60 protein-coding genes, 1 pseudogene and 1 riboswitch (1 of these 62 running past the window's edge) are annotated in these 56,479 nt (G+C 44.4%); of the genes and pseudogenes, 41 read left to right on the top strand and 20 right to left on the bottom strand.

Going from position 1 to position 56,479, the window contains the following annotated elements; translation table 11 throughout:
- Window positions 1-12: 12 nt before the first annotated feature.
- The 7 genes from safA (at window position 13) to J7E32_RS13020 (ending at window position 4,568) form a co-directional block, all read left to right on the top strand.
- Window positions 13-582, top strand: a complete 570-nt coding sequence (gene safA / locus J7E32_RS13050; protein WP_214907950.1) for a SafA/ExsA family spore coat assembly protein — start codon at window positions 13-15, stop codon at window positions 580-582.
- Window positions 583-807: 225 nt separating this feature from the next.
- A complete protein-coding gene (locus J7E32_RS13045) occupies window positions 808-1,152 on the top strand; it encodes a lmo0954 family membrane protein (RefSeq protein ID WP_214907940.1) in 345 nt (114 codons plus the stop codon).
- Window positions 1,153-1,179: 27 nt separating this feature from the next.
- A complete protein-coding gene (locus tag J7E32_RS13040; protein WP_214907939.1) occupies window positions 1,180-1,824 on the top strand; it encodes a PspA/IM30 family protein in 645 nt (214 codons plus the stop codon).
- A gap of 138 nt (window positions 1,825-1,962) precedes the next feature.
- Window positions 1,963-2,697: a cell wall-active antibiotics response protein LiaF gene (gene liaF, locus J7E32_RS13035; protein WP_214907938.1), complete on the top strand. Its 735-nt coding sequence runs from the start codon at window positions 1,963-1,965 to the stop codon at window positions 2,695-2,697.
- On the top strand, window positions 2,694-3,743 hold the full coding sequence (locus tag J7E32_RS13030; RefSeq protein WP_214907937.1) for a sensor histidine kinase: 1,050 nt from the start codon (window positions 2,694-2,696) through the stop codon (window positions 3,741-3,743). Before liaF ends, J7E32_RS13030 begins: the two co-directional genes overlap by 4 nt.
- Window positions 3,736-4,368 (top strand): response regulator transcription factor, encoded by a 633-nt coding sequence (locus J7E32_RS13025; protein ID WP_214735718.1) that lies wholly within the window; start codon window positions 3,736-3,738, stop codon window positions 4,366-4,368. Before J7E32_RS13030 ends, J7E32_RS13025 begins: the two co-directional genes overlap by 8 nt.
- Window positions 4,369-4,385: 17 nt before the next feature.
- Window positions 4,386-4,568, top strand: coding sequence for a hypothetical protein (locus J7E32_RS13020; protein ID WP_214907935.1), 183 nt, complete (start codon window positions 4,386-4,388; stop codon window positions 4,566-4,568).
- 31 nt (window positions 4,569-4,599) lie between these two features.
- On the opposite strand, the gene J7E32_RS13015 is transcribed toward J7E32_RS13020, so the two are convergent.
- Window positions 4,600-4,794, bottom strand: a complete 195-nt coding sequence (locus tag J7E32_RS13015) for a hypothetical protein (RefSeq protein WP_192469657.1) — start codon at window positions 4,792-4,794, stop codon at window positions 4,600-4,602.
- Window positions 4,795-5,111: 317 nt separating this feature from the next.
- On the opposite strand from J7E32_RS13015, the gene J7E32_RS22930 reads away from it, so the two are divergent.
- The 4 genes from J7E32_RS22930 (at window position 5,112) to J7E32_RS13000 (ending at window position 9,474) form a co-directional block, all read left to right on the top strand.
- Window positions 5,112-5,267, top strand: a complete 156-nt coding sequence (locus tag J7E32_RS22930) for an RAxF-45 family protein (RefSeq protein ID WP_286183176.1) — start codon at window positions 5,112-5,114, stop codon at window positions 5,265-5,267.
- A gap of 162 nt (window positions 5,268-5,429) precedes the next feature.
- Window positions 5,430-7,328 (top strand): ribosomal protection-like ABC-F family protein, encoded by a 1,899-nt coding sequence (abc-f, locus tag J7E32_RS13010; RefSeq protein WP_214907933.1) that lies wholly within the window; start codon window positions 5,430-5,432, stop codon window positions 7,326-7,328.
- A gap of 312 nt (window positions 7,329-7,640) precedes the next feature.
- Entirely contained in the window at window positions 7,641-8,972 is a 1,332-nt protein-coding gene (locus J7E32_RS13005) for a polysaccharide biosynthesis protein (RefSeq protein ID WP_214907930.1), read from the top strand.
- 115 nt (window positions 8,973-9,087) lie between these two features.
- A complete protein-coding gene (locus tag J7E32_RS13000; RefSeq protein WP_286183191.1) occupies window positions 9,088-9,474 on the top strand; it encodes a DUF1284 domain-containing protein in 387 nt (128 codons plus the stop codon).
- Window positions 9,475-9,488: 14 nt separating this feature from the next.
- Here J7E32_RS13000 and J7E32_RS12995 read toward each other — a convergent pair whose 3' ends face one another.
- Both J7E32_RS12995 and J7E32_RS12990 read right to left on the bottom strand, forming a co-directional pair.
- On the bottom strand, window positions 9,489-10,148 hold the full coding sequence (locus J7E32_RS12995; RefSeq protein WP_214907925.1) for a TrkA C-terminal domain-containing protein: 660 nt from the start codon (window positions 10,146-10,148) through the stop codon (window positions 9,489-9,491).
- 90 nt (window positions 10,149-10,238) lie between these two features.
- Window positions 10,239-10,502: a hypothetical protein gene (locus tag J7E32_RS12990; protein ID WP_214907923.1), complete on the bottom strand. Its 264-nt coding sequence runs from the start codon at window positions 10,500-10,502 to the stop codon at window positions 10,239-10,241.
- Window positions 10,503-10,687: 185 nt separating this feature from the next.
- Here J7E32_RS12990 and J7E32_RS12985 point away from each other — a divergent pair, with 185 nt between their 5' ends.
- Window positions 10,688-11,623: a magnesium transporter CorA family protein gene (locus J7E32_RS12985; RefSeq protein ID WP_286183189.1), complete on the top strand. Its 936-nt coding sequence runs from the start codon at window positions 10,688-10,690 to the stop codon at window positions 11,621-11,623.
- A gap of 55 nt (window positions 11,624-11,678) precedes the next feature.
- Here the strand turns inward: J7E32_RS12985 and J7E32_RS12980 are convergent, their stop codons facing one another.
- The 5 genes from J7E32_RS12980 to J7E32_RS12960 form a co-directional block, all read right to left on the bottom strand.
- The gene (locus J7E32_RS12980) at window positions 11,679-12,011 is read right to left on the bottom strand and encodes a DUF3243 domain-containing protein (RefSeq protein WP_214907919.1); all 333 of its coding nucleotides are present in this window, start codon (window positions 12,009-12,011) and stop codon (window positions 11,679-11,681) included.
- 707 nt (window positions 12,012-12,718) lie between these two features.
- Complete coding sequence (locus J7E32_RS12975; RefSeq protein ID WP_214907917.1) at window positions 12,719-13,354, bottom strand: Bax inhibitor-1/YccA family protein; 636 nt, start codon at window positions 13,352-13,354, stop codon at window positions 12,719-12,721.
- Window positions 13,355-13,433: 79 nt separating this feature from the next.
- On the bottom strand, window positions 13,434-13,802 hold the full coding sequence (gene mscL, locus J7E32_RS12970; protein ID WP_214907914.1) for a large-conductance mechanosensitive channel protein MscL: 369 nt from the start codon (window positions 13,800-13,802) through the stop codon (window positions 13,434-13,436).
- Between the two features lie 137 nt (window positions 13,803-13,939).
- Window positions 13,940-14,212, bottom strand: a complete 273-nt coding sequence (locus J7E32_RS12965) for an acylphosphatase (RefSeq protein ID WP_041964456.1) — start codon at window positions 14,210-14,212, stop codon at window positions 13,940-13,942.
- A 674-nt stretch (window positions 14,213-14,886) separates the two neighbouring features.
- Window positions 14,887-16,119, bottom strand: a complete 1,233-nt coding sequence (locus J7E32_RS12960; RefSeq protein ID WP_214907913.1) for an aminopeptidase — start codon at window positions 16,117-16,119, stop codon at window positions 14,887-14,889.
- Window positions 16,120-16,318: 199 nt separating this feature from the next.
- Between J7E32_RS12960 and J7E32_RS12955 the strand changes: the two genes are divergently transcribed.
- Window positions 16,319-16,714: a hypothetical protein gene (locus J7E32_RS12955; protein WP_214907911.1), complete on the top strand. Its 396-nt coding sequence runs from the start codon at window positions 16,319-16,321 to the stop codon at window positions 16,712-16,714.
- A 196-nt stretch (window positions 16,715-16,910) separates the two neighbouring features.
- Here J7E32_RS12955 and J7E32_RS12950 read toward each other — a convergent pair whose 3' ends face one another.
- Entirely contained in the window at window positions 16,911-18,179 is a 1,269-nt protein-coding gene (locus tag J7E32_RS12950) for an MDR family MFS transporter (protein WP_214907908.1), read from the bottom strand.
- 132 nt (window positions 18,180-18,311) lie between these two features.
- On the bottom strand, window positions 18,312-20,408 hold the full coding sequence (locus tag J7E32_RS12945) for a DNA topoisomerase III (RefSeq protein WP_214907906.1): 2,097 nt from the start codon (window positions 20,406-20,408) through the stop codon (window positions 18,312-18,314).
- Between the two features lie 85 nt (window positions 20,409-20,493).
- Here J7E32_RS12945 and J7E32_RS22925 point away from each other — a divergent pair.
- Both J7E32_RS22925 and J7E32_RS22920 read left to right on the top strand, forming a co-directional pair.
- Window positions 20,494-20,925, top strand: a pseudogene (locus tag J7E32_RS22925) (NUDIX hydrolase); the annotation flags it as partial.
- A gap of 54 nt (window positions 20,926-20,979) precedes the next feature.
- Window positions 20,980-21,399, top strand: coding sequence for a GNAT family N-acetyltransferase (locus J7E32_RS22920; protein ID WP_286183187.1), 420 nt, complete (start codon window positions 20,980-20,982; stop codon window positions 21,397-21,399).
- A gap of 92 nt (window positions 21,400-21,491) precedes the next feature.
- On the opposite strand, the gene J7E32_RS12935 is transcribed toward J7E32_RS22920, so the two are convergent.
- Together J7E32_RS12935 and J7E32_RS12930 are read right to left on the bottom strand one after the other, a co-directional pair.
- Complete coding sequence (locus tag J7E32_RS12935; RefSeq protein ID WP_214907901.1) at window positions 21,492-21,809, bottom strand: YbjQ family protein; 318 nt, start codon at window positions 21,807-21,809, stop codon at window positions 21,492-21,494.
- Window positions 21,810-21,938: 129 nt separating this feature from the next.
- Window positions 21,939-22,103: a hypothetical protein gene (locus J7E32_RS12930; protein WP_023625746.1), complete on the bottom strand. Its 165-nt coding sequence runs from the start codon at window positions 22,101-22,103 to the stop codon at window positions 21,939-21,941.
- 114 nt (window positions 22,104-22,217) lie between these two features.
- Here J7E32_RS12930 and J7E32_RS12920 point away from each other — a divergent pair, with 114 nt between their 5' ends.
- From J7E32_RS12920 to cydB, 3 genes are all read left to right on the top strand, one after another.
- The gene (locus J7E32_RS12920) at window positions 22,218-22,829 is read left to right on the top strand and encodes a peroxiredoxin (RefSeq protein ID WP_286183169.1); all 612 of its coding nucleotides are present in this window, start codon (window positions 22,218-22,220) and stop codon (window positions 22,827-22,829) included.
- Window positions 22,830-23,060: 231 nt separating this feature from the next.
- Window positions 23,061-24,413 carry a cytochrome ubiquinol oxidase subunit I gene (locus J7E32_RS12915; RefSeq protein ID WP_214907894.1) on the top strand — a complete coding sequence of 451 codons (1,353 nt, stop codon included), beginning with the start codon at window positions 23,061-23,063 and terminating at the stop codon, window positions 24,411-24,413.
- The gene (gene cydB / locus J7E32_RS12910) at window positions 24,403-25,431 is read left to right on the top strand and encodes a cytochrome d ubiquinol oxidase subunit II (protein WP_214907892.1); all 1,029 of its coding nucleotides are present in this window, start codon (window positions 24,403-24,405) and stop codon (window positions 25,429-25,431) included. The genes J7E32_RS12915 and cydB overlap by 11 nt, the downstream gene beginning before the upstream one ends.
- Window positions 25,432-25,461: 30 nt before the next feature.
- Here cydB and J7E32_RS12905 read toward each other — a convergent pair whose 3' ends face one another.
- Window positions 25,462-25,734, bottom strand: coding sequence for a hypothetical protein (locus tag J7E32_RS12905; RefSeq protein ID WP_214907890.1), 273 nt, complete (start codon window positions 25,732-25,734; stop codon window positions 25,462-25,464).
- Window positions 25,735-26,323: 589 nt separating this feature from the next.
- On the bottom strand, window positions 26,324-28,135 hold the full coding sequence (locus J7E32_RS12900; protein WP_214907888.1) for a solute:sodium symporter family transporter: 1,812 nt from the start codon (window positions 28,133-28,135) through the stop codon (window positions 26,324-26,326).
- A gap of 172 nt (window positions 28,136-28,307) precedes the next feature.
- Between J7E32_RS12900 and J7E32_RS12895 the strand changes: the two genes are divergently transcribed.
- The gene (locus tag J7E32_RS12895; RefSeq protein ID WP_214907886.1) at window positions 28,308-28,682 is read left to right on the top strand and encodes a DnaJ family domain-containing protein; all 375 of its coding nucleotides are present in this window, start codon (window positions 28,308-28,310) and stop codon (window positions 28,680-28,682) included.
- A gap of 109 nt (window positions 28,683-28,791) precedes the next feature.
- On the opposite strand, the gene J7E32_RS23330 is transcribed toward J7E32_RS12895, so the two are convergent.
- Entirely contained in the window at window positions 28,792-29,496 is a 705-nt protein-coding gene (locus J7E32_RS23330) for a methyl-accepting chemotaxis protein (RefSeq protein WP_286183185.1), read from the bottom strand.
- Window positions 29,497-30,471: 975 nt separating this feature from the next.
- Here J7E32_RS23330 and motA point away from each other — a divergent pair.
- The 7 genes from motA to J7E32_RS12855 all read left to right on the top strand — a co-directional run bounded on the left by motA (window position 30,472) and on the right by J7E32_RS12855 (window position 37,148).
- Window positions 30,472-31,266 (top strand): flagellar motor stator protein MotA, encoded by a 795-nt coding sequence (motA, locus tag J7E32_RS12885; protein WP_214907884.1) that lies wholly within the window; start codon window positions 30,472-30,474, stop codon window positions 31,264-31,266.
- Window positions 31,259-32,032 carry a flagellar motor protein MotB gene (motB, locus tag J7E32_RS12880; RefSeq protein ID WP_214907883.1) on the top strand — a complete coding sequence of 258 codons (774 nt, stop codon included), beginning with the start codon at window positions 31,259-31,261 and terminating at the stop codon, window positions 32,030-32,032. The genes motA and motB overlap by 8 nt, the downstream gene beginning before the upstream one ends.
- Window positions 32,033-32,145: 113 nt before the next feature.
- Window positions 32,146-33,363 carry an MDR family MFS transporter gene (locus J7E32_RS12875; protein WP_214907882.1) on the top strand — a complete coding sequence of 406 codons (1,218 nt, stop codon included), beginning with the start codon at window positions 32,146-32,148 and terminating at the stop codon, window positions 33,361-33,363.
- Between the two features lie 456 nt (window positions 33,364-33,819).
- Complete coding sequence (nosD, locus tag J7E32_RS12870; protein ID WP_214907881.1) at window positions 33,820-35,169, top strand: nitrous oxide reductase family maturation protein NosD; 1,350 nt, start codon at window positions 33,820-33,822, stop codon at window positions 35,167-35,169.
- Entirely contained in the window at window positions 35,166-35,630 is a 465-nt protein-coding gene (locus tag J7E32_RS12865; protein WP_214907880.1) for a nitrous oxide reductase accessory protein NosL, read from the top strand. Before nosD ends, J7E32_RS12865 begins: the two co-directional genes overlap by 4 nt.
- On the top strand, window positions 35,627-36,445 hold the full coding sequence (locus tag J7E32_RS12860) for an ABC transporter permease (protein ID WP_214907878.1): 819 nt from the start codon (window positions 35,627-35,629) through the stop codon (window positions 36,443-36,445). The genes J7E32_RS12865 and J7E32_RS12860 overlap by 4 nt, the downstream gene beginning before the upstream one ends.
- Window positions 36,438-37,148 carry an ABC transporter ATP-binding protein gene (locus tag J7E32_RS12855; protein ID WP_214907876.1) on the top strand — a complete coding sequence of 237 codons (711 nt, stop codon included), beginning with the start codon at window positions 36,438-36,440 and terminating at the stop codon, window positions 37,146-37,148. Before J7E32_RS12860 ends, J7E32_RS12855 begins: the two co-directional genes overlap by 8 nt.
- Before the next feature lie 277 nt (window positions 37,149-37,425).
- Here the strand turns inward: J7E32_RS12855 and J7E32_RS12850 are convergent, their stop codons facing one another.
- Both J7E32_RS12850 and J7E32_RS12845 read right to left on the bottom strand, forming a co-directional pair.
- On the bottom strand, window positions 37,426-38,052 hold the full coding sequence (locus J7E32_RS12850) for a nitrous oxide reductase accessory protein NosL (RefSeq protein WP_214907874.1): 627 nt from the start codon (window positions 38,050-38,052) through the stop codon (window positions 37,426-37,428).
- A 351-nt stretch (window positions 38,053-38,403) separates the two neighbouring features.
- Complete coding sequence (locus tag J7E32_RS12845) at window positions 38,404-38,742, bottom strand: helix-turn-helix domain-containing protein (RefSeq protein ID WP_214907872.1); 339 nt, start codon at window positions 38,740-38,742, stop codon at window positions 38,404-38,406.
- A 225-nt stretch (window positions 38,743-38,967) separates the two neighbouring features.
- Here J7E32_RS12845 and J7E32_RS12840 point away from each other — a divergent pair, with 225 nt between their 5' ends.
- Entirely contained in the window at window positions 38,968-39,156 is a 189-nt protein-coding gene (locus tag J7E32_RS12840) for a hypothetical protein (protein WP_214907870.1), read from the top strand.
- Window positions 39,157-39,397: 241 nt separating this feature from the next.
- Window positions 39,398-39,483: riboswitch (cyclic di-GMP riboswitch) on the top strand.
- 29 nt (window positions 39,484-39,512) lie between these two features.
- On the top strand, window positions 39,513-39,638 hold the full coding sequence (locus J7E32_RS12835) for an anti-repressor SinI family protein (RefSeq protein WP_214907868.1): 126 nt from the start codon (window positions 39,513-39,515) through the stop codon (window positions 39,636-39,638).
- A 183-nt stretch (window positions 39,639-39,821) separates the two neighbouring features.
- Here J7E32_RS12835 and J7E32_RS12830 read toward each other — a convergent pair whose 3' ends face one another.
- On the bottom strand, window positions 39,822-40,142 hold the full coding sequence (locus tag J7E32_RS12830) for a helix-turn-helix domain-containing protein (RefSeq protein ID WP_214907949.1): 321 nt from the start codon (window positions 40,140-40,142) through the stop codon (window positions 39,822-39,824).
- A 295-nt stretch (window positions 40,143-40,437) separates the two neighbouring features.
- Here J7E32_RS12830 and treR point away from each other — a divergent pair, with 295 nt between their 5' ends.
- Window positions 40,438-41,166, top strand: a complete 729-nt coding sequence (gene treR / locus J7E32_RS12825) for a trehalose operon repressor (RefSeq protein ID WP_214907866.1) — start codon at window positions 40,438-40,440, stop codon at window positions 41,164-41,166.
- A gap of 86 nt (window positions 41,167-41,252) precedes the next feature.
- On the opposite strand, the gene J7E32_RS12820 is transcribed toward treR, so the two are convergent.
- The gene (locus tag J7E32_RS12820; protein ID WP_226677898.1) at window positions 41,253-41,528 is read right to left on the bottom strand and encodes a late competence development ComFB family protein; all 276 of its coding nucleotides are present in this window, start codon (window positions 41,526-41,528) and stop codon (window positions 41,253-41,255) included.
- A gap of 202 nt (window positions 41,529-41,730) precedes the next feature.
- On the opposite strand from J7E32_RS12820, the gene J7E32_RS12815 reads away from it, so the two are divergent.
- From J7E32_RS12815 to gnd, 4 genes are all read left to right on the top strand, one after another.
- Window positions 41,731-42,246, top strand: a complete 516-nt coding sequence (locus J7E32_RS12815) for a type 1 glutamine amidotransferase domain-containing protein (protein ID WP_214907864.1) — start codon at window positions 41,731-41,733, stop codon at window positions 42,244-42,246.
- Between the two features lie 365 nt (window positions 42,247-42,611).
- On the top strand, window positions 42,612-43,361 hold the full coding sequence (map, locus tag J7E32_RS12810; RefSeq protein WP_214907862.1) for a type I methionyl aminopeptidase: 750 nt from the start codon (window positions 42,612-42,614) through the stop codon (window positions 43,359-43,361).
- Window positions 43,362-43,483: 122 nt separating this feature from the next.
- Window positions 43,484-44,344, top strand: coding sequence for a MurR/RpiR family transcriptional regulator (locus J7E32_RS12805; protein WP_214907860.1), 861 nt, complete (start codon window positions 43,484-43,486; stop codon window positions 44,342-44,344).
- Window positions 44,345-44,482: 138 nt separating this feature from the next.
- A complete protein-coding gene (gene gnd / locus J7E32_RS12800; RefSeq protein WP_214907858.1) occupies window positions 44,483-45,385 on the top strand; it encodes a phosphogluconate dehydrogenase (NAD(+)-dependent, decarboxylating) in 903 nt (300 codons plus the stop codon).
- 15 nt (window positions 45,386-45,400) lie between these two features.
- Here the strand turns inward: gnd and J7E32_RS12795 are convergent, their stop codons facing one another.
- Window positions 45,401-45,544 carry a hypothetical protein gene (locus tag J7E32_RS12795; RefSeq protein ID WP_214907856.1) on the bottom strand — a complete coding sequence of 48 codons (144 nt, stop codon included), beginning with the start codon at window positions 45,542-45,544 and terminating at the stop codon, window positions 45,401-45,403.
- A gap of 147 nt (window positions 45,545-45,691) precedes the next feature.
- Between J7E32_RS12795 and J7E32_RS12790 the strand changes: the two genes are divergently transcribed.
- The 8 genes from J7E32_RS12790 to J7E32_RS12755 all read left to right on the top strand — a co-directional run.
- Entirely contained in the window at window positions 45,692-46,699 is a 1,008-nt protein-coding gene (locus J7E32_RS12790; RefSeq protein ID WP_214907854.1) for an ABC transporter substrate-binding protein, read from the top strand.
- On the top strand, window positions 46,696-48,888 hold the full coding sequence (locus J7E32_RS12785; RefSeq protein WP_214907852.1) for an ATP-binding protein: 2,193 nt from the start codon (window positions 46,696-46,698) through the stop codon (window positions 48,886-48,888). The genes J7E32_RS12790 and J7E32_RS12785 overlap by 4 nt, the downstream gene beginning before the upstream one ends.
- Complete coding sequence (locus J7E32_RS12780; protein ID WP_214907851.1) at window positions 48,860-50,200, top strand: sigma-54-dependent transcriptional regulator; 1,341 nt, start codon at window positions 48,860-48,862, stop codon at window positions 50,198-50,200. The genes J7E32_RS12785 and J7E32_RS12780 overlap by 29 nt, the downstream gene beginning before the upstream one ends.
- Window positions 50,201-50,448: 248 nt before the next feature.
- On the top strand, window positions 50,449-51,426 hold the full coding sequence (locus J7E32_RS12775; protein WP_214907850.1) for a nuclease-related domain-containing protein: 978 nt from the start codon (window positions 50,449-50,451) through the stop codon (window positions 51,424-51,426).
- Window positions 51,427-51,792: 366 nt separating this feature from the next.
- Window positions 51,793-52,002 (top strand): twin-arginine translocase TatA/TatE family subunit, encoded by a 210-nt coding sequence (gene tatA, locus J7E32_RS12770; protein WP_041967698.1) that lies wholly within the window; start codon window positions 51,793-51,795, stop codon window positions 52,000-52,002.
- 24 nt (window positions 52,003-52,026) lie between these two features.
- Complete coding sequence (locus J7E32_RS12765; protein ID WP_214907849.1) at window positions 52,027-52,914, top strand: 4Fe-4S dicluster domain-containing protein; 888 nt, start codon at window positions 52,027-52,029, stop codon at window positions 52,912-52,914.
- 13 nt (window positions 52,915-52,927) lie between these two features.
- Window positions 52,928-54,220: an NrfD/PsrC family molybdoenzyme membrane anchor subunit gene (nrfD, locus tag J7E32_RS12760; protein ID WP_214907848.1), complete on the top strand. Its 1,293-nt coding sequence runs from the start codon at window positions 52,928-52,930 to the stop codon at window positions 54,218-54,220.
- Window positions 54,210-56,479 carry the 5' portion of a molybdopterin-dependent oxidoreductase gene (locus J7E32_RS12755; protein ID WP_214907847.1) on the top strand. 829 nt of this gene lie beyond the right edge of the window, so 2,270 of the gene's 3,099 nt are visible here — the first part of the coding sequence; its start codon is at window positions 54,210-54,212; the stop codon falls past the right edge of the window. Before nrfD ends, J7E32_RS12755 begins: the two co-directional genes overlap by 11 nt.

Raw genomic sequence — 56,479 nt, 5'->3', positions numbered from 1 at the left:
TTATTAATCGTAATGGCAATCCCGTCAGTTTCGTTTGCCCAACAGGTCCACACGGTACAGCCTGGTGACACTCTATGGAAAATATCAGTCAGGTACCAGGTTGGCCTTTCCGAAATCATCGCAGCCAACCCGCAGTTTAAAAATCCGAATTTGATTTATCCTGGCCAGAGGGTGAATATCCCTACTATAAGTGCAACAAAGAGTATAGAAAGCCAGGTAATCCAGCTGACAAACCAGGAGCGTGCCAAGAATGGCCTGAAACCGCTCGCTGCTGACTGGCAGCTTTCCAGGGTAGCACGATATAAATCTGCAGATATGAGAGATAAGAATTATTTCTCCCATACAAGCCCAACCTATGGCAGCCCGTTCACGATGATGAAGAACTTTGGGATCAATTACAGAAGCGCCGGTGAAAATATCGCTGCTGGGCAAAGGACACCGAGTGAAGTAGTCCAATCATGGATGAACAGTCCTGGCCACCGCAAAAATATCCTTAGCCCAACGTACACCCATATCGGTGTTGGACATGCAACTGGCGGATCCTACGGACACTATTGGACGCAAATGTTTATCGCAAAATAAATAATACCTCGTTTGGAAATAACCCAGTGAATAGTCACTGGGTTATTTTTTTATGGGCTGAAATCGCAGACCTAAAGAACTTCGATGCCCTCCAATAACAGATACTGCCGCCAGACCTGCGCCTCACTAAGCCTCAGGTCCTACTCCAAAATCAAGCTCAGGCACGTTATTGAATTTTTGCCAGAAAGGTAAGATGTAATCATAAGAGATAAGGAGGAATTGAAAATGAAAAAATTTGGTTTACTTGTTGCCGGTTTCATTGCTGCCATGGTCCTGATTTCAAACCTTGGCCCGCTCATCGGACTTGGGGTCAGCTTGCTGGTGCTCTACTTCGTCGTCAAGCAATTTTTAAAGACAGACTCGACATCCGCAAAAATCGGCTGGGGAATCGCCGGCTTCATCATCCTGATGGCGACGGCTTCTAACGTACCAGCGATCCTTGGAATCGCAGCAGCATATGTTCTGTACCTTGTATATAAAAACTGGGACAAAAAAGAAGCAGCGGTCCGCGAAGACAACGATCCTTTCGTCAACTTTGAAAAGCAATGGGCACAATTGAATACCAAATAACTTTAATTCAAAAAGGAGAGATTTCTAATGGCTAATCTATTAACAAGAATCAAAAACACGGTAATGGCAGACTTACACGAGGCACTTGACCAGAAGGAAAAGAAAAATCCAATCGCACTGTTGAACCAGTATCTTCGTGAGTGTGAAAATGAAACAGAAAAGGTCAGAAAGCTTCTAGAGCGCCAGGGACAATTGAAGGAACAGTTTGCCCGCGAGCATCAGCAAGCAATTGAATTGGCTGAAAAGAGGAAGCACCAATCCGAGGTGGCAATGAGAGCCGGAGAATCTGATCTTCAGGAGTTTGCGCAGCAGGAGCAGATTCAATATGAAGTGCGAGCTTCCAGGCTGAAGGAAGCGATGGAGAATGCGGTCAAACAGCAGCTTGAGCTCGAGCGGAAGTATGAAGAGATGAATCATAAGCTAAAAGATATGCACATCCGCCGCCTTGAATTGATGGGCCGGGAAAATGTGACACGCGCCAATTACAGGATGGATCAGGTGCTTGATAACCATTCAGATTCCATCAAGGGCTATTCAAGATTTGCAGAGATGGAAACTTACCTTGACCATCTCGAGGAGAAAGTGAATAACAATTACAACCGCAATACAATTGACAGCAGGATTGCCCAGCTGGAAAAAGAGTTTAAAAATAACGAATCACATACTATTTAATAGGCAAAACATGGTATTCTATAGAGGCGCAGGCATCTGCGCCTTTTGAGTATCACCTCTGTAGGACTTCATATTACCAACCCTCTATCATCTGTATTCCATTTTTTAAAATAAATCTTGAGGAAGGGAGGAGACAGCATGTTGAACAACATGAAAAATGATTATGTCAGCTGGATTGTAATTACAGGACTCATATTGCTTTTGCTCGAAGTTTCATTTTTTAACGAAGGACTGATTTTCTCCCTTCTTGCTAGCGGAGCGATGGTTTACTTTGGCCGCTCTTTAATGCCGAAAAAATCTGGTAAGGTGCTGTTTTGGGCAGGTTTGTTCTTTTTCCTGAGCAGTGTTTTCAGCATGATGACGTTCAGGTTTTTCTTATTGGCGGTGCTGATCTATCTTGCCTATCAATTTGCACAGTCGAAAAAGAAGCCAGAAGTGATCACCCCAGTTTTACAGGAGCCTGATAAGGAAGTCAGGAAGGAGATGCTGATCGAAAAGCCTCCACTATTTAAAAATCGTTTGTTTGGCCATCAGGAAACGCCTTCTCATGTGTATGAGTGGAATGATGTCAATATTCAGACTGGGATTGGCGACAGTGTCATCGACCTGAGCCTGACGGTGCTGCCAAAGGGTGAAACCGTCATTTTTATCCGTAATATCATTGGCAATGTAAAAGTGTATGTGCCATATGATTTAGAGGTAACGCTCCGGCATTCGTCGATCATTGGGTCTGCTGAAGTATTCGATCATGAGGAAGGAAGAGTGCTGAACCAGAGTCTCTATGTACAGACACCAGGCTATGACGAAGCTGAGCAAAAGGTTAAGATTTTCACCTCAATGCTTGTTGGGAATATCGAGGTGAAACGTATATGACGACAGCCATGCGCCAAATTTTATGGGGATTGACCCTCGGGATTATTTTATTCATAGCGGTGACTTTGTCATTTGTGCTTGTTTTTCCGGTAGCAAGGCTTTCGGATTTATGGAACCGTGAGTTGATGGATATTCCTTTCATCATTTTCACCTTCAGCATTAGTGTCGTTTTAGGCGTCGCTTTTGGGATGGCGTCAGGAACATACTGGCGAAGGCAAATCGGGACGGTCGACAACTGGCTTTTTCAGCTTGAGGAAGGCCAGGAGCCCGAAATTGAACAGAATCAGGCATACTCAGAAATTACCTCGATTTCTAAAAGAGTCAGCAAGCTGCATAGGCAAATCTCTGAAAAAGCGATGCTGTCACAGAGGCTGGCGACTGAAAAAGCGGAGGAGCAAGAGTCGCGGATTCAGGAAATCATTTCGCAGGAGCGCAACAGGCTTGCCAGGGAACTTCACGATTCGGTCAGCCAGCAGCTATTTGCAGCATCGATGCTGATGTCTGCGATTAATGAAACAAAGGGACCTTCCGAAAATGAGCGTGAGACAAAGCAGCTGAAAATGGTCGAGGAAATGATCCATCAATCGCAACTCGAAATGAGAGCCCTTCTACTTCACTTGCGGCCAGTTGCTTTAAAAGGGAAGAGCCTGCAGGAAGGAATCGAGGAACTATTAATCGAATTAAGACAGAAAGTCACCATGAATATCAAGTGGAAGGTGGAGCCGTTCCCATTGGATAAGGGAGTAGAGGACCATCTATTCCGTATCCTCCAGGAGTCTGTTTCGAATACGCTTCGCCATGGTAAGGCAGAAGAGTTAGAAGTATTATTGATCAAGCGCGATGATAAAGTGATCATGCGAGTTGTCGATGATGGTATTGGTTTTAACGTAGAAGAAGCAAAAGCAGGATCATATGGCCTCCAGAATATGCACGAACGTGCCGGGGAAATCGGCGGTACATTGAAGATTGTCAGTGTTCAAAATAAAGGGACCAGGCTTGAGGTCAAGGTTCCAATATTATTGGTGGCGGGTGAGAAGAATGATTAAAGTTGTGTTTGTAGATGACCATGAAATGGTGCGGATTGGAGTTTCGTCGTATTTATCGGCCCAGCCGGATATTGAGGTAATCGGCGAGGCAGATAACGGAAAGAAAGGTGTCGAGATGGCGCTGGAGCTGCGTCCGGATATTATTCTCATGGATTTGGTCATGAAGGAAATGGACGGAATCGAAGCGACAAAGCAGATCATCGAACAGTGGCCGGAAGCTAAAATCATCATCGTAACCAGTTTCCTCGATGATGAAAAAGTATACCCCGCGCTTGAAGCCGGTGCGACGAGTTATATGCTGAAAACATCAAAAGCCAGTGAAATTGCTAATGCTGTAAGGGTTACATACTCAGGGCAGCCGGTGCTCGAGCCGGAGGTAACGGGCAAGATGATGATGAAAATGCGCCAGAAAAATAATGTTGAGCTGCACGAAGAGCTGACAGAGCGCGAGATGGAAGTCTTGAAGCTGATTGCCGAGGGAAAGACGAACCAGGAAATTGCCGATGAACTATTCATCGCCCTGAAAACCGTGAAAACGCATGTCAGCAATATCTTAAGCAAGCTGCAGGTGCAGGATCGAACACAGGCAGTCATTTATGCATTCAGGCATTCAATCGTAAAATAACACAGGGAGGTCTCTGTATGGAGCCGTTATTTGGTTTGTTCGGCCTTTTTGGGGTATTGTTGTCAATCGGATTGCCAATCGTTCTTATTGTGCTTTTTGTCATGCTGGTCACCAGCACAAAAAGGCAGGAAGCGTTATTAAATGATATCCTCGCGGAGTTAAGTGGGAAGAATTCAATTCAGGACCAAAAGGATCAATAAAACAAAAAGAGGCCAATGGCCCCTGGTCAATCTAATTTGCTTTCTTATCGATTACATCTAATTTCATAAGCATTTCGCTTAACGCAATGGATATGACTTCCCGTTCTTCAAACTCATTTGGATAACGGGAAGCACTATTTATATAGTCATGCTTTTCAGCTAACTTTTCTTTTATTTTTTTACACATCCAGAGCTGGTAATCTGAAAGTTCCAGTTGTCTTAGCATTTGTCACCCTCTCCTTCGTTAGTTAACCATTACCCGGAGTCCAAGCTTGCTTAAACGCTATATCCTCAAGATTTGCCGTTTGGGAAAAATTGATAAAATCCCTGTGTGCCTGGAATGAACGGGACTTAATCAAACGTTTGATTAACAATGTGAACGGTGTGGATTATGGTTATGACGGACACAAATCGCCGAAGAATGGGAAAACTGTCGTCATTGAACTGGTTTTTACATAATAGGAACACTTCAGGAAAAACTTGCTAAAATAATTATGTGATTGTAAAATAAAACTAACTATTATTGAACGGAGGTGAGGAGAGATGATCAAGACTGTTTTTGTACGCGGATTTTGGAATGAGTTCCTTTATTTTTGTCGTGCGAAATTTGCTGTTGCAGCTGCCAACGGGATACGTATGCCCTTTTTTAACAGCTCAATATCAAATACAAACGGTACGATCATCTCTTTTCCCGCTTAGGAATATGTTTCGGTGAATATGGAGGGCCAGCTAGCCCTTCCTTGTATTCATGAAATCCAAAAGCCAGGAGCAGAGCCATCTGCCCCTGGCTTTTTTGTGCTTATTAAACAAACCGGGCGGCATTTGCTGAAAAGGGGGATCGTTTAATAGGAGGAAAAAATAATGATAGCATGCAGTATTAACAATATAAGCAAAATGTACGGAGGCAATCTGATTTTTGAAGATTTGTCTTTTGAAATAAATGATAAAGACAGGGTTGGCCTGGTTGGACCAAACGGTTGCGGCAAGACAACTTTAATGAAGCTGATTGCGGGCATGGAAGAGGCTGACCAGGGAAAGATTCATTGGAAAAAAGGATTGAAAATCGGTTACCTGGCCCAGATTCCTGCTTATGAGGATAATATGACCGCAAGGGGAGTCCTGGAAACAGCCTTTGACGAGTTGCTGGCTGTTCAGGAGGAGATGAAGCAGCTTGAAACCGAAATGGCAGAAGCTGGTGAGGATTCGCTAAGACTTGAAAGGCTGCTGGCGAAATATGGAGTTCTCCAGGAGAAGTTTACTCTCGGAGGCGGTTATGAAATGGAAGCAAATATTGACACCATTGCCAACGGCTTAAAGATTAAGGGTATGCTTGATTCCAATTTTAACAGCCTTAGCGGCGGTGAGAAAACGAAGGTAGGTCTGGGATTAAGTTTGCTCCGAAATCCAGATTTGCTGCTTCTCGATGAGCCGACAAACCATCTTGATATTATGGCTGCCGAGTGGCTGGCTGAGTTTTTGAAGGGATACGATGGGACTGTTGTAATCATTTCGCATGACCGTTATTTCCTTGACGAAACGGCGACGAAAATCCTCGACCTGGAGGATGGCGAGATTGATCTCTATCATGCGAATTACTCTGATTTCATTAAGGAAAAAGAGGCCAAATTACTGCGCGAATTCCAGGCATTTGAAGAGCAGCAGCGGAAAATCAAGAAAATGAAAGAGGCAATCAAACGTCTGCGTGACTGGGCGAATAGGTCGAACCCTCCAAGTTCGGCTCTTCATAAAAGGGCAACGAACATGGAGAGAGCGCTGGCCAGGATGGAGAAGCTGGACCGTCCGATTTTAAACAGGAAGAAAATGAATTTCGAGCTGGATTCAGGAGCACGGAGCGGGAAGGACGTGCTCGTCTTCAGAGATGTCCAGAAATCATTTGGAGGAAGAGAACTTTTCTCAAAGGTCAATCTCCAGCTCTACTATCAGGACCGTGCAGCGATTGTCGGTGAAAATGGTTCAGGCAAGACGACTCTGCTGAAGTTCGTCCAAGGTGAACTAGCCCCTGACCATGGTGAAGTCCGAAAAGGCAGCAATGTAAAAATCGGGTATCTTTCACAGCATATGGAGCTTTCCAGCGGGAAGAACGGAACTGTGCTAGATGCATTTCGGGACGAGGTCGTAATGAATGAGGGAGAGGCCCGGAACGTGCTCGCCGGCTTCCTGTTCTATGGTCCGGATGTCTTTAAGAAAGTATCCCAGCTAAGCGGAGGCGAACGGATGAGACTGCGCCTGGCCCAGCTGATGCATCAGGATCTCAATTTCCTTATTCTTGATGAACCAACCAATCATCTGGATATCGATTCACGTGAAGTACTGGAAGAAGCGCTGGCAGGGTTCGAGGGTACGCTCCTGGCAGTCTCCCATGACCGCTATTTCTTGAATAAGCTTTTTGATAAGGTTTACTGGCTCGAGGGCGGAGAGCTGACGGAAATCGAAGGAAACTATGACCGGGCGAGAGTGAAGATGGCGGAGAAACGGAAGCAGTGGGAGTCGACTGCTCCTGCTCCTGTGGAATCTTTAAAGCCTCCTTTAAGGCAAGAAAAAGTCAAGGAAGCGGTTGTTGATATTGATGAAGAAGCTCTGTATGAGGAGATTGAGAGTCATGAAAAATCGATTAGCGAGCTTGAACAGCAAATGGCGATTATGACCGATCTTGAATTGCTCCAAAAGCTATACGCGGAAAAAGAAGCTCTAGAGTCAAAACGAAATCAGCTGTATTCCAAGCTTGAGGAAATATCATAACTTTAAGTTGAAGAACTGCTTCTAAGCAGTTCTTCCTTTATTTTACTGGGAAAAACACGCCGGATTTTCCAATTCGCTATAAAAATAAGAAAATCGCTATAAAAATGAAAAAGTCGCTATATAAATTGATAATCCCGCTATACAAAACTAAATATAGCTATAAATTTGCAACTTCCTCTTTAATATCTTATTCCACCCTCGGAAACTCCTCGAAAAAGCCTCATTCATACGCTCAAAATTTCCCTTTTCATATTGTCCGGACTTGTCTCATATGTTTATAGGAGTAAATGAGACGGGATTGGGAGAGAAGCTATGAATACTTTTTTTAAAGGGATGTCTATCCTTGTGATTGCTACTTTTCTAGGGGAAGTGGTGGAGTTCCTTGTCAATATGATTCTGGCAAGGGAACTTGGGGAAAGCGGGATGGGGCATTACATGACGATTTTGCCAACGATATTCCTGATCATGATGCTCGCAAGCTTTGAGCTGCCGGTGTCCATCTCCAAGATGATCGCAGAGAAGGATGAGTCGTACCACAGGAGCATGATTAAACATGCCATAAGGCTTGCGGTGGTATTCACTACGGTTCTGCTAATCGCGGCTGCCATTGTGCTTCCAATCATTCCTGTGTTCAACGATTATCATCCCCTGCTTAAATGGGTCGTGCTGTCACTCATTCCGGTGATGACGATCACCGCTATTGCCAGGGGATTTTTCATGGGGAAACAGGATATGGGGAAAATTGCGATTTCCCATTTTATCAGAAGAGCTGTCCAGCTCATATTGCTCTCAGCGGTTTTTCAGTTCTTTGATTTTGGAAGCGAAACGGCTCTGCTTGTTGCTTTTTGCACACTGGCAGGCAGCGAACTCGTCGTCTTCCTTTATCTATTACACTACTTCATTATGTCTTATCAAAAGATTAAAAGTGTGCCAGGCAAGCATGTAGGCGGGCGAGAGGTGAGGAAGAGCCTGGTGGAGGTTTCCGTGCCAACGACAGGCCTGAGGATTTTTCATTCCCTGACGCATGCTGTCCAGCCATTTCTGATAAAATTTGCGATTGTCAGCGCTGGATTTTCAGCGGAAATGGCAACTGAACAATTCGGGATGATGGCGGGGATTGCGATGACGATTGGATTTTTCCCGGCGTTTATCGCCCATTCGTTTCTCATCATCCTGATTCCGACGGTATCGAAGGCCTACGCGGAAAAGGAGTTCTACAAGCTGCAAAAATTGCTTCAGCAGGTGATGCTGTTAACATTGCTATATGGCCTGCCTGCGGTTACTGCCTTTTATTTTTTGGCCGAGCCATTGACGATGACCTTTTTCCATTCAAAACAAGCAGCGGTCTTTTTACAGCTGCTGGCGCCATACTTCCTGTTCCACTACTTTACCATCCCAATGCAGGCTTATTTAATTGGACTCGGCTTGGTGAAAGACGCCTTTATCCACTCTGTTTATGCAACGATTGTTACCTTTTCTCTGATTTATCTTGTCGGCTCAAGACCGGAATGGGGGATGGAAGGGGTCATCATCGGCATGAATACAGGCAGTATGGTCATCTTGCTTCTTCATTACCTGACGATTTGCAAAAAAATCGGCATTACCTGGATGGCGAAGAACATAATCAAAGATTCCAGATATTAAAAGGGAAACAAGGATATTCTGCAGAATTAATTAAACAGATTAATTTTACAGGAGTGATGGTGTGGAAAAAGTATTGCGCGGGCACCATCTCCTCTGCGTGCATGGTTTCAGGGGGATGGGATACAGTCCGGAGTTTGTGAAGAAGATGGAAAGCATCGTAAAAGATATACGGGATCCTGAGCAGGATTTTTACATAAAGGTGGTCGCTGCGTTTGATGACGCATGCATGTCCTGTCCGCATAGGGGACTTGAGATATGTGAGGCGAGTGAGGGTTCGAATGACCATGTGCTGTCGATGGATGGCAATGTCATTCGTCATCTTGGCCTTGTGCCAGGTGAACGTTATCTAAAATCAGAGCTTGTTCAATGGACTGCCGAACAGGTTGAACCTGCTGACCTTGATGTTCTTTGTAAAAACTGTTCATGGCTTCAATATGGAGTATGCAAAGAAGGAATTGCCGAGCTGCGTACAAACAATAAATGCCTGACTCGCGGTGGTTGATCTAAACCATCGGGTTAGGCATTTTTGAATTTTTCATCAATCAAAGGGTTATTTCCGTATAAAATGAGCGTATCACCAGCCTCCATTTCTGTATGGAAGGCTTTGTTGCGAATGTTTATTTCACCTCTTTTGATAAATAAGAGCATAATATCTTCTTCGACATCCACTATCTCCTCAAATGTCTTGCCGGCAAAAGGAGAATCTTCTTTTATTGCAATTTCACGGACCTCATCATCATCATCCATTAAAAGGACATCACTTATTGGTAGATCAGCAAGCTCATAGTTCTCTTTCAATTCGCTTTTCATCTTTTTTTTCATCATCCTTTGCACTGTGGGAGCCTTTAAAATAACCAACAAAGCTAAAAGGCCTCCAGCGACATAGGCAATTTCCATTGTATAAAAGCTGTCGGTTAGAAGATTGCTTATGGCAGAGATGATAACTGCAAGGGAGAAGGCACCGAATAAAATCAGGAAAGCCCCCAATTTTCTTCTTACAGGATGATCAATGATCAATTCAGATTCACCGGTCGTGAATCCGGTCCCGGTTAACATGGAAATCACCTGAAATCGGGCAATTTTACGATCAAGCCCGGTAGCAACAAATATAGCCGTATTAATCTCAATCACGGTAAAAACAATGAATAGATAAATAAATATGAATAGAATACCCAATGACCTCCATCCCCCTCGCACTATCTAGTATTGATTGTCGAGGTGTGATTTAAACAAAAAATAGACCGGGGAAGTCATTCCCCGGACATTTTATCGTTGTTCTTGCAGATTCTCGTTGTAATAGTTCACTCCGTACATTGCGCCTTCACTGACCATCTTGTTATCTTCAACGTCCATCGGGTCAGGGTTTCCAGCTTTTTGCACAGGAACTACACTTGTCTTCGTTGGCATGACTTTTTCTTTTACCTGTGTTGCCATCTCGGTTAGTTTTGCTTTATTTTCCGGTTTCATTGCCATCCATAAGGCTGCGGCTCCTACACCCATCATGACTGCATTTTTTGCTTTTGCTTGCATATTAATCCCTCCTATAAATGATTAATCTATCGCTTTTGTCTATACTCCTATTTACCCGCTCTATAAAAATAAGAAACATTTTAAAAATGGAAGGTCTGCCAATTTAGTGCGAGTCGTTTCAAGCTGACTGATAAAGGGAAGAGTAATAGTTGAAAAACAACATATGAAAGGGTCTGAGACCATTGATGCATACATTTAATGAAAAAAGGTGGAAATGGTATGATTTCCGGCAAGATGATAGTGAGAAGGTAAAGGAGCTGATCTCAAAAGGACCAAGTTGTGGAGAATGGTTAGAAAAAATAAAAGACCGAAAAGCCAACCTCCTTGATCTGGATACCGAGACTAGAGGAGAGGAATACATTTGGGGCTCACTTATTTATCAACAGGATATTGAGGAGAAAGGCGAGAAAAACATCTTCCATTTTTATATCAGTAGGGACTTCTTAATAACGGTTGGTTTTGACTTTTCCATACTGGATGTCGGGGCAACAGGTGTTCACAAACAGATGGACCAGGCTGAAAATGCAGTTGAAGGGTTTTTTATCCTTTTGGGTAAAATTCTATCAAGCTATCTACTGAAGATTGATGCCTATGAAGAACGTCTTTATGATTTGTTATGGGAAATGAAGGAACAGAATAACCTTGAACTCCTTGAGAAAATTTATGAAAACCGACATGAACTCCTCGTCTGGAAAAATCTAGTTGTTCCGATTGTCGAGCTTAAATTCATCGCAGAAGAGGCATATGGAAAAGGCGTCCAGAAACAGGCCGAATTCCACCGCGTTGAAACCCGTGTAGAGCGGATCAGGATGCTACTGAGAGAATACCAGGAGGCAATCGATACAATGATCAAATTGGAAGAAGTCGTCTCGACCCATCGCGGAAATGAAATCTTTAAGACCCTGACGGTCATGACAATCTTGTTTACGCCGGTAACTGCATGGGGAGCGGTGTGGGGAATGAACTTCAAAGTCATGCCGGAGCTTGAATGGAAATTCGGATATGTATTTGCAGGTGCTTTGATATTTGCAACCACTGCAGGCTTATATTATTATTTGAAGAAAAAAGGCTGGATTGGAGATATCCTCAGGGTGAAAAAGAAGAACAAATTCTTTGGGTAAAGTTTTTCTTGGCTCTACTCATAAAAAAAATCGCCCAAAGTTGGGCGATTTTTTTCTATTCTGCCAATTTTACAAGCATATGTGCCAGTGAATGCTGCTCTTCCTTTGTGCCGACCTTCCAAAGCTCCTGCAGCAGCTGCTCCTCTTTGTTACGCGGTGTTACGTTATCAGCAAGATAATCGGCTACCTTTTCAGCCGTTTTCGCAAGCTGCTCTTCATTAAGTCCAGCTGTTTTGCCAAGCTTAACACGTTTGCTCAGATAAGTCCTGAATTCATTAAAGTCCCCAAGAATCTCATCCGCCTGCTGCGTATCCATTCGATCAAGTGTTTCATCCACCTTGTTAGTATCGACTTCGCCATCTTTATGGATCATATGGTCTTTTTCCATGTAAAAAACCTCCTTGTGAAAGATAGTTATTAAATACCCTGATGCCGGAAACTAGTAAACCTTGAGGAGCACATTCACAGGAACTCTTTGTGTAAAAACCTGCTAAGTTAGATAGTAGACGCAAAAAAGGTGCGGGCCGCTTGGCCTGCACCTTTTTTGCGTCCGACATACGGACGATGGGAGGAGTATTCAGCTGTTACTATTCAAATTGCGCTCCTGGGGTAGATCGATATTAAATGTATCGATTTAAGACCAGCGTGCCTTGAGACAGCAGCGCGAATCTTCCTCCGCTTGCGTAGCCAATGACGTATTCCGAAGTTGTCGTAAAGTCTTTCAACTTAACCAGCCCCTTCATTACTAGTATTGGCCTTGCTCCTATCCTGCGGACGAACTTAGAGGAGTGCTCTGCTCTAGCTATTCAAAAGCATTGTGGCCAATCGATATTAAGTCCATCGATTTAAGACCAGCGTGCCTTGAGACAGCAGCGCAAATCTTCCTCCGTGTGCTAAGCCAATGACATATTCCGAAGTCGCCGTAAAGTTTTGCACCTTAACCAGTCCCTTCTAGTTTTTGTATTGGCCTTGCACTATATATATACCCGGGTGAAATCACTGAAAACTTAATAAACTAAATAAAAAGTTGGTATTTCATCTAAATATTGGAAAATAGTAAAAAGGCAGCCGCTTAGGGCTGCCTTTAGATTAATATTAGTCATTGCTCGATAGAATCCCAAAGAACCGCAGAATATACAGGAAAAGATTGATGAAATCCAGATACAGGTTCAGAGCCATCAAAGGCACTTCTTCTGGACTCACGCCATAATGCTTCATCCTGTTAAAATCAAACAATACATACCCGCTGAAAACGAGGATTCCAATAAAGGAATAAGCCATCATTCCCGTCGAGCTGAGCGGCCAGATCCAGTTAAAGATACTTACCGCAATCAGCGCCAGCAAGGCTGCCATCAGCATGCCGCCAAGGAAGCTCAGGTCACGCTTCGTTTTTGTCGCATAAAGGGCAAGACCAGCGAAAACAACAGTGGTGGCCCCGAGCGCATTAATTACAACATTAGCTCCTGACACCGCGATGTAATGGGCTATCACTGGATACATCGTCATTCCCGAGATAAACGTAAACGCATAAAGAAATGCATAAGAGATGGCTTTCTTTTTTCGTAAAAAGAATACCCCGATCAACATCGCAATCTCAATGATGACGAGCGGAAGGAACAGAGCTGGCGGAACGAAGACTCCGGCCATTGTGCCAATGAAGGCGATTGCCAGGGATAAAGCGAAGGTTCTCATTACCGATGGCATCATGGAGTTATCTGAATAAGCGTACATTAACAGGTCACCTCATAAGTTTATTTGATTATATATACGGGTGACAGGTATCGCCGGTTTCATTCAGTAACGAAAAATTTCAGATATGCTTTTTTTCCTTCAAAAGATCGCGAATTTCCACTAATAGTTCTTCTTTAGCATCAGGTTTAGGCGCTGCTGGTTTGGCTTCGTCTTTTTTACGATAGCGGTTGATGATTCTAATGAAGAAAAATATAGCTAATGCCGTAAGGAAAAAATCCATGACAGACTGTAAGAATGCACCGTATTGTATCCCGTTGTATGTAAGTTTTGAAAAATCAGCTCCCAATGTAGCGAACCCTATGATCGGCATGATGATATCATCGACAAGCGAAGAAACGATTTTTCCGAATGCAGCCCCGATGATGACCCCGACAGCGAGATCTAGCACATTGCCTTTAAAGGCGAATTTCTTGAATTCATTCCACATTCAATCGTACCCCCTAAAATTTATATCTCTTATATTCTGCGAGATTGTGAGGCAAAAAGCAATAGGGCCTGCTCCCATTAGGGAGAGCTGGCCCAAGCTTTTACACAACAAAGGCAGAGGACGATTCCTCTGCCTGTTTAATATTTTATTGCAAATGACTTATAGGTTTCGGTCTTCTCTGTTTCGTTCACTTCAATATGGTCAACAGTGGAGAAAGGATTGCCCCTGCGTACCTCATCAGTGAATTTTTCGAGGTCAGCCCTGGAACCTGAAGCTAGAATTTCAACGCCGCCCTCTTGAAGGTTCTTCACCCAGCCTGTAATCCCAAACTGAATCGCCTTCATTTGAGTATAATACCGATACCCCACACCCTGAACCTCACCAGTCACAATAATTTGTAATTGGATCAAGACGTCGCCCCCAGATAAACAAATAGGTTAACAATATATCTAATGTTTTATGTAATAATTTCTTGGTAACTTCATTATAGCACAGGGATTTAAGGCGCATAAGGGAAAAGGACGTTTTGTAAAAACTATATTAAATAAGTGATTCAGACAGGTTTGATAGGATTATGGATAAAGGTGTCAAAAGGAGTTCGAGATTTTGACAGGTTTGGTGATGAAAGAGCAAAAGCTGTCCGAAGTAGAGGCAGGTTCGGACAGGTTGGAGGATGAAAGAGCAAAAGCTGTCTGAAGTAGAGGCAGGTTCGGACAGGTTGGAGGGTGAAAGAGCAAAAGCTGTCTGAAGCAGAGTCGAGTTCGGACAGGTTGGAGGGTGAAAGAGCAAAAGTTGTCCGAAGTAGAGCCAAGTTCGGACAGGTTGGAGGGTGAAAGAGCAAAAGCTGTCTGAAGTAGAGCCGAGTTCGGACAGGTTGGAGGATGAAAGAGTAAAAGCTGTCCGAAGTAGCGCCAAGTTCGGACAGGTTGGAGGGTGAAAGAGCAAAAGCTGTCTGAAGTAGAGCCGAGTTCGGACAGATTGAAGGGGAATAGCAGAAAAGCTGTCAAAGCAGCTCCGAAATCTAAAAATACTCCCCGCAAAAAAACAGCCGAACAAAATGTCCGGCTGTTTTTGACCATATATCTTACAGCGCCCAGTCTCCATTGCGGAACACTGGCTCAGCAGATCCGTCTGCAGTGATTCCGTCGATGTCCATTTTATCGGAACCGATCATGAAGTCGACGTGGGTGATGCTTTCGTTCAATCCGTTTTCAGCCAATTCTTCTGAAGACATTGTCTTGCCGCCTTCTACGCAGAATGCATATGCACTGCCGATTGCGAAGTGGTTTGATGCGTTTTCATCAAACAAAGTGTTGAAGAACAGCACGTTTGATTGTGAAATTGGCGAGTTGAATGGAACAAGGGCAACTTCACCTAGATAATGTGATCCTTCATCAGTGGCAACAAGCTGCTTGAGGATATCTTCGCCTTCTTCTGCTTCGACGCCGATGATTTTACCATTTTCAAAAGTTAACTTGAAGTTGTCGATGATGTTTCCGCCGTAGCTAAGCGGTTTCGTGCTTGATACATAGCCGTTCACGCCAGTTTTCAACGGTACGGAGAAGACTTCTTCAGTCGGCATGTTTGCCATGAACTCGTTACCTTGCTCGTTCACGCTTCCAGCGCCAACCCAGATGTGCTTTTCAGGAAGCTCGACAGTCAGGTCTGTGCCAGGTGCTTTATAGTGAAGCTTTTTGTATCGCTTGCTGTTCAGGTAATCGACTTTTTCATGAAGGGAAGCGTCATGATCTTTCCATGCTGCGACCGGATCTTCCGTATCCACACGGACTGCCTTGAAAATCGCATCCCAAAGCTTCTGAACAGCTGTTTCAGCTGAATCTTCAGGGAACACCATTTTTGCCCAGCCTTCAGAAGGAACGGCAATGACTGTCCAGCTGACTTTATCAGATTGTATGTATTTACGATATTTTGAAAGCGCCGTTCCAGCAGCTTTCTGGAAGTTTGCAATACGCTCAGACTTCACGCCTTTCAACAAGTCAGGACTTGATGAAACGATTGACATGAATGCCGCGCCGTTTTCAGCCAGAGCCTCGACCTCGCGTGCACGCCATTCAGGGTACTCGGTAAAAGCCTCATCAGGTGCAAGGTCATATTTTGTTCTGTTAACAGTGTCATCATTCCAGTTCACCACGACGTTTTTAGCGCCGGCTTCGTATGCCTTTTTCACAACCACACGGACAAACTCAGCGGAATCAAGCATTGTATTGATGACAAGCGTCTGGTCCTTCTGGATGTTAACGCCAACCTTGACAGCAAGGTCAGCATATTTCTCTAAATTCGTTTTGAAATCACTCATTTATTTCGCCCCTTTTCTGAATCTTCTTTTATATTGTAACGATTTTATAGCAAAAAAGAAACTTAAGACATTCGACTTAACTAGACATTGGGAAAGCTGTCTTTCTGTCTAAAATTGCTAGCCTATCAAACTGGCAACTTAATAGCAGCGTAGGGTAAAATAGAGCGGTATACTAAAGGGGTATAGGGGGATTTTTTTTATGAAATTCGATGTTGTCTTGTTGCGTCTTTCCGCGATTTACGCTTTCGTTGGCGCGTTCATGGGCTCGCATATGGCAGGTGCCGGTGACTATGCAGTTCGTCCTGTCCATGCGCATATCCTGGTCGTCGGCTGGCTGAGTCTGTTTGCATTCTCAAGCTATTACCGTTCATATGAGGTGCCAAAATCTTCAAAACTAGCATTATTCCATGTATGGACTGCAATCATTGGAAGCTTCGGCCTGACCTTGGGCATGTGGCTTTATAACGTGAAGCCATTCCCGCTGCCAGAAACTTTCACAATGGTGTTTTATATCGTCGGCGGTTCGACTTTGCTGCTAAGCTTCCTGCTATTTGTGTTCATGACCTTCAAGTATAGCGATGCGAAGGTAAAATAACAGGAAAAAATCCATGCAGAATCAGGTTCTGCATGGATTTTTTGTGCACAGGGTAATAGATGGACTACTTTTGACTTTTAGCGCAACTTCTTTAACTTATTGGCGGAAATTTAAATATATCGACCACATTCTTGGATATATCGACCAACTTCAAATTTTTCCATCTATATCCGAGCTGCCAACTCCATTACGTTGCTTAAACCCCCGCTGCCTTCCTAGTCTCATACATCCTGAACATCAACCCAAACAGCACCGCGCTTAAAACGGCGAGAATGCTGAGGATGGTGAACGTCCAGCCGTATCCGATCCAGACGGTGAGCGGGATGCTGATCGGGGCGATTGTCCTGCCAATCGTATATCGCAAGGAAGCGGCCGCAAAATACTGGCCGCGCATTTGCTCAGGTGCCAGATTCGAAATGAAGGTTTGCTGTAAACCAGCAGTCATTAGTTCGGCCAATGTGAATACAGCCATCGCTGCAATCAGTCCCCAAATCCAATTTGTCGCACCGAACATCAAAATTGCGATTGCATATATGAGCGAGGACAATACAAACACATTCCGTTCACGGAAGCGGGTCACCCAACGTGTGACAACGACAGTAAAGAGGGCAACCAGCAAGCCGTTTTCAGATAGAATCAAGCCAAAAGCCTGTTCGCCATTGACGGTGAATATCCTGCTGCCGAGTTCGAGCACCGTTTGATTGTGCACCACATCCTTTGTGTAAACAGGGAATAGCAAATCAAGCTGCATAAACGTTTGCGCCGCTAAAATTCCTGCAATGATGAACATGAGGAAAATTTTATCCTGGACGATAACCTTGTAATCGGCAATTTGATCCTTAAGGAAATCATACCATTTCCCATTCTCTGCACGTGCCTGCCTGGCAGAAGCAGGGACCGTCTCGCGCGTCCATTTTGCAAGGACAAGCGCAAGCAGGATGGAGATAACCGCTACTGCGATCATCAATTCAAATCGATATTTTACATAAAAAATCGCACCGAGAATCGGGCCGACAACAACAGCGATATTGATCTGTGTATAAAAAATCGCGAATACACTGCTGCGGTCTTTTTCCGGGACCACGTCCGCGACCATCGCCTGGCTGGCTGGCCAGTAAATGGAGCCGAACATCCCTACGAGTGTAAAGCAGATGAACCCGAGCATCGGTGAGGTGAACCATGGTGAAACCGCGTAGGCAAAAACAAGGAAGGCAATTCCCTGGCCGAAAGCTGAGATCACCATCATCCGTTTGCGCCCGAACCGGTCGGCGGTGTATCCGCCCATCAAATTGGCGAATACCGAAAAGACCTGGGATAAGACGAGCAGAAATCCCGCGTTGCCCTTCCCGAAACTTTCAGCAAAATATATCGTCAAAAACGGGAAAAACATCCAAAATGTTATATTCATTAAAGCTTCGCCAAACAAGCGAATCTTTAAATTTCGATCCCAATCCCTAATCCTCATGATGTTACTCCTTTTATATCTAATTGATGACAACCAACGAATATCATACTACTGTAAAGGAATTTTTTACAAGCGAATCTCCCAACTAGAAATGAAAAAGCGGCACAATGGCCGCTTATGAGTAACATATTCCTAATCCTTATCCTCCATCGCAGCTTTCAGCAAGTCTCCGAGACTGGTGCCGAAGTTTTCCTGGGATGGTGAGTATTTTTCCTTCAACTTGCGCTCCTCACGTTTGGATACGCCTTTTTTCTTTTTATCCTCGGCCTTCTCCACGACATTGCAGCGTCGGCATTGGAAGTATGCGCCCGCTTTGCCGTTATGGATTTCCATCCGTTTGTGGCACTGAGGGCAGCGTCTTTGTGAAAGCTTTGGATCCTTATGCTTGCGGAAGCTGCACTCAGGACTGGAGCAGACGAGGATGCGTCCGTCCTTTGTTTTGCGTTCCTTCATGAACTCGCCGCATTCAGGGCATTTTGAACCTGTCAGGTTATGGGCACGGTAGGTTTTATCGCTCGTCTTGATTTCGGATACAAGGCGGGCCGTCTGTTCACGGATCCGTTTCTTGAAAGCTTTCGGATCGCCTATGCCGCGGGCGATTTCTTCCAGTTCCTTTTCCCATTTCGCTGTCAGTTCAGGGGAAGTCAGTTCATCGTTGACCAGGTCGATGAGCTGCTTGCCTTTTTTGGTCGGGTACAGGCGGCCGTTCTGCCTTTCCACGACCTCTGAAGAAATGATCCGCTCAATGATCTCCGCCCGCGTTGCCGGGGTGCCGAGACCGAACTTCTCCATTTTTGCAAGGATGTCAGACTCAGACAAACGAAGCGGGGGTTCTGTCATTTTTTTATTCATATTAACCTGGCCCACAGAGTAGCTCTTGCCTTTTTCAAGGTGGCCCAAAGATTGTGTGCCGGCCTCATCATCGTCTTTTCCGAGAACCTTTTTAAAACCGAGCTCAAGAATATTCGTTTCCCGAGCTGACAGTGATTCTCCTTCGACATCGAAGTTAGCATGAACCACTTCATACTGATAGGCCGGGTAAAATAAAGCCAGGAACCGGCGGACGATCAAATCGTACAGCTTCCGTTCATCCGGTGACAAATCGGCGAGGTGAAGCCGCTCCTCTGTCGGGATGATTGCATGGTGGTCGGTGACTTTCTCATTATTGAATACCCGGCGGGCCTGGACCTTTCCTTTTAGCGCAAGCGCAGGCTTTGCTTCATCACGGTAGCCGGACATGATTCCATTAAGGCGGTCTGCCATGGTCGCTTCCATATCGGTCGTCAGATAGCGTGAGTCAGTCCTTGGATAGGTGACAAGTTTATGCTGTTCATACAAACCCTGCAGCACATTGGATGTTTTCTTTGCTGAAAAGCCAAAACGCTTATTGGCATCTCGCTGAAGTTCTGTCAGGTCATAGGGCATCGGCTGCGGCTCCGATTTCTGTTTGCGGTCCAGCGATTTCAAAGAAGCTTTCTTATTTGAAAGCTTCTTTTGGATTTGCTCTGCTTTTTCCTGTGAAAAAATCCGTTTTTCGCCTTTATGCTCCCATTCTGCATTCAACGAGCCGACCTTCGCCTGGATGGTCCAGTACTCCTTCGGCACGAACTTGTTGATTTCGTCCTCGCGTTCCAGAACCATCGCGAGTGTTGGTGTCTGGACACGGCCTGCAGATAATGGGTCTTTGAATTTCGTTGTCAAAGCTCTCGAAACATTCAAGCCGATCAGCCAGTCAGCCTCGGCACGGCAGACAGCGGACTCGTACAGGTCTTCAAACTGCTTGCCAGGTTTAAGGTTTTTAAACCCATCCTTGATGGCGCGGTCCGTCTGCGAGGAAATCCACAGTCGCTTGATTGGTTTTTTCCAGTTGATGCGTTGGAGAATCCATCTGGCAACAAGCTCGCCCTCACGCCCGGCATCAGTTGCGATGATGAATTCGCCGACATCCTTGCGTTCAGCCAGATGCTCGATTGCCTTGAACTGATGGCTCGTCTGCTTGATGACCTTCAGACCCATTTTATCCGGGATGATCGGCAGTTCTTCAAGCTTCCATACCTTGTATTTTGGGTCATAATTCTCGGGCATCTTCAATTCAATCAAGTGGCCGAGCGCCCAAGTGACGATATATTGATTACCTTCAAAATAGCTTTTATGAGTTTTATTGCAGCCAAGTACACGCGCAAGCTCACGGGCAACCCTTGGTTTTTCTGCAAGTACTAATGATTTCATGATTGCTCCTTTCAAAACACAACAATTTTACGTATGCTTTACTTAGTATAAAGGAAATAAGAGATTTTTTGTAATGGGGGAGCACATGAGCGACTATATTAAAGAAATCCGCGCACTTATCGGCAGCAGGCCATTCATTCTGGTGGGCTCTGCTGTGCTTGTTTTTAATAGGGAGTATGAAGTTCTGCTGCAGCTAAGGACTGATACTGGCAGGTGGGGAATTCCCGGAGGGGCGATGGAACCTGGCGAAAGCTTTGAGGATACAGCTCGCAGGGAATTGTTTGAGGAAACAGGACTTAATTTAAAAAGGTTGAAATTTATAGAAGTGGTTGCCGGTGAAGAGTACTATTTTAAATACCCAAATGGCGATGAGATTTATAACGCGATCGCTTTGTATGCCTGCGAGGATTGGGAAGGGAAGCTGAAGATGAATGATGGGGAGAGCAAGGAGCTGCGCTTTTTCCCATTAAATAATCTGCCTTCGTTAACAGAAAGGCAAGAGCTGATCATAAACAAGCTAAAAGACAGCGGATTTCTCCCTGAAATCCGGGAAATTAATTTCGAAATTAACATGGAATGTGCTGAGGTGCTGGACCTGCAGAGAAGTTCTTATAAAATCGAAGCATGTCTGATTGGCACAGATGAAATCCCGCCTTTAAAAGAAACATTCGAGCAGCTTCAGGATTGCGGCGAAACCTTTATTGGTTGTTTTATAGAAGGGAGGCTCGCTGGGGCGGTCTCTTTTAAAAAAGAAGGGGAAGTAATCGATATCTATCGTGTGATGGTTCATCCAGACTTTTTCCGCAGAGGAATTGCTCGAAAGCTGATTACTCAATTAGAACAGATTGAACACTCTGAAATGATTGTCTCAACCGGAGCAGCGAACACTCCGGCTGTAAAGCTTTATGGAAAACTCGGCTTCGAACGGCAGGAAGACTCCGTAGTAGGGAACGGACTTGTGCTTGCCAACTTTAAAAAGCAACAGGTTTAAAGTTGTATTAAGAATTGCGGGTTCGAAAAAACGATGTCTATTCAGCTATAGCATGAAAAAAGGTCCTGGCGTTGAGCCAGGACCTTCCTGCATTATTCTTTTACATAAACCGCTGTGCCCGTGGCGATACACATCATCATGCCTTCCCTTAATGTTTCAAAATCAAGGTCGACACCGATTACGGCATTAGCGCCCATTTTGCGAGCCTTGTCTTCCATTTCACGAATCGCGATTTCCCGGCCTTCTGCCAGCTTGTTTTCGTATGCCGAACTCCTGCCTCCGATTACATCAGTAACACTTGCAAGAAAGTCGCGCACCACATTGGCACCCATAATGGCTTCCCCGGAGACTATTCCAAGATATTTCTCAACTTCCTTTCCCTGCAAAGTCGAAGTTGTAGTTACGATCATATGGATTCCTCCTCAAATTTTATATCCGGCTGTTTAAAAAGCTGTGAATAACTACATATACGATTCCCTTAGGAAAAAGTTTCAATCAAAAAAAGAACCCGGCGATTATGCGCCAGGTCCTGCAATATTTTACACTTCGTCTTCCTCTACGCGATTTTTGAACGCTTCCTGGACGACGAGGAATTCCTCATCTTCCTGTGCTTCGGTCTCAGGCCTCTTTGCTTTCAGTGCACCTGAAGGCAGGTCGCCAGGATGGCCTTTTTTCTTGTGGTTGAACTCTTTGCCTCTGCTCATTCATGAACCCTCCTTTCTTGTCCGTTGTAGTTTTTCCAGATGGAACCTGAAATATAAAAAATCACTTGCATATGATTGTAGAGAAGAAATTTTACGAATGAAAGGGATGCTGAAATGGACGATAAATTGTACGCTCAAGATTTGGTTGAGTGCCCGACTGTTTTTTGCGCGACCCGTGATGACCAGGCTCCGCTTTTTACAGCAGATGCGTTGATTAATGGGGACATAAAGAAGATTAACCTCGAGGATTATCGGGGAAAGTGGGTCATTTTATTTTTCTACCCAAGCGATTTTACTTTTGTCTGACCGACAGAATTGGCGGCGGTCGCCGCTGTTTACCCTTATATAAAGGCACTGGGTGCTGAATTGCTGGCAATCAGCACAGACAGCGTATATTCTCATAAGGTTTTTAAGGAGACCTCTCCATCTTTGAAGAATGTTACGTATCCAATGGTAAGCGACAGGACACAGGTGATCAGCCGGGCTTACCGTGTTCTTGATGAAACAACTGGAGCTTCCTTCAGGACATCGGTTTTCATTGATCCAGAGGGCATTATCAAGGCAAAGCTAACCTATCCCGGCAATGTCGGCCGCAACCTTCCTGAGCACGTAAGAATCCTCCAGGCTTTCGAGTATGCCAAGCAAACAGGAAAAGGAGTGCCGGCTAACTGGGTGCCCGGCCAGCAAGGAGTCAGTACAGATCCTTCAAATATCGGGAATATTTGATTGTTCAGGTCCTGTTAAACAGGGCCTTTTTTTTGTCCAGCTGCAGCGCTTGTCGGGGCTGATCAAGGCGCTGACACTGTTTTTGTTTGTCTGTGACCTGCATCACACTCAAAGGATAAAATTGTCACAAATTCTCTACAAAAATCTGCGATATCACTCACAAAGTTTTTTTAAAATAGAATCATGATTATGTTAAAAAATTCACAAACTCAAAATTAGGAGGAACCGAAGATGGAAGAGGTCCTGTTATTAAGTCGGATTCAGTTTGCTGTAACAGTGTTTTATCACTTTTTATTTGTTCCATTAACGATTGGTTTAGTCATTCTCGTCGCCATCATGGAGACAAAGTATGCGCGCACCCTGGACCAGACGTATAAAAGGATGGCGGATTATTGGGGAAAACTGTTCGCCATCAACTTTGTGCTTGGTGTGATTACCGGCATTACGATGGAATTTCAATTTGGCACGAACTGGTCTGAGTACTCAAAGTATATGGGAGATATTTTCGGATCGCCGCTTGCGATAGAAGCACTGGTCGCTTTTTTCCTAGAATCGACCTTTATGGGCATCTGGTTGTTCGGTAAAGATAAGTTTTCACCAAAGCTGCGGGCGATTTCGATTTGGATGGTGGCCCTCGGCACGAATATTTCGGCGCTCTGGATTATCACCGCGAATGGCTTTATGCAAAATCCAGTCGGTTATGTCCTGAATAATGGACGTGTCGAGCTGGAGAGCTTTTCAGAGCTTGTCACCAATCCGTATGCCTGGTATATGTTCGTACATACAGTTGTGAGTGCCTATATTGTCGGGGCATTCTTCATGATGGCAATCAGTGCTTATCATCTGCTTAGGAAAAATGAAACAGCATTTTATAAAAAGTCATTTAAGTATGGTCTCGCAATGGCGCTGTTTTCGGCAACTTTGACGCCATTCATCGGCCACCAGTCCGGTGTGTTCGCAGCTAAAATGCAGCCGGCAAAAGGTGCAGCGATGGAGGCGGTCTGGGAAACACAAAAGGACATGCCGTTCCACCTGATCCAGATTCCCGACCAGGAAAACGAGCGCAATGCTTTTGAGGCCATCAGCATACCGAAACTGGGCAGTTTCTTCTATACAAACTCCTTTGATGGGGAAGTCACTGGTCTGAAAGACATTCCCAAGGATGAACGCCCGAACGTGGAACTGGTCTTTTACGCGTTCAGGGTCATGGTCGCTCTCGGAGTCTTTTTCCTGATGGTCTCCTGGTACGGCTTGTACCTTTACCGGAAAAATAAACTCGAAAACTCACCTCGGTACTTGAAGCTGGTCCTGTATTCTGTACTGCTTCCGTACCTGGCAATCAATGCCGGCTGGATGGTAGCCGAAGCAGGTAGGCAGCCGTGGGTTGTGTACGGATTGATGAAAACATCGGAGGGTGTCTCTCCAATCGCGGTGTCACAAGTGGTATTCTCTTTGGCGGCTCTCGTCATTTTCTATACGGTTCTTCTGATAGCAGATGTTTACTTGATCATCAAATATGCGAAAAAAGGTCCTGAATCAGAGGTTAAATATGGCCTTGAAGGAGGCGTGAAGCATGTCTCATGATACACTTGCAATCATTTGGTTCGGTTTGTGGGGATTGATTTGGACGGTTTATTTTATCCTCGATGGTTACACTCTTGGGACCGGTATGCTGTTTCCGTTCATTGCGAAAAACCGGCAGGAGCGCAACCAGCTCCAGGAGGCAGTTGGACCATTCTGGGGCGGGAATGAGGTATGGCTGATTACGGCTGGGGGAGCGACATTCGCGGCTTTTTCAGCTGTCTATGCCGATATGTTCAGCTTTTTGTACACGCCTTTATTCCTGGTACTCATCGCCTTGTTCATCCGGGCTATAGGACTTGAATTCATGCATAAGGATGACAACCCAATTTGGCAGGCCGCGTGCAAATGGGGCTTTTTCACCGGCAGCTTCTTGATCGCCTTCTTATTCGGGGTGACCTTCGCCAATCTGTATCAGGGATTGTTGATCGGCGCCAATGGCTATGAAGGCAATTTGTTCAGCTTGTTGAACGGCTACGGAATTCTGGGAGGATTGTTGTTTATTTCATTGTTCCTTCTGTCAGGATCTCTTTGGATTCAGCTAAAGACAGCAGGGCAAACGGCGGTGAGAGCATACAGATTTTCAAGGATTTTAGCTGGAGTCACTGCAGCCGTTTTGTCACTGTTTTTTCTGGCAACTGTGAACAGGACACGATTGCTCGACAACTACTCAGAGCACCCAGCCCTGTGGATTGTGCCGATTCTCGCACTGACAGCTATGCTCGCTGCGGCCTACTTTATTTTTAAAAAGAAAATCGGTTATGCCTTTACGGCTGTTTGCGTGACGATTTTTACAAAAATGGCTTTCGGTTTCGTCGGGATGTTTCCGAACATGCTGCCATCCAGAATCGACACTGCCTATAGCATCACCCTTTTCGATGCAGCCGGTAGTAAGCTGAATCTGACCATCATGTTCGTCGTTGCGGTCATCTTCGTGCCAATCATCATAGCCTACCAGTCCTGGAGCTACACGCTTTTCAAGGATAAAATATTAAAGGAAAGCGCAAAAGGATATCAATAATAATGAAAGGCGTCTGGTTAACCAGACGCCTTATTTACCGTACATCTTAATGTTATAAAGCAATAGCTGGAAGATGAAAAACACTGCAGCAGGGATAATAGTATGGAAAGCGATAAATAATGGCTTCCCTTGAATTCTCTCCTGCTCAACTAAGGTCGAAACACTGCTGTCCATGACCACGGCAATCATAACCGCAAGAAGCAGGCTCAGGATTAGCTTCAAACCTCTTCGTGCTGCATCTTTGCCCTCAAGGTAAGTACCGAAGCCTATAACAGTTAATATCCCACATAAAATAAATGACATTGAAGAATCCCTTTCTAATATAGTTACTTAATATATCTTCGTTAAAAAAAAGGAAAAACCTTTAAAGCGTGTAATTCATTTTACGATGGACAAAAGTTAGCTCTAATAGCTGTTTCAAGCAAAGAGTTGGGTCGCTAATAAAAGAGGTTTAATGGACATTTCAAGCGAAGAGCGGGAGCGAAATGTCTAATAAAAGAGGTTTAATAGACATTTCAAGAGAATAGCAAGAGCGAAGTGTCTAATAAAAGAGGTTTAATGGACATTTCAGGCGAAGAGCAGGAGCGAAATGTCTAATAAAAGAGGTTTAATGGACATTTCAAGCGAAGAGCAAGAGCAAAATGTCTAAAAAAAGAGTTTTAATAGACATTTCAAGCAAAGAGCGGGAGCGAAATGTCTAATAAAAGAGTTTTAATAGACATTTCAAGCGAAGAGCAGAAGCGAAATGTCTAATAAAAGAGGTTTAGTGTACATTTCAAGCGAAGAGCAGAAGTGAAATGTCTAATAAGAGTTCCTTACCAGTTAAAAGAGTGAAATAAAAAGCCCTATTAGATGATTAGAACTCTAATAGGGCTTTGTTCCGTAAAGTCGATTATTGATAATCGCTCAGTGTAGGCTGCAACTCTGCAGTAGAACCTGATTTTATCCTAGTTACGCTATTCTCACTCTTTAGATACCGGGCATAGGTTTTGTTCCATTTTATAACCGCTGCAAATGATAATGCGATTGTAACTGCGAGTATTCCCAGAGTTACTGGCCAAAATGCCGGAGATACATAACCGCCGGCGTATGCCAACCCGATTGGGGAGAATACAACATAAAGGATGGCAACGAGCGCTAGCAGGACGACAGATACTGGCAATGTGTACTTCCATGGCACCATGTCGACTGCTGCTTGTGAGCGGAAGGTATATGGTGTCAATCTCGGCTTCCAGAATCCGATTGCGATCATAATGGCGACTTCAACCACGAACAGGATTGCGTAAATGTGGATGAAATGGATCGGGACAACAAAATCGAACAGATGCTGTGTACCCCAAACGAGCATATAATAGGTGATGACATGGAAGATGATCACGACTTTTGCCGCAAGCGACGGGACTCGTTTCGTGAAAATCCCTACCAGCAGAATTACAATAATTGGGATGTTGAAGAAGCCTGTGAATCTTCTGATTAAATCCCATAATCCTTCGGGTGCGTTCATTAATAGTGGTGCAATACACAATGAGACGATCGCAAGAAGTGTACCAGCGATTTTGCTGACGGAAATTAATTTTCGGTCATCTGCATCATGGTTGAAGCGTGCTTTATATATGTCGAGCGCGAACATCGTCGCAGCGCTGTTCAATAATGAATTGAATGAACTTAAGACGGCACCTAGCAGGACGGCCAGGAAGAAACCGGACATCCAGTTCGGCAATACATCAGATATCAATGCAGGGTAGGCGAGATCGACGGACTTCAAGCCATCTCCGTACATATGAAAGGCAATGACACCCGGAATCATCATCGTCAGCGGCACAAGCAGCTTGTAAAAACCAGAGATCAGTACGCCTTTCTGTCCCTCGGCAAGACTTTTTGCTCCAAGGGTTCGCTGGATAACATACTGGTTAGATGCCCAGTAGAAGAGATTAGCGAAAATCATTCCAGTGAATATCGTTCCAAATGGTACAGAATCTTTCTCTGTTCCGATTGAATTCATTTTCTCAGTATTGGTTGTGGCGATTTGCTTCATACCATCCCCGATGTTGCCGTCGCCGAGAGCAATCAAGCCAAGGATCGGTACGAGCAATCCGATGATGATCAAGCCGACTCCATTCAAAGTATCAGAAATTGCAACTGCTTTAAGGCCGCCGAAAATGGCGTAAATCGCACCTATGATACCGATGATCCAAATGACGATCCAGACGGAAGCTTCATAGGAAATCCCGAACAGCTCAGGAACGTTGAAAAGCTGCAATACAGCAAGGGCACCTGAATACAACATTGATGGTGCGGTAACGAGTATGTATCCCAACATGAATAGCAGGACGGTATATTGTCTGACACCTTCATCAAATCGCTTGCTTAAAAACTCAGGTAGCGTGGTAAAGTTCCCGCCTAGATATTTCGGAAGCAGGTAGGTGGCCATAATAATAATCGCGAAAGCGGCGGTTACCTCCCATGCCATGTTGGATAGATTGGTTCTGTAAGCCTGTCCATTCAGGCCGACCAGCTGTTCAGCAGAAAGGTTCGTGAGCAGGAGGGAACCGGCGATAAAAGTGCCCGTCAGGCCCCGACCTGCTAGAAAGTAGCCTGCAGAATCACTGACTTCGCCTTTCGTCTTCCTATAAGAATACCAGGCGACCAGGCCCATGAAAAAAGCGGCTGAAATCAGAGTGAATCCAATACCCCCAATAATCATTCGTTGACACCCCTTGTTGTGAAATTGTTTTACATACTAAATAGCCTGCTTGCCAACTCTTTAAACCTTTAGTGTGATAAAATGTTTGCCATATATTAAAATTAGAAAATATTGGGTCTATGTAATATACTAATAGTAGATATATTGAAATTAATGGACTGGAGTGGTTCAGATGGATTTTTCAATGGTGGTGTCGGAGGATCGGATCAAGCGAGCTTACAAGGACGGAGAGTTTGAAAATTTGCCTGGTTACGGGAAACCGTTAAACCTGGAAGATATGTCGGCCGTGCCAGAGGAACTGAGGATGGCCTACAAGATGCTGAAAAATGCCGGTTTCTCTCCGGAAGAACAGCGGCTAAGGCAGGAAGTGATGTCTATCGAAGACCTGATCCGCAACTGTGAAAATCCAGATGAAAAGAACAGGCTTAACCAGGAGCTAAGCCAGAAGCTTCTTCGGTACAATAAAATCATGTCGAGCCGGGGAGCTAAAACAAATTCCTCCCTGTTTAAAAATTACGAACGGAAAATTGAAAAGAAGCTATTATAAAGTAAAGGGCCAGGCGGAGACATCCAGCCTGGCCCTTCGGTTATTATGGAAGTATAAAGTTCTTCGAATTGTCCAGCACCAGCGCTTGTCGGCGCTTGCACTTTTCTTATTACGCTCCGAGAGTTTTGATTTTTTCTGCTGCAGCTGCTGTTTGGCTTACGTATGCCGCGATTGTCTCGTTATCGTCGTTCAAGGTTTCAATCGTTGCATTCATTTCCTCCAGGCCTGCGGTTGCCTGCTCGATGATGGCAGCTAACTCACGTGTTGATGCTTCGACATCGCCTGTCTGGTTCTTGACATCACTGACAGTTAATTCAAATTGGCCAAATTGGTTAGTCAGCTCACGAAGTGTACCGCTGACTTCTGCGAAGAAACCGGAAACTTCTTCGACTGCGGATCGGCTTTCTGTAAGCTTTTCGCTGCTGTCGTTCATTTTTTCCAGAGCCGAAGAGTTTGTTTCGTTTACAGCAGTAAGGTTTTCGGTAATCTGGATTGCAGTTTCTTTTGTCATTTCCGCCAGCTTGCGGATTTCGTTGGCAACGACTGAGAACCCTTTGCCAGCCTCTCCGGCGCGCGCGGCTTCAATCGAGGCATTGAGGGCAAGCAGATTCGTTTGCTCAGTAATGTTGCGGATGTTGACAATAAAGCCGTTCGTCTCCTCGATTTTCTTCGTGAGCATGGAGAATGTCTGGCTCAGTTCGGAGATCGAAGAAGCAAGCTCTTTCATGTCGCCCTGAAGCTCGTTGATTTTTACAGATCCGCTTTCGGATGCTTTTGCAGCCTGCAAAGTATTGTCAGAGAGCAGTACGGACATATCCGACATTTCATCCATTCTTTGCTTCGTCAGTTCTGCATTCTCCGAGATTTGATTGATTTGTTCCGTCTGTACCTGGCTGCCGGCAGAAATTTCATTAACGGCGATTTTCATTTCTGTCTGAGAAGTAAGGTGTGTCTGAATTTGCTCGTTGATTTTGCTCAGACTCTCCGTTACGACAAGGAGTTCACCATGAAGCAAAGCGCTGTGCTGCTCTTTGCGGACCTTTTCGTTTTCAGAATCAGCAAGGAATGTCTCCAGCGATTTAAAGGCAGCCTTGTTCAAACGGATTAAGACGAACAGAACGACGCCAATCAAGATATAGCAAAGTAAAATCGCTGTGAACGTGCTGCTTAAAAAATCCTGGTTTTCTGTCGCCAGCATGGTATTCATGACAACTGCAACAAGGCCAAGGCTGAATCCGGTAACGAAGATTTTTATATCAAAATGAATGGCTGAAAAGACCGCCAGGAACAGAAGGACGAGCAAAAATGCCCCATTGCCTCCGAACATTCCGATATAAAAGAAGTGATGGATGAAGATCGCAGCAAAAGCGGCATAAGGGAACAATGACTCCTTCTTAAGCCAAAGCTGGAAGATCAGGAAAAACAGTGCAAAAAATGATAATTCACTTACATAAACCAGGGTTTTAATCATTGGTTCTTTTTCGATGAGAGTATATGCAGCTGTCGCAATCAAGGATACCGAATAAGTGCTGAGCATCAAGATGTTTTTCTTTTTCGTATCCTGCCTGCGGAGATTTTGAATAGCCTCCACGTAAAAGCCTCCTTAGACGTTCTTTGTATTCACATTTATTATATCGGCATAAAAAAACTGAATCTTTATTGTTTGCGAAAAATTATTTTTAGTCGCCATCACTTAAGATTTTTTAAAATATGTCGAAATAAAAAGAGATATTATGACAGTTAAAATCTAGAGACACAAATAGAAGTAAAGCAGACAGGGGAGTCGTACATGGATAAGTCGTCGATCATTGGTGTCATATTAGCGATCATTGCGGTAGGAGTCGGGATGGTGTTCAAAGGCGTAAGTGTGACCGCCCTTGCCAATCCAGCAGCGATCTTAATCATAATCGTGGGTACTGTTGCAGCGGTAACAATTGCCTTTCCTGCAAAAGAACTGAAGAAAGTGCCGAAGCTTTTCAAGATTTTATTCAAGGAACAGGAAAGTGCCGACTTACCTTCATTGATCCGTTTATTTTCTGAATGGGCCCAGCTAGCCCGCAAAGAAGGTTTGCTTGCACTTGAAGCGAAGACAAGTGAAATCGATGATGAATTTTTAAAGAATGGTTTATCGCTTGCCGTGGATGGCCAGAGTGCAGACTACATCAGGGACGTTTTAACAGAAGAAGTTGAAGCAATGGAAGAACGCCATCTTTCCGGAGCGGCCATTTTTACCCAGGCTGGCACTTATGCTCCGACACTAGGGGTTCTTGGAGCGGTAGTTGGTTTGATTGCGGCGCTAAGTCATATGGACAATACCGACGAGTTAGGTAAAGCAATCAGTGCGGCATTCGTTGCGACATTGTTGGGGATTTTCACTGGTTATGTTTTATGGCATCCATTCGCCAATAAATTGAAGAGGAAATCAAAGCAAGAAGCACAAGTAAAATACATGATGATAGAAGGAATCCTCTCAATCCTTGAAGGGGAAGCACCAAGAGTGATTGAACAGAAACTTGCTTCCTATTTGCCTGCAGGCGAAAGGAAATTGATCCTTGAGGAAAGCAGCGTGGCGAAGGATGAGTAGGAAAAGGAAGAAAAAGCATCACGAAGAGCATATGGATGAGTCCTGGCTGATACCGTATGCGGATCTTCTTACACTCCTGCTTGCACTATTCATCGTTCTATTTGCGATGAGTTCCGTTGATGCCGTCAAATTCCAGCAGCTCTCAAAGGCATTCAATGATGTATTTGCCGGAGGGACAGGGGTGTTCGAGTTCCAGAGCCCGATGCCCGAAGGACAGATGGAATCACCGGATGAACGCAAGGAAGATGTCGAAAAGAATGACGAGGAGAAGACCGATGTTGCCAAGGATCAAATGGAGCTTTTGGCCATTCAGCAGAAGGTCAATTCTTATATAGAAGAAAAAAAGCTGACAGATAAACTGGAGACAAAGCTGACGGATGAGGGTCTGCTGCTGACGATTCGTGACAATGTCCTGTTTGAATCAGGCAGGGCGGAGGTGCGCTCAACCGATGTGAATATCGCCAATGAGATTGCGGACTTGCTGGTCATGGAGCCGCCGCGGAATATCATTATCAGCGGTCACACGGATAATGTACCAATCAGGACCGCGAGATATGAATCGAACTGGGAACTCAGCGTAATGCGTGCTGTCGAATTCATGAAAATTATTTTAAAAAATGAACAGCTTGACCCGCGCTGGTTCAGCGCCAAGGGCTTTGGTGAATTCCAGCCAGTGGCTACGAACGATACCGCCGAAGGCAAAGCAAGGAACCGTCGCGTAGAGATTTTAATCCTTCCCCGGACAAGCAATAATCCTGGACAATAAAACGAAGAACCGCTGCCAAGTTATATGGCGGCGGTTTTTATTTTATTAAGGGTATTTTCATAATTTTGGATATTTGCTATGATTTAGGAATCCAAATTACGAGGTAGAAAGAAATGAATAAACTTAAAAACTATTACCGACAATTCCATCCGATTGTATGGGTACTGCTGAGCGGAACAGTTCTCGCAAGGGGTTCAGCGTTCGCAACGCTGCCATTCCTGGCTATCTATCTTTCTAGGAATCTTGATTTACACCCTGTACTTATCGGTATTACAATTGGAATCAGTCCATTATCGGGAGTCATTGGCGGCTTCCTGGGCGGCCATTTATCTGATAGGTTCGGCCGCAAACCGGTTATGATTGGTTCATTGTTTTCGATGTCGCTCGTCTATTTCGGTTTTATGATCGCGGAAACTCCAGGATGGTTCATTGTACTAAATGCGTTAAATGGCTTGAGCGGGTCATTTTTCGAACCGACTGGCCAGGCACTCATTGCTGATCTGACGGAAAAGAGCAAGCGGATGAGAGCATTCTCTCTAAGGTACACGGCAATCAATATCGGAGCGTCGGTCGGTCCGCTGCTCGGTGCCTATCTTGCAGTGGTTTCAGCGAAATCAGCTTTCATGGTAACAGGAATCATGTATTTCATTTACGTACTGATTCTGGCACTGATGATGAAAAAATACAATTTGGGGAATCCAGCGAGCGAAAATGCCTCTAAAGTAACAATTGCCAGCTCCTTGAAGATCATTGGCAAGGATAAGGCGTTAAGGTATTTGATTTTAGGAACAATCATCATTAACTTTGGTTATTCCCAGATGGAATCGAATGTCCCGCAGTATCTGGAATCAACAATTGCGAACGGTGTATTCGTCTATTCAGTGATGCTCTCTATTAATGCAGTGATGGTGGTTCTGCTGCAGATGCCGATCAGCCACATTGCAGAAAGGTTCAAGACGATGCAGGTGATGATGGCAGGCGCAGTCTTCCTGTCAGTGGGCATGCTGACATTCGGGTTTGTGACAGGATGGTATACGGGCATACTGGCCATTGTTTTCATCACAATAGGCGAAATCCTGATCTTTCCCTCAAGCAGTTATCTCGTCGATCAGCTCGCAACGGATGAACTGCGGGGTACCTATTTCGGAGCCGCGCAGTTCCGGAGAATTGGCCATTTTCTCGGTCCGATTGCAGGAGGTTATTTATTGAGTGAAGCAGGAGGAACCGTTTTGTTCTCGTTCATTGCCTTGGTGGTGCTCGGAAGTATCATCTTTTTCATTCAGGGGAACAAGATATTTATAAAAACATCGCCCACAGTGGTAAAAAGCTAATAAAAGAGCAAGATTCCAGGGGGAATCTTGCTCTTTTTGTGTATGTAAGGCCGCATAGCAGATTGGCATTCGCGAAAAATAAAAAGGAAACCGGCAATGTTTACTCGGCTTCCTGCTCTGTTGTATCTGGCTGGCACATTTTATCGACAGCAAAGCCGATTACAAGCATCATGGCAATCGGAATGGAGAAGTTTAAAATATGAACAAATGTCATGTCCAAGTCCTCCCTTAACCCTTAGTAAGGTTTACATATTATTAATATTATATTGTATTTGTCACAAAATAGACACATTTACTTTAGATTATTCTGAAAACTTCACAGATTCAACTGGTTTGCCCCTATTTTCACTATAAATCTCTTCATTAACTTCAACGATTCCCAACAAATATTTCAAGGTTTCATCACATTTTCTTGCTAGTTTTAAAAAGAGAATAATACAGGGAGGAGGCAGCTGTATGTGGAGGCTGACAAGGCCGTTTGCATTTAATTTATTTTTACTTCTTTTGTTGCTCCTTCCCATTAATGTCTTTGCCGATGAGTTCGAAGTGGAAGTCGGCCAATCGATCCAGAGCGCTGTCGATAAAGCCGTAAATGGGGACACCATCCTCATCACCCCTGGGTTGTACAAAGAAAGTGTCTTGATCAATAAGGGGATTTTTATAAAAGGAGAAGAGGGAGCAATTATTGATGGCGGTGGAGAAGGGAATGTCATCACGGTAACTGCTTCCAATGTGGTTATTGATGGACTAACAATCCAGAATAGCGGGTCTGAGCAGGAGGATAGCGGAATTTACATCAAAAAAGCAGATAGAATTGTGATTAAAAATAATCAATTGAAGAATGTCCACTATGGAATTTATATAGGAAACAGCAATGAAAGCCAGCTGCTTGATAACAGCATTACAAGCAACAAAGCTCATTTCTCCAAGCGTGGAAACGGCATTCAATTGTTCAAGGGAGGCGGTCATTTTCTGAAAGGAAATGAAATCGCCTATGTACAGGATGGGATTTACTTTGATTTTACCAAAGACATCGAGGTGTCGGAGAATCATGTAAGAGAATCTCGCTATGGAATGCATTTTATGTTCAGTGAGGGGATTTTAGCTGAGAGAAATCTTGTTAAAAAAAATGTGACCGGGTTCATGGTGATGGATTCTGCACATATTGAATTCATAGAAAACAGGGTAACGGATCACTTTCATTTCCGGGGCTATGGAATCTTGATTTATGAAACGAAGAATGTGCTGGTTGAGGGCAATGAAATACTGAGGAACAGCACAGGGCTTTCGCTTGAATACGGGGTAGATACGTTGATCAACAGGAATCAGATTGCCGCTAATCAAGTGGGGCTTGAATTTATGGGCAAGAATGAAAATAACATGTTCTCCGAAAACAACTTTATCGGGAATGTCGTCCAGTCGAAGATTTCCGGGGAAGATATGAGGCTGGATGATGGTGTGAAGGGTAACTACTGGGATGATTACAGCAGTTTTGACCTTTCTGGTGATGGAGTGGGAGAAGAAGCGTACAAGGCTGGTTCACTGTATGATCGACTATTGAGGAAACAGCCGTACTGGCAATTCTTTTTTGAAAGTCCCTCGATCAAGTTGTGGACCAAGGCGGAAGCTTTATTTCCTTCTTTTGGGACAGCAGATGTATATGATGCCCGCCCGTTGGTGGAACCGGTAACTATGCTTCAGGAAGAAGAACAGCGGAGCAAGGACCGAATGATCCCAGGAGTATTAGGCATATTGTTTATTTTGTTCTCGATATTCGCCATTGTGAAAGGAAGGAAACTGCGATGATCAAAAAAATAGGAATTCTGTTGATGATGTCTGTTGGGGTAGTAGCGGGCTGCAGCAACAGTGCGATGGAGCCAGTGGAAATCAACCCTGAAATTGATGTGTGCGAGGTTTGCAATATGGGTCTTGCCCACGAGCATTATGCGACAGAGATTGTCACCGCCGATGGCGAAATATATAAATTTGATGATATTGGCTGTATGGATGAATTCCTGGAAATGGAGCCATTGCTTAAGGAAGAAAGTGAAGCGAAAAAATATGTACGGGACGTGGATACGGGCGAATGGATTGAACTGAAAAAAGCTTATCACGCTTACCATCCGGATTTCTGGACACCGATGGCAAATGGTGTGGTCAGTTTCAAGGACAGGGACAGCGCTGAAAACTATATAAAGGAACAGGGAATGGGCAAAGTGCTGGATTATGAGTCTTTAAAGAAACATGAGTGGAGCTGGGGGCAATGAGGCACATCGCGAGGCAGCAAATGACCTTGATGATGAGAAGCCATTGGCTTGCCGGCTTTGGTTTATTGTTCTCATCCCTGGCCGTGATGGTCGCTTTTCTGGGCAACACAGGGGGAACAGGGTTTGACGGATTTAACAGGATGACGGCCAGCTTGCTGAATATCAATTTACTGCTGATCCCGTTGCTGTCTTTGCTGATTGGCAGCTTGTTTTTGTCAGGTGAAAAGGAAGATCGCGGGCTGACGCTGCTGCTGACATATCCAATTTCGCCATGGGCAGTTATTCTTGGGAAGTATGCAGGTTTGTTTGTTGCAGTCTGGTCTGTATTGACGTTTGGGTATGGTGCAGCATTGCTCGCCATCTTCTTCGCTGGCGGGGGAGTCTCTGTTTCTTTGCTGGTTTTATTTTATGTGTATTCGATTCTGCTGGCGGCCATTTTCCTGTCGCTGGCAATAATGATTGGCATAATGGCCAAAACGCGTTTTCAGGCTCTGGGTATCAGCTTGATTGTCTGGGCCTTCCTAGTGCTTTTCTATGAATTTATCATTATGGGGTTGAGCATGTTCATGATGAAGCAATGGCTGCTGCCAATGCTGACGGTGTCCATTTTTCTCAATCCAGTAGAGTTGATTCGCGTCCAGTCAATTTTGTCCCTGGATGGAGCATCAGTATTCGGGCCGCGACTATATGATTTAACCATCTGGGCAGATGGATTGATAGGCAAAACGCTCTTTATTCTTGCTGTTTTGCTTTGGACGGTACTGCCTGTCCTATACTCTGTGTACAGGACGAAACGGGGGATTGAGGATGAATAGCAAGGAATGGATCAGGATAGAAGGATTGGCAAAACACTATAGTCCGACCAAGAAGATTACTGACATCAGCTTCTCAATCGACAAGCCCGAAATTTTTGCACTCTGCGGTGGAAACGGTGCAGGCAAGAGTACATTAATCAAAATGCTTACAGGGATTATGAAGCCGACTGCGGGCATGGTATTTATGGACGGTAAGCCAGTTGAACCGCAAAGTAAAGAGTTCAAAAAACGATTTTCCTATATGCCGGATGAAATGCTTTTTCCACGCCAGCTGACGGGGTTGGAAGTTTTGACTTTTTTTGCCAGGCTAAGAGGAATAAGCGATGAAAAAGTGGCTGAAGCTCTTCACCAGGTTGGCTTATTTGATGTACGGGATATGCAGATTAAACAATATTCTAAAGGAATGCAGCAGCGCCTTTCGCTTGCGCAGGCGCTATTGCCGGATGTCCCGCTGCGAATTCTCGATGAACCAACCAATGGACTTGATCCACTCTGGGTGTACCGCTTCAAGGAGATCATCCAGGAAGAAAAACGCCAGGGCAGAACGATTTTCTTTACTACCCATATCCTTAGCCTTGTCGAGGAATTGGCTGACAGAGCTGCGTTCATGCAGGAAGGGCATCTGCAGTATTGTGATTCAGTTGAATCCCTAGTACAAACAAACGGTGTATACACGCCACTTGAAAAGGTCTTCTTCAATTAGAGATTAGTTAAATACCAGATGAAAAATCCCGGTGCTGAATTTCACACCGGGATTTCAATTTATTGGTTAGGCTCATTTCTCAAAATTTGTTGCTATTTGACTACAAAAAAAATTTTATGACCAGTTTTCTTGGTAAAGTTGACCCTTTTATGAGAAATGAGCATGGGAAATTTTATTCCGAACTGCAAAATGGCCTTGTATTACGTTAAAATCGGCTTTAGGATTTTAACAACAAACTTTACGAGAACAGCCATTGTTTATTACGTAAGGTTCACCATTAATGACCGCTTTCCTCTTCGCTTTCTCCATCCATTTCGCTGTCCTGATCCTTATCCATGCTGCCGCTATTCATTTTCATTTTTTTCATATAGCGTTCGTTTGCGATTTGGTCGATTTGCTCCCATGTTGCCATGGCTGGATTTTTGCTGCTGTTTTCTGAAATGAATTTCTCGGCGCTATCGTTGTCTTTGAAGAATGCATAGCCGTATTTCATAGGTGTTTTAAGATCTGCTTTTACAGGAATTGCAGAATCAGCTTCGACCCATTCTGAGGTGATATAATCACGTACCCATTTCTCTTCAAATTCTACATCATCACGTCTAGTGATATTTAATAGACAGCCTGAGTCATCAAAGTATACATACTCTCCGTCTTTCGTTTTGGCCTGTGCGGTGAAAACTCCCATTGGATCAGTTTCCCCATATACCTTCATGTTGCAGAATGCACAAACATCGTCAGCACCTGGTTCATGAGGGCCATCTCCATGGTCATCATCATCGTGCTTCACTTCGGTTGCTGCAGTTTCCTGATCGTCTTTTTGTTCATTTTCCGCAGCTTCATCACCGCAAGCAGAAACAATTATCATTAAAAAAAATGCCAACATGATAGCAAATAATTTCTTCATAAAATCTCCTCCTTTGATCGAATTTAATCCTATCAGGGAGTTGTGAGTAAAATGCGAAAAATCGAAGGAAAAAGCGTGAGAAGTATAGTATTTTTTTGACGATTTTGTGACGGTTCTTCAAACGGTATTTCTCTAAAAAAAACAATATATACTTTTGAACATTCATATGAAAGTGGAGAAAAACCATGTTGCGAATGACGTAAAAATAATGCGAGGGTGGGATTGCATCCAGCATGTCAAAACAGAAAATAAGCCTATGAGGCTGTTTTTTAAAAAGTGCTAAAAAGCAAATTAGAAAATACCTGTTCTAAAGCGCCTGTTTCCATTGTAATTTATATAAATACTTAACTGCTAATCCTGTTTTCTGCTGCTCTTAAACTTCATGAAATCCAGGTAATATGCAAAGTCTTCTTTGCTGATTCCGTTTTTTATAGCTTCATCGACGAGTCCAGCCCATTCCTCATCAACAGGCATCCTGGCAGCTTTCATGTTTTGCTGTCCCATCAAGTACTCAACAGTTGTATCTAAATTGTCTGCCAGGCGAGACAATACTTGAAGCGATGGATTTCCCTGGATCCCTCTTTCGATATAACTGAGATAGGATTTGGAAACATTTGCTCTTTCAGAGAGTTCGCTAATGGAATACTTTTTTTCAAGCCTTAAACTTTTAATTTTCTCTCCAACTGTCATAAGAGAATCTCCTTTTTATCATCTAATAATTCATTATAACGAACAAACGGGTTCTTTTAAAAATACAAGAAACTGAGATAAACGGAGGAAATTCTTAAAAAAGAACGATTTTTGTTCTTTTTTAAGAAAATTAGCGATATTTTAGACTTTTTCAGAATTGATACAAATGGACTATACTCGAATGGAATATAGTAACAAATTTCTCTTAAAAGGGGCTTGATGGCCGTGTACAGGAAAAATTGTGATCGCTGCAACCGTCCTTCGTTTAGCAGCAGTGAGGTTGGAGAGTGGCTTTGCCCGATTTGCGGAAATGATTTAACGAGATACCCGTTTTTTAATGCCATCAGTCTTGAGAAAGTGGCAATTTTACCGCACTTAAAAAAGCAAATGTATAAGAAAATGGGGCATCCATAGGAGCAACACAAATTTATGGGGGTTAATTTTAAAAAAGAGTTCAACAATTAGAGCTATAATCTGACAAATATCTTTATGAAAATGGTTATAATTTTCAGATAATAAACCTTTTATGCTATGTTTTTGTAATTGTTTGGAAGAAAAGAGAAGAAATACTTCTGTAGTAGCCGACAAATATTTACATGTTAAATATATAGAACAATGTACAATGACATTGGAAGTGAAAAAGTGAGTAAAAAGATACAGAAAAAGGCAAACTTGTTGAAAAACTAGGACGCAAAGTCACGGATCTAAGGTGCAATGTACTATGATGGCCGGACTGCCTGGAATACTAACTGTATTTTGGGGGGAAGAACTTGATTAAAGAACAGGTAGTTTTCGAAGAACTGGATACAGAATGGATGCAGCTTATAATGGAAGCATTAGAGTTGGGGATAAACAAAGAAGAAATCAGAGAGTTTTTAAGAAGGTCCAACAAATAGGCAAGTGGAACTTTACATAGAAAACGGAATTGCCATCGAGCAGCTCTTTTAGAGGTGCTTTTTATTTTTTTATAAAGGGCCTTTTCGTATATACGGGGTGGGGTGGGAGTTTTATACGAAAAGCCATAAACAATACAAAAACATCGATAATAAAAATGGACAGCGCAGGCTGTCCATTAAGATCTATTTGTTGTGGAGTCTCCATCTATTGAATTCCAGAAACTCACGGAACTGGTCTTTTGTGATACCAGAATCCATTGCTTCTTTTACAAGGTTGACCCAATCAGAATCCATGTTTTCTTTATCAGGTTGTTCATGGATTAGATGGTCTACTGGTACATTCAATACTCCTGCTATCTTTTCTAAAAATTGGATTGAAGGATTTGTTTGAAGGTTTCGCTCCAACGAGCTCAAATATGATTTTGCCACGCCAGCTTGCTCTGCCAGTTCAGATAAGGACATTCTTTTTTCTTGTCGAAGTTTCTTGACGCGTTCACCGATCACTGTTATCCACACACCTTATCAATTTATAGTTATATCATAACAAATCTGATAAAATAGTTCCATATTAAGAACGACTTATAGAACAATTATAACCAACCTTAAAGGTTTTGGAGCCACCTTTATGAAAAATCATGTTGGGAAAAATACTTATCGCTTTTATATCGGTCATTGCGATTACAATTGTACATTATTTTATGAAGATTCTTTGAAAATTAAAAACACCATTGTCAATTGTGTTCAAAAGGGCATAAACAAGGTAAAATGGTAGCAATCAGACAAGGTACGGTGATGTGTTATGCAGAAAAAGTATTTATTGATTTACGAAGAGATTTCGAAACAGATACAGGAAGGAAATTATCCTCCTAAAACGATTTTGCCGTCAGAAAATGAATTTGCGGACATGTACCAAACTTCCAGAGAAACCATCCGTAAGGCACTGAATCTTCTTGCGCAAAATGGATTTATCCAAAAAATTCGCGGCAAGGGTTCACTTGTGCTGGATTTGAAAAGACATCAGTTTCCGATTACCGGCTTGATCAGTTTTAAAGAACTGGCTGAGAATATGGGCGGAAAGGCCAAAACGACTGTTGAAGAGTTTAACCTAGAGCTGGCAGGCCGGGAAATTGCCAGAGAATTGAATGTTGAGGATGATGAAAAGGTTTGGAAGGTAAAAAGAGTACGGCATATTGATGAAGAACGAGTCATCCTCGACAAGGATTTTCTCGTGGAAAAGCATGTGCCAGGACTGTCACGTGTCACTTGTGAAAACTCGATATTTGAGTACATTGAAGGGCAACTGGAGAAAAAAATAAGCTTCGCGAAGAAGGAATTCACAGTAGAAGAACCAAGCATCGAGGACAGAACACTCCTTGAAATGGAAGGATTCAATGCGATTGTCATCGTGAAAAACTATATCTATTTTGATGACGCCACACTGTTCCAATATACCGAGTCAAGGCACCGTCCTGACAAGTTCCGGTTCGTCGATTTTGCCAGACGGATGGATACCCAACAGTCTTTATAAGAAAAAAGAAGCTGCCATTGATCCGGTTAACCGGATCAATGGCAGCTTTTATTTTTAATTGGACAAGCTGATTGCTTAATCCTGGTTTAATGCTTCGGGTATTTCCCGACAAGATGTATGGCGCTGATGATTCTTTTATTGATCCAGGCTCTGTTTTCCTGGGTATTAAGTTGTTCGTAAACCATCTTCCGGCCATCTTCTGTAGTGACGTAGTGACTTGGAAGAGTGTTGAGGCTGATGGCTATGATATCATTCCGGCACTTCTGGCAATTGCAGAAGGTCTGGTAATCAGGGCTCATCATCAACACATTGACGAGAGTGGAAACGACCTCTTCCATTACATTGACATAACTAAATTTCATGGTGCCTTCTCTCCCTATTGATGTCCTAAATTAAATTATAGTTGAATGATGGAAATATAAAATGATTTTTTTATATTTGCTATAAGATAGGTATTTTTGCTTATTTATATACTAAATTATGGAACTTTATATTAGATGTTTTACAAACTGAGGACAGGGAATTTTAATAGTGGAGATTTATAAAAAAGGAGATGTTGAATGTATGGGTAAAAAAATTGCCTGTTTGATAACCGATTTATTTGAAGATGTCGAATATCTTGAGCCATCACGTGCCTTTACTGAAGCTGGCCATGAAGTAGTGACGATTGAAAAGGAACAAGGGAAGACCGTAACGGGAAAACAGGAAAAGGCCGAGGTTAAAATTGATGAAAGCATAGACAACGTCAAGCCGGAAGATTTCGATGCGCTATTCATCCCTGGAGGATTCTCCCCAGACCAGCTGCGTGAAGACGAGCGATTCGTCCAATTTGCCAAGGTATTCATGGCCGAGAAGAAACCAGTCTTCGCCATCTGCCATGGACCGCAGTTGCTGCTTACCGCGAAAACGCTCGAAGGCAGAGGAGCGACCGGCTATAAGTCCATCCGCGTGGATATGGAATATGCCGGAGCAAAATATATGGACAAGGAAGTCGTCGTTTGCTGCAATCAGCTCGTGACCAGCAGGGAACCGAAAGATATCCCGGCGTTTAACCGAGAAGCACTAAAGGTGTTGGAATAATATTGGTGGAGAACCCTTCTGCTGAGGCAGAAGGGTTTTTTATTGTGTGTGAAAACTGGAAAAAAAAACCGTAGAAATACCAGTTCGCTATAAAAAAGAGATTTTCGCTATAAAAATGAAAAAGTCGCTATAAAAATGAGAAAATCGCTATAAAAATGAGAAACTCGCTATAAAAATAAAATTTTCGCTATAAAAAAGTACTTCGAAGATTTGTTATAGGATTCAATGCCAAGAGAAGCGGATTTCCTTGATAAAATCCAGTAAACGAAGGCTATTTTCAATATAGTCTTCGGTGAACCGGTTCATTTTGCGAATTTATTCATATAAGATAATATAGAATTGAATTGATTCGGGGAGATGACGGAATGATTGTTTTAAAATCGGCACGTGAGATTGAAAATATGAAGGCAGCGGGCGAGCTGCTCGCTTCCGTGCATAAAGAGTTGCGCAAATTGATCAAGCCGGGGGTAACCACCTGGAAAATCGACCAGTTTGTCGAGGATTATTTAAAAAAACACGGAGCCACTCCAGAGCAAAATGGCTACCGTAATTATCAATATGCAACATGCGCCAGCATCAATGATGAGGTGTGCCACGGCTTTCCTCGAAAAGAGGCGCTGAACGATGGCGATATTGTCACAATCGATATGGTCGTAAACCTGAATGGAGCGCTGGCTGATTCTGCTTGGAGCTACGCTGTTGGAAATGTGAGCGAACAATCACAAAAGCTGCTTGAAGTGACAAAAGAGGCATTGTATCGCGGCATTGCAGCCTCCGTACCTGGAAATCGGGTAGGCGATATTGGCCATGCGATTCAGTCATATGTCGAGGGAGAAGGATTTTCGGTTGTCCGTGAATTTATTGGCCACGGCATCGGCTCGGTGATTCATGAAAAGCCTGATATCCCGCACTATGGACTGCCAGGCAAAGGGCCAAGGCTGAAGGAAGGAATGGTTTTCACTATTGAGCCAATGGTGAATATCGGCGAATGGAAAACGAAGATGGATTCTAACGGCTGGACAGCAAGAACAGTGGACGGAAAGCTGTCCGCACAGTATGAACATACTATTGCGATCACCAAAGATGGTCCGGTCATTTTGACGGAACAGGATTAACAATGAAGCGGGCTGAACACGAGTTTGGCCCTATTTTTATAAAAGAAATGAAAAAAAATTTCACCCTCAACCAATAAGACTGAAATTCACCGTCATAAAGACTAATAAAAGGAGTCAATAGAATGGCCAGTGAGTTAAATGGGCAAAATGTCATCGTTAAGATTAAAGCTATCTATTCGTCGCTTTCCTCGAAGGAGAAGGCGGTAGCGGATTATATATTGACCAACCCGAAGGAGATCATCCATTTATCAATCACCGAGTTTTCGGAGAATGCATCTGTCGCGGAGGCAACCATTTTCCGTTTTTGCAAAAGGCTGGGATTCAGGGGTTATCAAGCTTTTAAAATTGCCCTGGCGAGTGAAGTTGTGGAACCGATCAAGAATATCCATGAAGAAATTAAGGAAGAAGATCAAGTTGTTACTCTTGCAGAAAAGGTGTTTGCCGGGCATATCGAGGCAATGAAAGGAACGCTCAATCTTCTGGATGAAAAGGTTCTTGAAAGCATTATTGATGTGCTTGCAAAGGCGACAAGGATTGACTTTTACGGATCAGGTGGTTCGTCGGCAATCGCACTCGATGCCTATCATAAATTTCTGCGGACAGGCATCCATTGCAATGCCCACAGTGACGGACACCAGCAAATCATTTCTGCTGCGCTTCTCGGTCCTGGACAGGCGGCCGTTGGTATTTCACATAGCGGCAGCAATAAAGATGTCATAGAAGCACTGAGAATTGCAAAAGCTAATGGAGCAGCGACAATCGCCATCACAAGTCACTTTAAATCTCCTTTATCCAAGGAGGCGGATTACGTTTTGTACACGACCTCACGCGAAACGCTTTTCCGATCTGAGGCATTAGCATCAAGGCTGGTTCAATTAAGTCTGATTGATGTCCTTCATGTAGCGGTTTCAGTACGAAGGCAGGAGCAAACTCTTGATAACTTGCAGAAAATCCGGGAAGCCATTTCGATAAAAAGATATTAGTTTTGAAAATTATTTTCTTGTTTTTAATATACATATGAAAATTTATTTGATATTATCTTTGTATAAAGTTCTTAAACTGTTCGAAAAACCAACAATAAATGCGAAAAGCATTTTTTACAAAAAAAGGAGTGCATCTACGTGAAACTAGGAATGGTTGGCCTTGGCAAAATGGGCTATAATTTGGTATTGAATTTAATGGAAAATGGCCATGAGGTTGTGGCGAACGATATTAATGAGGAAGCAATGCAGAAAATTAAATCAGAAGGTGCTGAGATTGCTGCAGATTATAAAACGATGGTGGACATGCTGCCAAAACCACGTGTGATTTGGCTGATGATCCCTGCTGGAGACCTGATCGACCAGGTAATTGAAAAGTTCACGCCTTTTCTTGAAGAGGGCGACATCCTGATCGATGGCGGAAATTCAAATTACAAGGACACACTACGACGTGCAGAAAAGCTTTCAGCAGCAGGCATTCAATTCATGGATGTCGGAACAAGCGGCGGTATGGAAGGCGCTCGTAACGGTGCCTGCACGATGATCGGCGGCGATGCGGAAGTTTTCGCACATGTAGAACCTATCTTCAAGGACATTTCAATCGAAAAAGGCTACCTCTACACAGGTAAGGTTGGAAGCGGCCACTTCTTGAAAATGGTACACAACGGAATCGAGTATGGCATGATGCAGGCAATTGCTGAAGGGTTCGAAATCCTTGAAAAAAGCCCGTTTGATTATGACTATAAAGAAGTTTCCCGCGTATGGAACCACGGTTCCGTTATCCGCAGCTGGCTGATGGAATTGATGGAAAATGCGTTCTCTAAAGAGCCAAAGCTTGAAAGCATCAAAGGCGTCATGCATTCATCGGGCGAAGGGAAATGGACAGTCGAAACCGCACTGGACCTGCAAACAGCAGCACCAGTCATCGCACTGTCATTAATGATGCGCTACCGCTCACTTGAAGACGATACATTCACAGGAAAAGTCGTCGCTGCACTAAGAAACGAATTTGGCGGCCATGCAGTGGAACGAAAAGAAGATTAAGACTCAGGTTCTCCTCTAAATGAGGGGGCCTTTTTTATTGTAAGGAAATAATAAATATTTTCGTTGTGGATAACTATAAATTGTTTTCTTAATCCAGCTCCAGCGCCTAGCCCCTCGAGACGCTTCGGTCCTGCCAATGAAGTCAAAGAACGACTTCACTGTCAGGCCCTCCAGCGCTTGTCGGGGCTGACCAAGGCGCTTGCGCTTTTTGTTCTACACGTTCATAAAATTATCCTTTTTTGCAAGATGGCTACGTTACTTTTTCCGTTATAGTGGAAGTGAATACTGGAATTGGGGGCGCAGGCTTTGAAAACAAAGTGGTATTTCTTTTTTCTGACAACGATTGCGATTTCGGCTATTATATATGCTTTTTTTGGAGTCAGGGCAGAGGAGCCGGCAGAAATTGGCGTCCTGATGATCGGCGAAAACCGTTATGAGAAGTTCACTGGCCTTGAGGCGGGATTAAAGGATCTCGGATATAGCACTAAGGAAGTTAATTTTACAGTCATGAATGCGCATGATGATGAGGTGCTGATTGACAAGCAAATTCATCAGATGCTTGATAAAAAGCCTGATTTAATTGTTACGCTTGGCGGGATTGAAACCCAGCGGCTGAAAGCAAAAATGGATGAGAAAAGCATTGAAATCCCGGTAGTATTTGCAGGTCTTGCTGCACCAAAGGAACTTGGGTTGATCAAAGATTACAAATCACCAGGAGGACTTTTTACCGGTATCAACAACTATCATGCAAGTATCTCGGGCAAGCGCCTCGAGATGCTAACATCACTTGTTCCCGCTATTGACAGGGTGCATGTTATTTATGACAGCATGATTGATGTCAGCAAATTGAGCCTTGAAGAAACGAGTGTGGCAGCCAGGGAACTGGGGATAACGATTTCCCCATGCGATGCAAGCTCGAAGGAATGCCTCGATACTCTATGGAAAACGGCTGATGATGGAGAAGCAATCCTCGTCCTGCCAAGCTTCAGGATTGAATCTCTTACAGATGAGATTGTGAAGCTGACTGAGGAGAAAAAAATCCCGGCTATGGGATTGTATGATTTTGAAGCGAAAAAAGGGTTGCTTGCGAGCTACGGGTCCAGCTTTTATTCGCAGGGCTACCAGGCATCAAGGTTTGTCAGCCTGATTCTTCAGGGAAACAAGCCGGGGGAATTGCCTGTCGAACTGCCCGATGGCATTCGTTTTGTCGTTAACCAGCAGACGAAGGACTCGCTTGGAGTCACCATTAATCAGGATTTGCTGCATATCGCCGAGCTGATTCACCCTGAAGTACAAGGAGGCAGGAAGCGATGAGAGCACTGATTGATATCATGCATTCGCAGACAATCCGCAACAAGGTCCTCGTATTCGGTGTAGTCATGTCGACGATTCCGTTGCTGCTGATCAGCTTATTTTACTACTCTTTTGTAAAATCGGATCTGGAAACAAGGATTCTGGAAAAACAGCATCTGGTGCTCGAAAATCTATCCCGTGAAATCGATTATGAATTCAGCCAGACATTTCAGCGAATTCATGTCCTCGCATCTCTTAATCTATTAAATGAAAAACAAAGCGCATTATATGAGCTTCTGCAGCAAAGCGAATCAGTCGAGGAGGTCATCATTGCCGATGATAAAGGCTTCGTGGAAAAAAGGGTGTCGCGATACGGGCTCAACATTGCCGGGGATAACGAGCGGTGGTTCACGGATGAAATGTGGTTCCAGCTTCAGACGCTTGACAGGGTCTACGGTCAGGTAGAGTTCAATCAGTACGGCCAGCCTGTTATGAAATTGGCGATCCCTTTTTACGAAGATGAATCGAAAAAAGCAATCGGGGTGGTTGTCCAGCTTCAGAAAATAATCGGGAAAATCTCGTCAATGCGCCAGGACCACTCTTCATATATATACTTAATCGATGATAAAGACCGGGTAATCGCCCACCAGGATTACAGCAAGCTCTGGCAAAAACAGACGTCAGGAAGCCAGGATGAGCTTGGTGTAACGGCTGAGATTGAAGATTTAAACTGGGTGCTGGTGATGGAGCAGCCGAAAACCACGGCTTTTGCCCCAATCAACAGAATGCTGCAAAGCGGCATAGGAGCAGTCGCCTTGCTGATTTTGACAGTCAGCTTGATCAGCGTCTGGGCAGGGCTTTATTTTACCAGGCCAATTGTTTCAATCGACAGGGAAATGAACAATTTGAAGCAAGGCCGGAAGATCAAACCAGTCATGATGAGACGGACCGATGAGTTGGGGAAACTGGCCGACTCCTTCAATGATATGAGTAAGGAGCTGCTGGAAAAATCAAGACTGCTCGAGCAGGAGAAGGAAAGGCTTGATGTCGTTGTCAACGGAATTGGTGCCGGTCTCGCGCTCGTGACCAAAGAGTACCGGATTACCTGGATGAACCCAATTTTAAAAGGGTGGCTGAAGGAGGATCGGTTAACACTGCCTTGTTACGCAGTGATTGGCGGGGAAAATGCTCCTTGCCTGAATTGTCCGATTACCTGTCCGGATCTTGATAAAATTGCCGACGAAGTCATGAAGTTCAAGGACGGTGCGAATGGCGAGCGTATCTTCCGGCACAGAGTGTTCCCGCTTAACCACGCCATCGAGGAAGAAGGTGAATTCCTCGTCGTGCTCGAGGATATCACCGAGCAAAAACAAATGGAAGAAACGATGATCCAAACCGATAAACTGAGCGCGCTTGGCATCATGGCATCGAGCTTCGCCCACGAAGTCAACAATCCGCTGGCAACAATCAATGTTTACGCAGAGGATTTAATTGACAGAATCCAGGCAGGCGACGAGGATCTCGATGAGGACGAAATGGAGCATTATCTTCGTAAAATCAAGGAAAATACCGAGCGCTGCAAACGGATTACTGGAAACCTGCTTAATTTTTCCCGGAAGAATGATTGGACAGAGGACCAAATCCGGGTGAAGGAAATCATCGAAAATAGCGTCAGCCTAGTCGAGCATCAGCTGAAAAAGCAGCGGATCCAGCTTGAACTTCATGTCGCTGAAGGACTGCCGGCTGTGAATGGGGACGGCCTTAAACTCATGCAGGTCATCGTCAACCTGATCAATAACGCAGTCGATGCAATGGAGAGCGAAGGAAGGTTAGTTGTTTCTGCTTCAGAAACCAATGGAGAAGTGGTATCGATCAAAGTCAAAGACAGTGGCCATGGCATCCCTGCCGAAGCGATGGATAAACTGTTCGACCCATTCTTTACGACGAAGCCAATCGGCAAAGGAACCGGCCTTGGCTTGTCAGTATGTTACGGCATCATCCAGCAGTTCGGCGGGTCAATTACGATTGACAGCAAGCCGTCTGAAGGAACGACTGTAGAAATCCAGCTGCCCGCTGAGCGTTCGGTGAAGTCCGGGCATGTCGTGGAAAATAAGGCGGGGAAATCTGAAGTTACAGATGGCTATGGAAACTCAGCACAAGAAACAATGGAGGTGGGCTACGATGTCAGCAACAAGATTGTTAGTCGTTGACGATGAACAGGATTTGCTTGAGCTTTTGGTCAGAAGGCTGAAGCGTAAAGGATTTGACGTGGATAGCGCTGGCACGGCCGAAGATGCCCTTGAACTTGTGAAAAAGAATGAATACGACATCGGTGTCTATGATATCCGACTGCCTGGTATGGACGGGATCGAGCTTTTAAAAGAAACGAAGAAAGTCCAGCCGGATATCGAGGTGCTGATCCTGACCGGGCATGGAACGATAGATACCGCGATTGAAGCCATGAAGGTTGGCGCTTTTGATTATATTACCAAGCCTTATAATCTATCAGAATTGGAGCTGACGATTGGGAAGGCTGCGGAAAATAAAGTACTGAAAGAAAAGAACGACTCTATGAAAAAAATCATCGCTCAACATAATGGCTTCAATATCATTGGTGATAGCGGCAATTTTAAAGAAGTGATAGAGATGACGCGTCGGATTGCTGACAGCGATGTACCCGTTTTGATCGAGGGCGAAAGCGGCACCGGCAAGGAGCTGTTTGCAAAAGCGCTTCATTACTGGAGCTTCCGTGCAGAAGAACCATTCGTGCCGGTCAACTCTGGTGCGCTGCCCGAGCACTTGCTCGAAAGTGAGCTGTTCGGCCATGCCCGCGGTGCTTTTACCGGGGCGAGCCAGGATAAAAAAGGTCTGGTCGAAGCAGCGAAAGGCGGCACACTATTTTTGGATGAGTTGGGCGAAATGCCGCTGGCGCTTCAGGTGAAATTGCTTCGTTTCCTCGAGACCGGGGAATTCCGTCGGGTCGGCGATGTCAGGGAACGGCATGTTAGTGTCCGCGTTGTTGCCGCCACAAATCGAGATATGGAAAAAGAAGTAGCCGAGGGGCGTTTCCGCGAGGATTTATATTACCGTTTGAATGTCGTCAAGCTGACGATTCCGCCGCTGCGTGATCGGAAGGGTGACTTGCCCGCATTGATTGAGCACTTCATCAGGAAAACGAAAGACCCGTCGAAGCGGCTATCGAGCGAAGCTATCGCTGCACTTGAAGATTACGATTTTCCGGGAAATGTTCGTGAGCTAAGCCACCTGATTGAACGCGGCGTTCTGTTATCCAAAGGAAGCATGATCGGAGCTGAGGATTTGTTATTGCCTCATGCTGGTAAAACAAAGGCTGAGACAGAAGTTCGGCTTTCTCCACTATGCTCTTTGGAAGAAGTCGAAAAAGTACACATCGAAAACGCCCTGAAGCAGATGAACTGGAACAAAACAAAGGCGGCCGACGTGCTCGGCATCAGCGTCCGGAACCTTTATCGGAAAATCGACCAATATGGGTTGAAAGAATAGGAAAAGCAGTAAAAACTCAGGCGGCGAACTGGAAAAAAATGCGTGGAATTTCCAGTTCGCCAATAAATTTTGATTTTCGCCAATAAATAGAGTGAAATCGCCAATAAAAGTTTATTTTCGCCAATAAAATGAAAATATCGCCAATAAAATTGTGAACTCCGCCAATAAAAATGTTCACAATTAAATTAGAAGGTAATTTTAGCTGAAATATCGAATTATAAAAGCATTACAAACAAGGAGTGAAGCTTTTGATAGCGAAAAAACGATCCATGCCAAAAGAAGTCAAGGTTTATGAGGCAATTGTAAGGCGATTACCGTTAAATCACCCACGAAAAGCAGAATTTGAGAACAAGTTATCTAGAAAACGAGCTGGATTCAAAGGTGAAAAAGAATTAGATTACCATATATCACAAATCGACCACTCTAAATTAACAATCTTGCATGATTTAAGAATCCCCTTCAATGACACACACTTCCAAATTGACTCCTTATTAATCTCAAACTCATTAATCATACCAATTGATTCAAAATACTATGCAGGAACGCTGGAGTTTTATCCTGAATTCAATCAAATGATCCAATATTTAAATGATAATGAAAAGGTATACCCAGATCCCGTTCTCCAGACGAAAATACAAGCACGTCAACTGAAAGCATTTCTAATCAGTCATCAATATTCACCGCCTCCGTTAGAACCGTTCGTTGCCATCACCCATTCACAAGCCATCATCAAAAATCCAACCCAAAGTAAAGAAATTAGCCAAAGAGTGTTCAAGTCCCCCGGCATCTTCTATAAAATCAATCCTTACCTTGAAAGATATCAAAAAGAGATAATATCGGACCAAGAGGCTAAAAAAATAGTTAAGCTTTTACTCAAAAAACATAAACCATATATCCCCGACTTAAAAACACTGAATATCTCGCATGTTGATATCCAGAAAGGAGTGGAGTGCCCAAGCTGCAATACAATTGGCATGGAAAAGTTTCATAGTCTATGGGGGTGTAAGAGATGCGGCCACACATCAAAGGATGCCCATGTTGCTGCTTTAAAAGATTACTTTCTTATTAATGGACAGACGATTACTAACGGACAATTCAGGGATTTTCTTGGGATTTCCTCGATTCACCAGGCGAGGAGAATGCTGTCACAGCTGGACCTGAACATATCAGGAGAAAAGAAAGGAAGAGTCTATACTCCAGGTAAAAGCTTTCCGTTATGGGATTGATCACTCTCCTTCCCAGCCATCTCTGTCCACCAGAGAAAGGTCACATGCCATTCAGAATCCAGATAAAACATCATGCCATTCCTGCACATCAGATACAATATCATGCCATCCCCGCACACCATGCCAAAATGTCACATGCCAAAATTGCAATACCATGTCAAAATGTCACACAACCAGCGGCTGATCCCGAACCAAAAATTCGGTTTCAGCCGCTTTTTCGCGTTCACAAAGATGTCACCGAATTCCACACCCTTACTCCCACAAGCAATCCACCAGGTCACACTCCTAAAAACCAACCATGCCAAAAAAGTTGGCACGCAGCTTGCATTATAAATAAGTAAGAAAAAATAAAAAGGATGTGGCATTATGCTATCCAATATTGGCATTCCAGGTTTGATTTTAATCCTCACATTGGCGTTGATCATCTTCGGTCCGAAGAAGCTGCCTGAAATCGGCAGGGCGTTCGGCCAGACGCTGAAGGAATTTAAGAAATCGACTCGTGAACTGACAAGCGATATTACTGACGATATCGCAGATGACATCAAAGAAATAAAGGAAATCAAAAAAGAAATCTAAACGCATAAAAAGAGGTGAGTGGAAATGGGTCTTTTTTCAAATGAGAAAAAGGTAGATTACGATAAAATCGTCGACAAGATGCTGCCTGATGCAAAAAAGGAAATGGATGAATCACAGTATGACACAGAGCTTGGCTTGAATATGGCGCGTGATGCCAGGAAGGTCATCAGTGGAAAATTGAAAATTGAAGACTTCCATAAAGTCTATTCTTCATCACTGACTAAGGAATTCGGCAACTATTACGCATCAGCAGATGGTCCAGACATCAGGAAGGGTGATGGCCCGAAATGGGCGATGGTCATCGACTTGAAGAAATGCGTCGGCTGCGATACTTGTACGGTCAGCTGTAAGGCTGAGAACAGGACGCCGCCGGGAATCTCTTACAACGTGGTAATGGAATCGCTTGAAGGCGAGTTCCCGAACATCAAGGCTGTCAACCTTCCAAGGCCATGCATGCAGTGTGACAAACCGGCATGTGCACAGGTTTGCCCGACGAGAGCAACTTATAAAATGGAGAATGGAATTGTCGCGATCGACAATGACCGCTGCATCGGCTGCCGTTACTGCATCGTTGCTTGTCCGTATGGAGCGCGTTCCTTCGATTTCGGTGATAGCTATGAACAGGAAATGCAGGGTGCGAATGATGTAACAAGCCCTGAATATGGCGTCGAACGCGGCAACCGTGAAAAAGGCAAGACACCAATCGGCACGGTCCGTAAATGCAGCTTCTGCTTCCACCGTTTGCAAAGAGGCGAAGAGCCGGCATGCGTGGAAACCTGCATTGGCGATGCTCGCTTCTTCGGCGACATCAGCGATCAGAACAGTGTTGTATCAAAGCTTGCTGCGAGTCCTAGAGCATTCCGCCTGAAGGAAGAGCTAGGAACGCATCCGAATGTTATTTACTTAAGATAGGAGGGGAATGGCGATGGCCAATCTTGCGGTTGATTTAAAAGAGAAAAGTACATCAAAAACGAAAATAAATCTGCAAGTATCAAAAGCTTTTAAAATATGGATATCTGCTCTGACAATTGCATTCTTGATAGGCGGGTATTTCATCGTTGAACGTTTCGTCACAGGCCTGGCAGCAACGAATCTTTCCAGTATTACTCCATGGGGAGCCTGGATCGCTTTCTACATTTTCTTCGTCGGCCTCAGTGCAGGTTCGTTCCTGCTGTCGACGTTGATCTACGTTTTCGGGATGGAAGAATACGAGAGAGTCGGAAAGGCGGCACTTTTTACAGCGATTGTCTGTATGATTGTCGCGCTGACATTCGTCCTGATGGATCTTGGACGTCCGGAGCGGATGCTCAATGCGATCATCTACTGGAATGTCACTTCGCCGCTTGCATGGGAAGTCCACTTTTATCTCGTATACATCGGTCTTTTAGCAGTGGAACTGTACATCGCGATGAGGGAAGACCTTGTACGCGCTGCTAAAACGAACACAATGAAGGGGTTTGTAGCAAAATTGATCACCTTCAAAAATGCAACAATCAACGCTGCAACAAAAAAGCGTGACCACATGTGGATGAAAATCCTCGGTACGATCGGGATCCCGCTTGCGATTCTCGGCGTACACGGAGGAACAGGAACCATCTTCGCAGTTGTAAAAGCAAGACCGGCATGGCATACAGCTTTATTCCCAATCATCTTCGTCGTATCAGCGATGGTTTCGGGAACGGCCCTACTTTTAGCGATGTACATCATCAAGAAAAAGGTGCAGAAGCAGCCAATTGATCAAGGCATGGTTGTATCGCTGGCAAAATTGATGGTCGGCTTTTTGATCATCGACCTTGGCCTTCAATTCTATGAATATCTGATCGGCTGGTACGGTCTTGAGGCAGAGCACCTCGATACACTTGCAACGATGATGGCCAGTGAAAAAGCCTGGTCCTTCTGGATTGTGCAAATGCTTCTTGGAGCAGTCATACCAATCACAATTGTTTTCTGGAAAAAAACAAGCCAAAACGTCAATGCACTGCTCGCAGCCGCTGTCCTGATTGTCATCGGAATTATCGGCGTCCGCTTCAATATTGTTGTCCCTCCGCTAGTCACACCGGTTTTTCACGAACTTCCGTGGGGCAATTACGCACCGACAATCAAGGAATGGATGGTAAGTGTCGGCGTTGTCGCTATGGGACTATTAATCTATTCATTCGGCGAGCTGCTTCTGCCAATCGAAGAAACTTCTGACGAGGTGAGCCATAATGGAAAATAAACCAATGAAACGGCGTGGATTTTTAAAAGCGCTCGGAACGCTCGGGGCGGTCGCGTTTGTCGGTCCGGCATTCGTTGGGCCAATCAAGCAGGTAATGGGCGATGTCTGGATCGATTCCCCGCACGGAACCGGCACCGATTACCAGGACTATACAGCTGAAAATGTCATCTTCACATCATGCCAGCAATGTAATGCGACATGTACGATTAAAACTTATATCACTGCCGGGGCGGTGGGCGGAGCTTATTCTTCCATTGTCCGCAAGATTGCCGGTAACCAGTACAGTCCGATCAACATGGTGCAAATCGGGCATATCAACTACGATACTCCGGTATCACAGGCTGTAAAGGGAACTGGAGATGTCGCAAAAATGGGTCGCGGCCTCCGCGGTGGACGTACTTGCTTGAAAGGGCAGGCCGGCATCCAGACGAACTACGACACATTCAGGGTCCAAAAGCCATTGAAGCGTGTGGGCGAGAGGGGAAGCGGCGTCTGGAAAACAGTCAGCTGGGAAGAGGCTTACAAGGAAATCCTTGGGGGCAGTAAAGATCTTGGCACACCTGGGTTGAAAGAAATGTGGAAATACGTACCGGAAGCAGCGGTCATGGCTGATTGGGATAAGCTGAAAGCCGGAGAGATGACAAAGGCTGAATTTGATAAAAAATACAAGGATGTCCTGATTGATACAAACCATCCTGACCTTGGGCCGAAAGCGAACCAGATTGCTGTTATGGCCGGGCACAGGCGTGAATTCATCGAACGCCTGGCAGCGAACAGCTTAGGTACGGCGAACTACTATGATCACGGCGGTTATTGCGGAATCACAAGCGTAATGGGAAATGTCCGCTCACATGATGCTGAAAAGCCGAAAAAACGGATGATCCCGGATTATGATAATGCAGAAATGGTCATCGTCTGGGGAACAAACCCGATGGTGGCAAACCGTGGGCCGACTACATTTGCTCCACAAATCACGAACGCGATCGACCGCGGCATGAAAATGGTCGTCATCGATCCACGCTTCAGCAAGACTGCTGAGAAAGCTCATGTCTGGGTTCCGGTAAAACCGGGCGGTGACGGTGCGCTTGCGATGGCAATGTGCCGCTGGATTATTGAAAACAACCGCTACGATGATATTTATCTTCGGAATCCGAACCAGGAAGCGGCGAATGAAGATGGCGAAACAACCTGGAGCGATGCATCCTTCCTTGTCAATGTCGGGGAAAAGAAACGCCCATTCGTCCGTGCACAGGATCTTGGAATCGGCGGCGAGGAGTTTGTGGTCATCGAAAATGGCAAGCCAGTTTCCCATGCGAAAGCAAGAAACGGCGATCTTGATGTTGATACGACAATCAATGGCATCAAAGTAAAATCCGTCTTCAGGATTTTTAAAGACAGAGTCATGGAAAAATCAATAGAAGAATATGCAAAGCAGGCAGATGTGCCGGTTGATCAGATTGTCCAGATCGCACGTGAGTTCACATCCCACGGCAAGAAGGTCGGTATCCATTCTTACCGCGGGCCGGCGATGCACACGAATGGCTATTACAGCGTGAGGGCGATCAATATGCTCAACCACCTTGTCGGCAACCACGACTGGAAGGGCGGCGACACAGTGCTTGGAGCCAAGTACAAAGCAACCGAAGGACGATACGATCTTGCAACCGTACCGAATGCGAACAAAGGCTGGGGAATCCCGGTCACACGGCATAAAGTTCCTTACGAAAAAACATCATTATTCGCAAAAGATGGCTATCCGGCGAAGCGTCCTTGGTATCCGTTTGGCAATAAACTGATCCATGATGTCCTGCCAAGCTCAGCTGAAGGCTATCCATACAAAATCAGGGCATTGCTGATTAACAGGACCTCACCGGTCATGGCCGGACCGAGATCAGAAATGCAGGCCAAGTTCATCAGGGACCCAAAAGTTGTTGAACTGGTTGTAGCATCTGATGTGGTCATCGGTGAAACTTCCAAATATGCAGACTTCATCTTGCCGGACCTTGCTTACCTTGAAAGCTGGAACGCGGAGGATATCTTCCCGATCCTGAAGCATAAATTCGCCGGTGTCATCCAGCCGGTGACGAGAGTAGTTCCTGACGCGCGTCCAACTGAACAGGTGTACATCGATTTGCTAAAAGGTTTGGGCCTGCCAGGTGTTGGCGACAATGCTCTGGCTGACGGATCGGCGATACACACGCCTGAAGACTACTACTTAAAACGGATTGCAAACATTGCCTTTGATGGCCAGAAACCAGT

Source organism: Bacillus sp. ISL-55, from assembly GCF_018613155.1.
Lineage (GTDB): Bacteria > Bacillota > Bacilli > Bacillales > Cytobacillaceae > Mesobacillus.
Note: the sequence above shows the minus strand (reverse complement) of the source record. Positions and strands in the feature narration are given on the sequence as shown.

Coding starts and splice junctions, on each gene's coding strand:
- J7E32_RS13005 (WP_214907930.1), top strand. CDS start 7,641: ATGAATACTTTTTTTAAAGGGATGTCTATCCTTGTGATTGCTACTTTT.
- J7E32_RS12930 (WP_023625746.1), bottom strand. CDS start 22,103: ATGAGCAGAGGCAAAGAGTTCAACCACAAGAAAAAAGGCCATCCTGGC.
- J7E32_RS13045 (WP_214907940.1), top strand. CDS start 808: ATGAAAAAATTTGGTTTACTTGTTGCCGGTTTCATTGCTGCCATGGTC.
- motB (WP_214907883.1), top strand. CDS start 31,259: ATGAGTAGGAAAAGGAAGAAAAAGCATCACGAAGAGCATATGGATGAG.
- J7E32_RS12805 (WP_214907860.1), top strand. CDS start 43,484: ATGGCCAGTGAGTTAAATGGGCAAAATGTCATCGTTAAGATTAAAGCT.
- J7E32_RS12945 (WP_214907906.1), bottom strand. CDS start 20,408: ATGAAATCATTAGTACTTGCAGAAAAACCAAGGGTTGCCCGTGAGCTT.
- J7E32_RS12915 (WP_214907894.1), top strand. CDS start 23,061: ATGGAAGAGGTCCTGTTATTAAGTCGGATTCAGTTTGCTGTAACAGTG.
- nosD (WP_214907881.1), top strand. CDS start 33,820: ATGTGGAGGCTGACAAGGCCGTTTGCATTTAATTTATTTTTACTTCTT.
- nrfD (WP_214907848.1), top strand. CDS start 52,928: ATGGCCAATCTTGCGGTTGATTTAAAAGAGAAAAGTACATCAAAAACG.
- J7E32_RS13030 (WP_214907937.1), top strand. CDS start 2,694: ATGACGACAGCCATGCGCCAAATTTTATGGGGATTGACCCTCGGGATT.
- mscL (WP_214907914.1), bottom strand. CDS start 13,802: ATGTGGAATGAATTCAAGAAATTCGCCTTTAAAGGCAATGTGCTAGAT.
- J7E32_RS12955 (WP_214907911.1), top strand. CDS start 16,319: ATGAAATTCGATGTTGTCTTGTTGCGTCTTTCCGCGATTTACGCTTTC.
- J7E32_RS13040 (WP_214907939.1), top strand. CDS start 1,180: ATGGCTAATCTATTAACAAGAATCAAAAACACGGTAATGGCAGACTTA.
- J7E32_RS12850 (WP_214907874.1), bottom strand. CDS start 38,052: ATGAAGAAATTATTTGCTATCATGTTGGCATTTTTTTTAATGATAATT.
- J7E32_RS22920 (WP_286183187.1), top strand. CDS start 20,980: ATGGAATGTGCTGAGGTGCTGGACCTGCAGAGAAGTTCTTATAAAATC.
- safA (WP_214907950.1), top strand. CDS start 13: ATGGCAATCCCGTCAGTTTCGTTTGCCCAACAGGTCCACACGGTACAG.
- abc-f (WP_214907933.1), top strand. CDS start 5,430: ATGATAGCATGCAGTATTAACAATATAAGCAAAATGTACGGAGGCAAT.
- J7E32_RS12765 (WP_214907849.1), top strand. CDS start 52,027: ATGGGTCTTTTTTCAAATGAGAAAAAGGTAGATTACGATAAAATCGTC.
- J7E32_RS12900 (WP_214907888.1), bottom strand. CDS start 28,135: ATGATTATTGGGGGTATTGGATTCACTCTGATTTCAGCCGCTTTTTTC.
- J7E32_RS23330 (WP_286183185.1), bottom strand. CDS start 29,496: ATGTCCGTACTGCTCTCTGACAATACTTTGCAGGCTGCAAAAGCATCC.
- J7E32_RS12860 (WP_214907878.1), top strand. CDS start 35,627: ATGAGGCACATCGCGAGGCAGCAAATGACCTTGATGATGAGAAGCCAT.
- J7E32_RS12975 (WP_214907917.1), bottom strand. CDS start 13,354: ATGTACGCTTATTCAGATAACTCCATGATGCCATCGGTAATGAGAACC.
- J7E32_RS12855 (WP_214907876.1), top strand. CDS start 36,438: ATGAATAGCAAGGAATGGATCAGGATAGAAGGATTGGCAAAACACTAT.
- J7E32_RS12935 (WP_214907901.1), bottom strand. CDS start 21,809: ATGATCGTAACTACAACTTCGACTTTGCAGGGAAAGGAAGTTGAGAAA.
- J7E32_RS12875 (WP_214907882.1), top strand. CDS start 32,146: ATGAATAAACTTAAAAACTATTACCGACAATTCCATCCGATTGTATGG.
- J7E32_RS12820 (WP_226677898.1), bottom strand. CDS start 41,528: ATGAAATTTAGTTATGTCAATGTAATGGAAGAGGTCGTTTCCACTCTC.
- liaF (WP_214907938.1), top strand. CDS start 1,963: ATGTTGAACAACATGAAAAATGATTATGTCAGCTGGATTGTAATTACA.
- J7E32_RS12865 (WP_214907880.1), top strand. CDS start 35,166: ATGATCAAAAAAATAGGAATTCTGTTGATGATGTCTGTTGGGGTAGTA.
- J7E32_RS12950 (WP_214907908.1), bottom strand. CDS start 18,179: ATGAGGATTAGGGATTGGGATCGAAATTTAAAGATTCGCTTGTTTGGC.
- J7E32_RS12815 (WP_214907864.1), top strand. CDS start 41,731: ATGGGTAAAAAAATTGCCTGTTTGATAACCGATTTATTTGAAGATGTC.
- J7E32_RS12845 (WP_214907872.1), bottom strand. CDS start 38,742: ATGACAGTTGGAGAGAAAATTAAAAGTTTAAGGCTTGAAAAAAAGTAT.
- J7E32_RS13000 (WP_286183191.1), top strand. CDS start 9,088: ATGGGATACAGTCCGGAGTTTGTGAAGAAGATGGAAAGCATCGTAAAA.
- J7E32_RS13025 (WP_214735718.1), top strand. CDS start 3,736: ATGATTAAAGTTGTGTTTGTAGATGACCATGAAATGGTGCGGATTGGA.
- J7E32_RS12960 (WP_214907913.1), bottom strand. CDS start 16,119: ATGAGTGATTTCAAAACGAATTTAGAGAAATATGCTGACCTTGCTGTC.
- J7E32_RS12985 (WP_286183189.1), top strand. CDS start 10,688: ATGCATACATTTAATGAAAAAAGGTGGAAATGGTATGATTTCCGGCAA.
- J7E32_RS13015 (WP_192469657.1), bottom strand. CDS start 4,794: ATGCTAAGACAACTGGAACTTTCAGATTACCAGCTCTGGATGTGTAAA.
- J7E32_RS12785 (WP_214907852.1), top strand. CDS start 46,696: ATGAGAGCACTGATTGATATCATGCATTCGCAGACAATCCGCAACAAG.
- J7E32_RS12905 (WP_214907890.1), bottom strand. CDS start 25,734: ATGTCATTTATTTTATGTGGGATATTAACTGTTATAGGCTTCGGTACT.
- motA (WP_214907884.1), top strand. CDS start 30,472: ATGGATAAGTCGTCGATCATTGGTGTCATATTAGCGATCATTGCGGTA.
- J7E32_RS12980 (WP_214907919.1), bottom strand. CDS start 12,011: ATGGAAAAAGACCATATGATCCATAAAGATGGCGAAGTCGATACTAAC.
- J7E32_RS12990 (WP_214907923.1), bottom strand. CDS start 10,502: ATGCAAGCAAAAGCAAAAAATGCAGTCATGATGGGTGTAGGAGCCGCA.
- J7E32_RS22930 (WP_286183176.1), top strand. CDS start 5,112: ATGATCAAGACTGTTTTTGTACGCGGATTTTGGAATGAGTTCCTTTAT.
- map (WP_214907862.1), top strand. CDS start 42,612: ATGATTGTTTTAAAATCGGCACGTGAGATTGAAAATATGAAGGCAGCG.
- J7E32_RS12895 (WP_214907886.1), top strand. CDS start 28,308: ATGGATTTTTCAATGGTGGTGTCGGAGGATCGGATCAAGCGAGCTTAC.
- tatA (WP_041967698.1), top strand. CDS start 51,793: ATGCTATCCAATATTGGCATTCCAGGTTTGATTTTAATCCTCACATTG.
- J7E32_RS12780 (WP_214907851.1), top strand. CDS start 48,860: ATGTCAGCAACAAGATTGTTAGTCGTTGACGATGAACAGGATTTGCTT.
- treR (WP_214907866.1), top strand. CDS start 40,438: ATGCAGAAAAAGTATTTATTGATTTACGAAGAGATTTCGAAACAGATA.
- cydB (WP_214907892.1), top strand. CDS start 24,403: ATGTCTCATGATACACTTGCAATCATTTGGTTCGGTTTGTGGGGATTG.
- J7E32_RS13020 (WP_214907935.1), top strand. CDS start 4,386: ATGGAGCCGTTATTTGGTTTGTTCGGCCTTTTTGGGGTATTGTTGTCA.